Origin of the sequence: Streptomyces sp. NPDC006798, assembly GCF_040635975.1 — a bacterium.
Taxonomy (GTDB): Bacteria; Actinomycetota; Actinomycetes; order Streptomycetales; family Streptomycetaceae; genus Streptomyces.
The window spans coordinates 57,672-115,342 of the sequence record NZ_JBEYIS010000005.1 but is presented as its reverse complement, the minus strand read 5'-3'; the positions used below and the strand labels follow the sequence as shown (position 1 = coordinate 115,342).

Genomic DNA, 57,671 nt, shown 5'->3' with positions numbered 1-57,671 from the left:
GGCGGCCCTCGCCGAGGGCGACGGCGAGGGCGCCGGTGAAGGCGTCACCCGCGGCGGTGGTGTCCACGGCGGTCACCCGGGGCGCGGGGACGGTGAGCCGGGTGCCGTCCCGGTCGGCGTAGAGACAGCCCCGGGCGCCCAGGGTGATCACCACCCGGGGGACCCGGCCGAGCAGGGCGTCGGCGGCGGCGCCCGGGTCGGTGAGCCCGGTCAGCAGGGTGGCCTCGTGCTCATTGGGGACCAGCAGATCGACGGTGGCGAGCAGCGGGGGCGGCAGCGGCCGGGCGGGGGCGGGGGTGAGTACGGTCCGTACGCCGTGCCGGCGCGCGGTCCCGGCGGCCTCGACGACGGCGGAGAGGGGGAGTTCGAGTTGGAGGAGCAGGGTGTCGGCGGTGGCGATGAGCGCCTCGTCGCCGGGGCCGAGCGCCGTGACGGAGCCATTGGCGCCGGGGACGACGACGATCGCGTTGCCGCCCTCGTCGTCCACGACGACATGGGCGGTGCCGGAGGGGCCGTCCGCCGTGTGCAGCAGATCGGTGTCCACCCCGGACGCCTCCAGGGTGTGGCGCAGCCGGGGTCCGAAGGGGTCCGTACCGACCGCGCCGATCATCGCCACGGTGCCGCCCGCGCGGGCGGCGGCCACGGCCTGGTTGGCGCCCTTGCCGCCGGGGACCGTGCGGAACGCGCGGCCGGTGACGGTCTCGCCGCGCCGCGGGGCGCGGTCGACATAGGCGACGAGGTCCATATTGGTGCTGCCGAGTACCACGATGGCTGTCATGGGCGGAGCGCCTCCTGGTGGGTGAGCCGGGCGAGGGTGTCGAAGCCGATGCCGTCGAATCCGGTGACGGAGCTGGCGAGCCGGTTGCGCAGGGGCGCGGTCCAGCGGCCGGGCAGCCGGTCGGGGTGCCCGGCGAGCAGCCCGGCGACCGAGCCAGCGGTGGCGCCGTTGGAGTCGGTGTCCCAGCCGCCGGAGACGGCCCGGCAGATGGAGCCGGAGAAGTCGCCGTCGGCATGGGTGAGGGCGGCGGCGAGCAGGGCCGCGTTGGGGACGGAGTGGACCCAGTGGTAGTGGCCCAGTTCCCGGTGGAGCCGGTCCACGACGGTGTCGAAGTCGGCTTCCGCGCGAGCCGTGGCGATCCCCAGCCGGACGGCCCGGGCCAGCCGCGACGCCGGTGGTACGACGGTCAGTCCGGTGGCCAGCGCCTGGTGGACGGTGATCGCGGACCCGGCCGGGCCGTTCGCGCGGTGCGCCGCTCCGCCGGTCTTGCCGCGGCCCGCCGGTACGCCGCCGGTCGTTACGCCGCCCGCCGCGCAGGCGATCGTCGCCGCGATGAACATGGCGGCGTAGACACCGTTCCCGGTATGGCTGAGTACCGCGTCCCGGTGGGCCTGGGCCGCGGCCGCGCCCGGGTTGCCGGGATGCGTCCAGCCGTGGACGTCCGCGCGGATCGCCGCGCCGATCCACTCCCGGAACGGATTGCGGTACCGGGCGGTGTACGGCGGTTCGATCCCGCAGAGCAGATTGCGGTAGGCGATCCGCTCGGCGGTGAACGTCCGGCCGGCGGGCAGTTCGTCCAGCCAGAGGGCGGCGACGTCCCGGGTGCGGAAGCCGCGGCCGTACCGGCGGAGCAGCAGCAGATTGAGCAGCGGGTAGTTGAGGTCGTCGTCCTCCGGCATGCCGTCGATGTTCTCGGCCAGCGACGTGGGCGCGGAGCGCCGGTTCCAGGGATGGGCCCGGGCCAGTTCCGGGGGCAGCCCCTCGGCGGTGAACCAGCTCCGCAGCGGCCAGTTCCCGGTGGCGGCGGCCAGGGCCCGGATCCCGGCGAGCGGCAGCTTCTCCACCGGCTTCCCCAGCAGACACCCGGCGGCCCGGCCGAGCCAGGCGGCGTGCAGCGCGTCCTCGTAGGCCGTCGCGGGGGCGGCGGCCGGGTCATCGGGGCGGGCGGCGCGGTCCGGTACGGGGGCGCGGGCCGCGTGGAGGGCGTCCTCGTATGCCCCGGGACGGGATTCGGGGGCGGGGCGGGGGCTGTGTCCGGACCCCGGGGAACCGTGACCGGAGCCGGAGCCGGAGCCGGTCGCGGGGACGGCCTGGTCGGTTCGGGCGGCGTGGAGGGCGTCCTCGTACGGCCCCGGAGCCGACTCGGGTGTGGTCGGCGGGTGGGCGCGGTGCCGTACGGGGCCGCCGGGCTGTGGGGCTTCGTCGGCGGCGGCCGGTGCGGGGCAGGTCGTCCGGCCTCTGGGCGGGGCGGGCGAGGCGGGCCAGTCGGGGCAGGCGGCCAGTACGGCGGCCAGATCGGTGGGCTCGCGCTCCTCGACGTCGCCGGTCAGGGCGGCCAGTTCGTCCAGCAGCCGGCCCGCGACGGACCGGGGCCGCGGCCCCGCGGGCGAGCCGGAGGCCCCGCCCACAGGAGGAGCGGCCGTTCCGCCCGCAGCCTCCCAAGCGGCGGCCACCGCCGCGACGGTCGCCGGGTCGCGCCCGTCCTCGACGGCCTGGCGGAGTTCATGGGCGACGAGGTCCTCGGGCTGTACCCAGGTGAGCCGGAGCGCGCCGGACCGGTCGGCGCGCGGCGGCGGGGGTGGTGTGCCGAGCTGTCCGGGCAGCGCGGTCGCGGTCATCGGCGTACCCCCCGCAGCCCGGCGCCGGGTGGGCCGGCGGTCACCGGGCCTCCTCCGTCAGCCGGGCGAACGCGGTCTCGTGCGCGCGGCGCCGGGCCGTGTCCCGGGCGAATACCTCCCGGGTGACCGAGGCGAGGTCCCGGGCCGGGGCGTCCAGATCGAGCCGGCTGGCCTCGGCGACGGTCTTCGCCCAGTCGCGCGGTACGGCCGCCGAGCCGTGCAGCGCCCCGGCGATCGCACCCGCCATGGTGGCGATGGAGTCGCAGTCCCGGCCGTAGTTGACCGATCCCAGGACGGTACGCCGGTAGTCGCCGCCGCCGATCAGCAGCATGCCGAGGGCGATCGGCAGCTCCTCGATCGCGTGCAGCCGGGAGGGGCGGCGGGCGCCGAGTCCGGGCGCCCGGTAGTCGGCGCCGACCGTGTCGAAGGGCGCGATCGCCGTCCGCAGCGGGGCGAGCGCCGGTTCGAAGTCCGTATGGCGGACGGCGACTTCCGCGACCGCCTCGATCGCCGCCCGGGTGCCGTCCTTGGCCAGCGACAGCGCCGTGTCGACGACCGAGGCGGGGGTGGCGTCCGGTGCGCAGGCCGCCGCGACCGCCGCCGCGAAGACCCCGGCCGCCTCCCGTCCGTAGGACGACTGATGGGCGCCCGCGACGTCGATCGCCTCGCGGTACGCCGCCCCGGGGTCGGCCGCGTTGACCAGCCCGACCGGGGCCATGTACATGGCCGCGCCGCAGTTCACGATGTTGCCGCCGCCCGCCTCGCGCGGGTCGACATGTCCGTAGTGGATCCGGGCCACCAGCCACTTCTCGGCGAGGAAGATCCGCTGCAGCGGCAGCGCCTCCGCCTCCAGTTCGGGGATCCACCGGGGGGTCCCGAGCAGATCGGGTACCAGGTGCTCGGCCACGGAGTAGGCGTCGAGATGGTCGCGTACGGCCGCGTACACCCGGATCAGCGCGTGGGTCATCAAGGTGTCGTCGGTGACGTGTCCGTCGCCCTTGTGGTACGGGGCGACGGGGCGCGCGGTGCGCCATCCGGCACCGTGCCACGGCCCGACGATCCCCTGGACCCGGCCGCCGTGCCGTTCGGTGATCTGCTCGGGTGTGTACCCCTCGACGGGGCCGCCCAGGGCGTCACCGACCGCCGCGCCCGTCAGCGCGCCCGCGATCCGGTCGTCGAGTCCGGGCGATGTGTGTGGTGTTGGCGTCATGTCGGAATTGTCCACCCGGGGTGGCCGGTTCCCCGGGTGCCAGCCGCTCGGCGAGTTCCACCAGATCCGTACCCGCGAGCCGGGGCAGGGCACAGCCCGCGAGGGTCCGGCACGCCTCGCGCCAGGACTCGGGTACGGCTCCGCCGCCGCCGAGCGCGCCGGTCAGCGCCCCGGCGAGGGCGGGCGCCGAGTCCGCGACCCGGGAGAGGCAGGCCGCCGTCGGCACGGCCTCGGCGACCCGGCCGCGGGCCGCCGTCGCCACGGCCAGCGCCACCGGGACGGTCTCGGCCGCCGCGATGCCGTAGCTGTAGACATGGTCGACGATCTGATGCTCCAGCAGCGGTACGAGGGCGAACGCGGCGGCCTCGCCCGCCAGGGACCGGGCCAGCCGTACGGCGTGCCGGGCGTTGCGGCCGATCTCGGTGGAGCCGGGCAACTGGTCCACGGCGGCGGCCACCGCGCCGTCCACGTCGGCGCCGCCGAGCGCCGCGGCGACCGCGGCGGCCATCGCCCTGGCGCCGTACACCCCGTCACCGTCCTGGGTGTACCGGGCGTCGAACTCGGCGAGCGCGGCGGCGGCAACCGGGTCGCCGGGGTGGACGACCGCCAGCACGGCGGCCCGTACGCAGGCCGCGTCGTCGAAGTAGTGCGGATTGTCGTGGCCGGTCGCCGGGGGCCGCAGCCCGGTCGCCAGATTCCCCAGCCCCGCCCGGACGGAGATCCGGGCCCGCAGCGGCAGAACCGCCGACTCGACCTCGGGCGCGCGGGCCGCCGCGGCGGCGACCTCGGCGGCGAGGGAGTTCCACGCCAGATCGACGGCCGCGCGCGGGCGGTGCTCCGGGGGGAGCGCCGCGAAGAGTTCCCCGGCCGCCGTCAGTACGGTCTCGGCCGCGAAGGCGGCCCACTCGGCGTCGTCGGACGGGCCCAGGCGGAGCGGCTCCGGCGGCTGGTTGAGCGCGATCGGGACAGGGAGGGTCGTGGTGGCGTTCTGCTCGGCGAAGGTGTCCAGCTCCCGGGTGAGCCGCCGGGTCCACTCGGGCATCCGGGCCGCCCGGTGCCGGGCGGCGGGCCATCCGGCGGCGTCCCCGGCGGCCAGCCCGAGCAGCAGCCCTTCCACGGCCCGCTCGGCGGGCCCGGCCGTCTCACCGGCGCTTGTCGCTGCCGGGGCGGTGCCTGCGGCGGTCCGGATCCGGGCGGCGGCACCCGCGCGGGTACGGGCCCGGGGCGAGAGCGCCGGGGCCTGGTCCGGACAACGGGCCGCCGACGTCCGGCGGCCCGGGGGCGCGCCGCCGCTCCCCTCCGGCGGATCCGGGGGGCGTACGGAGGCACCGGCACCCGTACCCGTACGGGGCTCGGACGCGCCCGGCACCGGGGGAGGAGCACCGTCGGGCGCGGCGCCGTCCGGACCGAGGGCCTCCGCCCCGGGGAGGCGGACCGTTCCTGCGGCCGATGCCGATGGCAGTGCCGGTGCCGGGAGCGCGTCGGTGTCGTCCCGTCGCGTCCGGCGGTCGCGTCGTACGCGGTTCACCGGCGGGCCCTCGGCACCCGGCCCAGGACCGGCCGCCCGCGCCGGATCGTGCGGCGTACCGGCCGTCATGACGCCGCCCGGGGGCCGCGCCCCGGCCGCGTACCGGAGAGCGCGCCGTCCGGGGCCGTTTCGGGAGCCGGGTCCGCGTCCGGGGCCGTATCCGTACCGCCTGCCGCGGTCGCGTCGGGCGGCCGTTCCCCGGGCGGCTCCGGCGACTCGTCGGGGACCAGCAGATCCGCGACGTCCAGGATGTGCTGGCCCGCCATCGACGGCAGACAACTGCCCCGGACCGGCCCGATCGCCGCCGCCCACTCCGGGGGGATCGCCGACGCGCCCCGTACCGCACCGGCCAGCGCGCCCGCGACCGCCGCCGTCGTATCGGCGTCCCGGCCCATGTTGACCGCCGTGAGGACCGAGGCGCGGAAGTCGCCCCGGGCCGCCGCGAACGCGCCGAACGCCAGCCCCACCGCCTCCGGCGCCAGATCCGTCCACGGATAACCGCCGATCACCACCGAGGAGCGGACCGCCCGCTCCATCGTCAGGGTGTCCGGATAGGAGCGTTGCGCGGTGACCACCCCCCGGCGCAGGGAGCGGGCCGTCCACGAGTCCATCGGGATCACCGACAGGGCCGCGCCGATCACCCCGGCCGGGCCCGCGCCCGCCATCGCGGCCGCGACGCCCGCCGCGACCGCCTGCCCGCCGAAGATGCCCTCGCCGTCATGGCTCACCGAACCGTCGATGGTCACCAGCCGGGCCGCCTCCAGCGGACGGCCCGCCGCGAACACCCCGAACGGCGCCGCCCGCATGGCGAGTCCGTCGCTCCACGCGTGCCGGTGCTGGGCCGAGATCGGGGCGGCCAGTCCCCGGCGGAGATTCTCCAGCGTGCCCCGCTCGCTGAACCCGGCGCCGCGGAAGGGCCCCTCGTCGAGATCGGCGATCCAGTGGTGCCACGCCCGCTCGACATGGGCCACCGTCAGGGCCGAGCCGTGCCGGGCCAGCAGCAGCCCGGAGAAGATCGCGTACTCCGTGTCGTCCGTCCCGGCCGGATCATGGGTGACGAAGCCCTCGATCCGGCCCCAGCGGCGGCGGATCTCGGACGGCCGCATGTTCTCCGCGGGCGCGCCCAGGGCGTCGCCCACCGCGAGACCCAGCAGCGCGCCGCACGCCCGGTCGCGCAGGGCGGGCGCGGGGGCGGCGGCGGCCGGGTCCGCCGAGGACAGCGGCGCGCCGTCGAACGGATCGGCGGGATTGCATGCAACCAACTCCATGGAGCGGGCCCCTTTCGCGCGCGCGAGCCTGTCGTCTGCATCTGTGCCATACGCACACCGCCGACAGACCGAGAAACGCCGATAAAGAATGAGAAACGCCGCTGTTACCCGGAATGTCACCCTACGGAACTCAGGTAAGTATGGACTGCCTTGCTGGCGAGCCCCTTACATCGCGCGTATTTTCGATGGTGTTCGAGGGGGTGGAGCGGAAGGTTCCGCCGATAGGCGACGGGTTGACGGGTCCGCCCGGCATGCCCGGGATACGGCCGACCGGCCGTCGCGCCCGGAATCCGGTGTCCGCGCGACACCGGGAGCCCCCGAGGACGTGGCACGGCAAGGCAAGGGGAGAAACAGAGTGGCCGTCATCGAATCCGTCGCGAGCCTGCACGAGGCGCACCGCGACAACCACACGCACCGCGACGTCAACGGCGGCTGGCTGCGGCCCGCCGTCTTCGGCGCGATGGACGGCCTGGTCTCCAATCTGGCCCTGATGACCGGAGTCGCGGGCGGCTCGGCCTCCCAGCAGACCATCGTCGTCACCGGGCTCGCCGGACTCGCGGCGGGCGCGTTCTCGATGGCCGCGGGCGAGTACACCTCGGTCGCCTCCCAGCGGGAGCTGGTCCTGGCGGAGCTGGCCGTGGAGCGGCGCGAGTTGCGCAAGCACCCGGACGACGAGCAGGCGGAGCTGGCGGCGCTCTACGTCTCCCGGGGCGTCGAGCCCGAACTGGCGCGGGAGGTCGCGGCCCAGCTCTCCCGCGACCCCGAGCAGGCCCTGGAGATCCACGCCCGGGAGGAGCTGGGGATCGACCCCGACGACCTCCCGTCGCCGACGGTCGCCGCGGTCTCGTCGTTCGGCGCCTTCGCGCTGGGCGCGCTGCTTCCGGTACTGCCGTATCTGCTGGGCGCGAGCGCCCTGTGGCCCGCCGTGCTGCTCGCCCTGGCCGGCCTCTTCGGCGCCGGTGCGCTCGTGGCACGTGTCACTGCCCGTAGCTGGTGGTTCAGCGGGCTGCGACAGCTCGCCCTGGGCGGCGGCGCGGCGGCGCTGACGTACGCCCTGGGCCATCTGATCGGCGCGGCGGTCTGACGCGGCGTCGCTGTTTTCGGGGGCGGGCCGAGCCGGGGGCCTCGGCTTGTTCGCGGGGCGCGGGCCGCCTGTGCCTTATGGGGCCGGTGCCCCGGGGAATCCGGGCCGCGCCCGGAGAGCTGCGTTTGTTCGCGGGCTGCGGGCCGTCGGCGGTCTCTCGCGCGGTTCCCCGCGCCCCTCGGAGGCCGGGCGCCCGCTTCCGGGGCCGCAGGTGGTTCCTCCGCGCCCCGGGGAGCCCGGGTCGCGTCCCTGGAATCGGCGCGGCTGTCTCCGTTCACGGGGTGGATACTCCGCCGTGACGTACCGGGCGGGTCACTCCACCGGGCCCGTGTCCCGGCGGGCTGCCCGGGGGCCGGGGCGGTGCCCGTCGGCGCCCTGGGCCCGGGCGGATACACTCGGGCGGACTTTCCGCTCCGGGGTGTCCACCCGGGGCTTCCCATGGCGTGCCGCGTCGGCGTCGCGCATGGTGGGGACAGCGCCGACCCCATCGCGAGACCCCGGCCGGACCGCCGGTTTCGGAGTGTGTGCCACGGGGCATGAGCCGTAGGCGCCGCGGGCAAAGAAGCCCGCTCCGCCTCCGGGCCCTGCGGTTGGCCGGGCCCCCGGCACAGATCCCGGCATGGATCCCAGGACCGTGTCCGTAAGCCTGCCGTACCCTGTCCGTAACCCCAGATTGTCCGCATGCTGGAATGTGGAATCCACTTTTCGGGAATCATTCCATCATGTAACCTGCACGAAATTTCGCAGAGGGCCAACGTCGTCCCTCGGCACAGCACATGCCACGACGACGACGGGAGAGCCGATGCGTTCCGACGCCTGGTCGCCCATGGACGGTCGCCCCGCCCCTCAGGGGATGTACGACCCCCGTAACGAGCACGACGCCTGCGGCGTCGGATTCGTGGCCACCCTCACCGGGGTGGCCAGCCATGAGCTGGTGGAACAGGCGCTGACGGTGCTCCGCAACCTGGAGCACCGCGGAGCGACCGGTTCGGAGCCCGACTCCGGGGACGGCGCCGGAATCCTGGTCCAGGTGCCGGACGCCTTCCTCCGCGAGGTCACCTCCTTCGAGCTGCCCGAGGCCGGCGCCTACGCCGTCGGTACCGCCTTCCTGCCCGTCGCGGGCGAGGACGGCGGCGACCCCACCGGCGACGCCGTCTCGCGGATCGAGACGATCGCCGAGGAGGAGGGCCTCACCGTCCTCGGCTGGCGCGAGGTCCCCGTCACCCCCGATCTGCTCGGCAACGGCGCCCGCGCCACCATGCCCGCCTTCCGGCAGATCTTCGTCACCGACGGCGAGAGCACCGGCCTGGTCCTCGACCGCAAGTCGTTCGCGCTGCGCAAGCGGGCCGAGCGCGAGGCCGGGGTGTACTTCCCGTCGCTCTCCGCCCGGACCGTCGTCTACAAGGGCATGCTCACCACCGGACAGCTGGAGCCGTTCTTCCCGGACCTGTCCGACCGGCGCTTCGCCACCGCGATCGCCCTGGTGCACTCCCGGTTCTCCACCAACACCTTCCCGAGCTGGCCGCTGGCCCACCCGTACCGCTTCGTCGCCCACAACGGTGAGATCAACACCGTCAAGGGCAACCGCAACTGGATGCGGGCCCGGGAGTCCCAGCTGGCCACCGAGGTCTTCGGCGAGCGCGACCTGGCGCGGATCTTCCCGGTCTGCACCCCCGACGCCTCCGACTCCGCCTCCTTCGACGAGGTCCTGGAGCTGCTGCACCTCGGCGGCCGGTCCCTGCCGCACTCCGTGCTGATGATGGTCCCCGAGGCATGGGAGAACCATGACTCCATGGACCCGGCCCGGCGCGCCTTCTACCGCTACCACTCCACGATGATGGAGCCCTGGGACGGCCCCGCCTGCGTCACCTTCACCGACGGCACCCAGGTCGGCGCCGTCCTCGACCGCAACGGGCTGCGCCCCGGCCGCTACTGGGTCACCGACGACGGACTGGTGGTCCTCTCGTCCGAGGTCGGCGTCCTCGACATCGACCCCGCCAAGGTCGTCCGCAAGGGCCGTCTCCAGCCGGGCCGGATGTTCCTCGTCGACACCGCCGAGCGCCGGATCATCGAGGACGACGAGATCAAGTCGACCCTCGCCGCCGAGCAGCCGTACGCCGAATGGCTCGCCGGGGGCACCATCGAGCTGGGCGATCTGCCCGAGCGCGAGCACATCGTGCACACCCACGCCTCCGTCACCCGCCGCCAGCAGACCTTCGGCTACACCGAGGAGGAGCTGCGGGTCCTGCTCGCCCCGATGGCCAGGACCGGTACGGAGCCGATCGGCTCCATGGGCACGGACTCCCCGATCGCCGCGCTCTCCGAGCGGCCCCGGCTGCTCTTCGACTACTTCACCCAGCTCTTCGCGCAGGTCACCAACCCGCCGCTGGACGCCATCCGCGAGGAACTGGTGACGTCCCTGCACTCGTCGCTGGGTCCCGGCGGCAATCTGCTGGACCCGACGGCCGCCTCCTGCCGCAGCGTCACCCTGCCCTTCCCGGTGATCGACAACGACGAGCTGGCCAAGCTCATCCACATCAACGCCGACGGCGACATGGCCGGGATGAAGGCCGCCACCCTCTCCGGTCTCTACCGGGTCGGCGGCGGCGGTGACGCCCTCGCCGCCCGGCTGGAGGCGATCTGCGCCGAGGCCGACACCGCGATCGAGGACGGCGCCCGGCTGATCGTCCTCTCCGACCGGCACTCCGACGCCGAGCACGCCCCGATCCCGTCGCTGCTGCTCACCTCGGCCGTCCACCACCATCTGATCCGGACCAGGCAGCGCACCAAGGTGGGGCTGCTGGTCGAGGCGGGCGACGTCCGCGAGGTCCACCACGTCGCGCTGCTGATCGGCTACGGCGCCGCCGCCGTCAACCCGTATCTGGCGATGGAGTCGGTCGAGGACCTGGTCCGCGCCGACACCTTCATCACCGGTATCGAGGCCGAGCGGGCCATTCGCAACCTGATCCACGCCCTGGGCAAGGGCGTGCTGAAGGTGATGTCCAAGATGGGCATCTCGACCGTCGCCTCCTACCGGGGCGCCCAGGTCTTCGAGGCCATCGGTCTGGAAGCGGCGTTCGTCGCCGAGTACTTCGACGGCACCACCTCCAAGATCGGCGGCGCCGGTCTCGCGGTGATCGCCGACGAGGTGGCCGCCCGCCACGCCAAGGCGTACCCCGCCTCCGGGCTCGCCCCGGCGCACCGCGCGCTGGAGATCGGCGGCGAGTACCAGTGGCGCCGCGAGGGCGAGCCGCACCTCTTCGACCCGGACACCGTCTTCCGGCTCCAGCACGCCACCCGCAACCGCCGGTACGACATCTTCAAGCAGTACACGGACCGGGTGAACGAGCAGTCCGAGCGGCTGATGACGCTCCGCGGCCTCTTCGGCTTCGCCGGGGGCCGTCCGTCCATCCCGCTGGACGAGGTCGAGCCCGCGTCCGAGATCGTCAAGCGCTTCTCCACCGGCGCGATGTCGTACGGCTCGATCTCCCGCGAGGCCCACGAGACGCTCGCCGTCGCCATGAACATCCTCGGCGGCAAGTCCAACACCGGTGAGGGCGGCGAGGACCCCGACCGGCTCTACGACCCGGCCCGGCGCTCCGCGATCAAGCAGGTCGCCTCCGGCCGCTTCGGCGTCACCAGCGAATACCTGGTCAACGCCGACGACATCCAGATCAAGATGGCCCAGGGCGCCAAGCCCGGCGAGGGCGGCCAGCTGCCCGGCCACAAGGTCTACCCGTGGGTGGCGAAGACCCGGCACTCCACCCCCGGCGTCGGGCTGATCTCCCCGCCGCCGCACCACGACATCTACTCGATCGAGGATCTGGCCCAGCTGATCCACGATCTGAAGAACGCCAACCCCAAGGCCCGGATCCACGTCAAGCTGGTCTCCGAGGTCGGGGTGGGCACCGTCGCCGCCGGTGTCTCCAAGGCCCATGCCGACGTCGTCCTGATCTCCGGCCACGACGGCGGAACCGGCGCCTCCCCGCTGACCAGCCTCAAGCACGCGGGCGGGCCCTGGGAGCTGGGCCTCGCCGAGACCCAGCAGACCCTGCTTCTCAACGGGCTGCGGGACCGGATCGTGGTCCAGACCGACGGCCAGCTCAAGACCGGCCGCGATGTGGTGATCGCCGCCCTGCTGGGCGCCGAGGAGTTCGGCTTCGCCACCGCGCCGCTGGTGGTCTCCGGCTGCGTCATGATGCGCGTCTGCCACCTCGACACCTGCCCGGTCGGGATCGCCACCCAGAACCCGGTACTGCGGGAGCGTTTCTCCGGCAAGGCCGAGTACATCGTCAACTTCTTCGAGTTCATCGCCGAAGAGGTCCGCGAGCTCCTCGCCGAGCTGGGCTTCCGTACGCTCCAGGAGGCCGTCGGCCACGCCGAACTGCTGGACACCGCCCGCGCGGTGAACCACTTCAAGGCCGAGGGCCTCGACCTGGCACCCCTGTTCCATGTGCCCGAGCTGCCCGAGGGCGCGGTCCGCCACGCCCTGATCGAGCAGGACCACGGACTGACCAAGGCGCTCGACAACCAGCTGATCAAGCTGGCCGCCGACGCGCTGGGCGCCGAGTCCGCCGAGGCCGCGCAGCCGGTCCGGGCCCAGGTCCCGATCCGGAACATCAACCGGACCGTGGGCACCATGCTCGGCCACGAGGTCACCCGCCGCTTCGGCGGCGCCGGGCTCCCCGACGACACCATCGACATCACCTTCACCGGCTCGGCGGGCCAGTCCTTCGGCGCCTTCGTGCCGCGCGGCATCACCCTCCGGCTCGAAGGCGACTCCAACGACTACGTCGGCAAGGGCCTGTCGGGCGGCCGGATCGTGGTCCGCCCCGACCGGGCCGCCGACCATCTCGCCGAGTACTCCACCATCGCGGGCAACACCATCGCCTACGGCGCCACCGGCGGCGAGATCTTCCTGCGCGGCCGGACCGGTGAGCGGTTCTGTGTCCGCAACTCCGGCGCGACCGTCGTCTCCGAGGGCGTCGGCGACCACGGCTGCGAGTACATGACCGGCGGCCACGCGGTCGTCCTCGGCGAGACCGGGCGCAACTTCGCGGCCGGTATGTCCGGCGGCGTCGCCTATGTCATCGACCTCGACCGGGACAACGTCAACCCCGGGAACCTGGCGGCCGTCGAACCGCTGACCGACACCGACCGGCGGTGGCTGCACGACGTGGTGCGCCGCCACCAGGAGGAGACGGGCTCCACCGTCGCCGGGAAGCTGCTCGCCGACTGGGAGACCAACGCGGCCCGCTTCAGCAAGATCATCCCGACCACGTACAAGGCAGTGCTCGCCGCCAAGGACGCCGCTGAGCTGGCCGGTCTCTCCGAGCAGGAGACCACCGAGAAGATGATGGAGGCGGCGATCAATGGCTGACCCCAAGGGCTTCCTGACCACCGGCCGCGAGGGCGCGCGAACCCGCCCGGTCGCCGAGCGCGTCAAGGACTGGAACGAGGTCTACGTCCCCGGCTCCCTGCTGCCGATCATCAGCAAGCAGGCCGGCCGGTGCATGGACTGCGGCATCCCGTTCTGCCACAACGGCTGTCCGCTCGGCAATCTGATCCCCGAGTGGAACGACTACGCCTACCGGGGCGACTGGTCCGCCGCGTCCGAGCGGCTGCACGCCACCAACAACTTCCCCGAGTTCACCGGGCGGCTCTGCCCCGCGCCCTGCGAGGCGGCCTGTGTGCTGGGCATCAACCAGCCCGCGGTCACCATCAAGAACGTCGAGGTCTCCATCATCGACAAGGCGTGGGACTCCGGGGACGTCACCCCGAGGCCCCCGGACCGGCTCTCCGGCAAGACCGTCGCCGTGATCGGCTCAGGCCCGGCCGGACTCGCCGCCGCCCAGCAGCTCACCCGGGCCGGGCACACCGTCGCGGTCTACGAGCGGGCGGACCGGATCGGCGGACTGCTCCGGTACGGCATCCCCGAGTTCAAGATGGAGAAGGTGCACATCAACCGCCGCATCGAGCAGATGCGCGCGGAAGGCACCAAGTTCCGGACCGAGGTGGAGATCGGCCGCGACGTCGACGCCGCCCAGCTCCGCCGCCGCTACGACGCGGTGGTGATCGCGGCCGGGGCCACCGTCTCCCGCGATCTGCCGGTCCCCGGCCGGGAGCTGAAGGGGGTCCACTTCGCGATGGACTACCTGCCGCTCGCCAACAAGGTGCAGGAGGGCGACTTCGTCGCGCCCCCGATCACCGCCGAGGGCAAGCACGTGGTGGTGATCGGCGGCGGCGACACCGGCGCGGACTGCGTCGGCACCGCCCACCGGCAGGGCGCGGCCTCCGTCACCCAGCTGGAGATCATGCCCCGGCCGGGCGAGGAGCGGATCGCCGGACAGCCCTGGCCGACGTTCCCGATGCTCTACAAGGTCACCTCGGCCCACGAGGAGGGCGGCGAGCGGGTCTACTCGGTCTCGACCACCAGCTTCGAGGGCGACGAGGACGGCAACGTCCAGGCGCTGAACCTGGTCGAGGTCGAGTTCGTCGACGGCAAGCTCACCTCCAAGCCCGGCACCGAGCGCCGGATCCCGGCCCAGCTGGTCACCCTGGCCATGGGCTTCACCGGCACCGACCAGTCCAACGGTCTGGTCGAGCAGTTCGGTCTGGAGCTGGACGGGCGCGGCAACATCGTCCGCGACGCCGACTTCGCCACCAATGTCGACGGGGTCTTCGTCGCCGGTGACGCGGGCCGGGGCCAGTCGCTGATCGTCTGGGCGATCGCCGAGGGCCGGTCGGCGGCCCGCGGGGTCGACCGCTATCTGACGGGGGCGAGCGAGCTGCCCGCCCCGATCCGCCCGACCGACCGCGCGCTCACCGTCTGACGCCCGGTCCCACCGAAGACGTCCCGTACAACGGCGTACGGAACTGAACGCGGCGCCCTCCCCGTCCCCGACCGGACCCGGGTGGGCGCCGCGGCGCGTTCCGGGGCCGTACGGGCAGTCGCGGAGCCCGTACGGGAGTCCGGGGCCGTACGGAAGGCGGCCGTACGGTGATCGTCCGCTTCGGGGTCCTTTTGTCGTACCGCTGCCGTAATCTCGGCATACGAATCACGCGGCTGCCGTCCGCGGGTCGAGGAACGGAGCCGTACGCATGGCCGTTTGGCGTACCGCCGGGGGACCGGCCATCAGTCTCAGCAAGGTCGAGGAGCGGGCCCCGGCCCTGGTGAGCCTCTACAAGTCGGCGGGCGCGTCTCTGCGCGGGCACGGAATGGACGGACTGCGGGCCGCCGTCTATCTCGTCATCGACTACTCCGGCTCGATGCGGGACTACTACAAGGACGGCAGTGTGCAGGCGCTGGCCGACCGGGTGCTCGGGCTCGCCTCCCACCTCGACGACGACGGCCGGGTCCCGACGGTCTTCTTCTCCACCGACGTCGACGCGGTCACCGAGATCCGGCTGGACGACCACCACGGCCGGGTGGAGCGGATCGCCGCCGGGCTCGGCCATATGGGAAAGACCAGCTATCACCTGGCGATGGACGCCGTCATCGACCACTACATCGACAGCGGTGCCACCGATCCGGCGCTGGTGGTCTTCCAGACCGACGGCGGCCCGATCAACAAGCTCGCCGCCGAACGGTATCTCTGCAAGTCGTCCAAGCTGCCGCTGTTCTGGCAGTTCATCGGCTTCGGCGACCCGAACAGCAGACAGTTCGACTTTCTGCGCAAGCTGGACGAGCTGCCGGTGCCCGCGAAGCGGCTGGTGGACAATGCCGGGTTCTTCCACGCGGGCACCGACCCCCGCCGGGTCTCCGACGCCGAGTTGTACGACCGGCTGGTGGGCGAGTTCCCCCGCTGGGCCGCGGCGGCCCGGGCCGAGGGCGTCATCGGCTAGAGCACGCCGGGTTCGCCCGCCGCCCGGCCACGGGCGGCGGTCAGCCGACGCCGGGGATCCAGTAGCGGTGCACCTCGGCGACCGTCGCGGGCGCCGGTGCCGTACTCCAGCCCAGCCCCTGGGCGACCGGCGCCGTCCTCGCCATGAAGGCGTCCATCGCCTCCCGGGACTCCCACAGGTCGTAGACGTCGAGCCCGGTCTCACCGGCGACGCACACATGGGCGAGAACGCCCTCGAAGGCATTGCCCGGCAGTGCCGCGAGCGCCGCGTTCAGCTCCTCGTACCGCTCGGTGGTCACCCCGGGCAGTTCGGCGTGCATATAGATCGCCATGGGTGCCTCCTCGGTGACGGGCCGTGCCTCCCCGTCGCCACGATGACGGCCTTGCGCCCACCACCAGCACAGCACGTCCACCGCTCGCCCGGGGCAATGGCGACGAAAAATGTCGGATTTTCCTCCGGGGCGGCCGCTCCCGGGGCCGGGCGCACCGGGGCCCGGCGCCGAGGGCGGGTGTACGGGGCGGATGCCGCCGGGCCCTCGACGCCGGCGGCGTCTCGCCGTGGGGGGTGATGCGCCTTTCCGGCCCGGCGCCGTCCGCGGCCGTCCGCGCGGTTCCCCCTGCCCCCGGCTCTCTGATTTACCGGGGGCCGGGGCCTCGGGTACGGCTCCGGTCCCGGCGGTGCTACCGGGGCGCGGTCTCCAGCAGCGCCACGATCTCGGCATGGCCCGTACCGCGCGAGGCGCCCGCGCGCGGGATCCCGTCCCGTACCACCTCCACCACCACGTTCGTTCCGTCCGGCCCCTCCTCCAGCCGGGTCACCGTCTCCAGCGGCCCCTCGTACGAGGCGGTGAGGACCGTCCGCAACTCGGCCGCCACGTCCCGCTCCCGCCAGGTCCGCGCCTCGGTGAGTGCGGCGTCGCGGCCCGGCGCGCCGTGCTCCAGCAGGATCCGTACCGTCGCCGCCGAGCCCCGTACGGCCGCCCCGACCAGGGGCAGTTCGCCGTGGCGGGAGGGCAGGGCGGGGTCGGCGCCGTGTTCCAGCAGGGCGCGGACCGTCTCCGCGTGGCCCTCCCGGACCGCCCAGGTCATCGCCGTGAAGCCGTCCGGCTCGGGCGCGTCGGGGCGGGCGCCGGCCGTCAGCAGGGCCCGTACCACCCCGGTCCGGCCGTGGACGGCGGCCCCGCACAGCGGCGAATCCCCGTCCTCGGACGGCCGCTCCGGATCGGCGCCCGCCGCCAGCAGCAGCCGGACGCTCTCCTCGTCGCCGTCGAGAACGGCCGCCAGATACAGGGCGGTCCCGCCGTCCTCGTCGGCCGCCTCCGGCGACGCCCCGGCGGCCAGCAGCCGGGCGATCGCCGCGCGATCGCCCTCGTACACCGCTGTGATCAGCTTCCGGTCCCGCGCGGAACGTCCTCGTGTCATCCGCCGACCCTATGGGCGGGCGGTCAGGTCTCGCATTCGAGAATCGTCCGGCAGAGCCCGCAGCGGGCCCTGACCCGGCCGCGGACCGGGACCCGGATCCGCTGATGACAGGTCGGGCAGGGGAAGGAGACCCGCAGCCCGCCGTCGGGGCCGGGCTCGAAGACGTAACCGTCCGGCGTGCCGGTGCTCCCGCCCGCCGGGCGGCCCCGCGCGTACCGCCGGTCCCTGGCGTACCGCTGCCGTCCCGTCCACCCCGCCGAGGTCAGCGGCGGCTGCCGGGCGTCCCGCAGCGCCCGGGCCCGGCCGCGGGTGTACGCCGTGTACCCCTGGGGCGAGGTGAACCACGGCGACGGGTCCTCGTCGTAGACCAGCGACCGCTTGGCGAGGACGTAGCCGAACTCCTCCGGGGTGAGATAGCCCAGCTTCTGCCGCGACACCCGGTCCTCCCGGAACGCGTCCAGCAGCAGCCAGCCCGCGCCCAGATACGTGGTCACGGTGTCGGTCAGGATCTCGTTGTCGCCGGTGTCGGGGAAGGCCAGGCCGAGCCGGTGCAGCAGGACATGCGTCACCTCGTGCGCCAGGGCCGCGCCGATATCCCGGCGATGGGTGCGGAATCGGTCGTTCAGCTCGATGAAGTACTCCGGACCGGCCGTCAGTTCGACACTCGCCGCGTACTCCATCGTCCGGAAGCCGACGATCATCCGGGCGTCGGGCAGCCGCAGATGGCGGACCAGGGCGCGGGCCACCCGCTGCGCCCCCAGATGGAGATCGTCGGCGTCGGGGAAGGCCACGTCGGCGGGGAGCACGCTCGGGGCGTAGGCGGCCAGGGCCTCGGGGGAGAGTCTGCGGTGCAGCGCCGTGATGGCGGCCCGGACGGTCGCCAGATGGGGAAAGCCGTGAACGACCGGCTCGGCGCCCCGGCCGGTGTCACCGGACCTGACTCCGCCGTCCCTCGCCACCACGGTCCGTACCCCCTGTACGACGTTCTGGCCCGCGTTCCACTGTACGGCGCGGTACGCCCCCGGCGCCCGGCGCGGGCCGCGCGCCCGGCGAGGTTCGGCCACTCCGCCGCCGGGCGGGCCCGCCCGGGCCGTCCGGAGCCCGGGCGGCGGCCGGCGTCCGGTCACCGGTCCAGCGGTATCCGGCCGATATCCGGGGTCGGCCGACCGCTGACCGATGGTCACCCTGGCCGGAAACCGCTCCTTGTGGCCGTTCGCGCGGGCTGCCCATAATTCGATCACGTCTTGTCGGGCCCATGACAGGTTTCTGGGTCTGTCGCCGGTCCCGGCCGGACGCGAAGGCACAGCCCCCCACGAAAGGCAGTCCCTTGAAGCTCCTGCGTACGCTCAAGAGATGTGTCGCGGCCACCGCGGTCGCCCTCGCCGCGCTCAGCCTCACGCCGTCCTCGGCCTTCGCCGCGCCCCCGCCGGTCGTCGGCGGCACCCGGGCCGCCCAGGGCGAGTTCCCCTTCATGGTCCGGCTCTCGATGGGCTGCGGCGGATCCCTGATCACCCAGCAGATCGTGCTGACCGCGGCCCACTGCGTCGGCCCGACCGGCAACAACACCAGCATCACCGCCACCGCCGGGGTCGTGGACCTGCAGAGCACCAGTGCGATCAAGGTCCGCTCCACCAAGATCTACCGGGCCCCCGGCTACAACGGCACCGGCAAGGACTGGGCCCTGGTCAAGCTGGAGCGGCCGATCAATCTGCCGACCCTGAAGCTCGCCGAGACGTCCGCGTACAACAACGGCAACTTCCAGATAGCGGGCTGGGGCGCCAACCGTGAGGGCGGCGCGCAGCAGCGCTATCTGCTGAAGGCCCAGGTGCCGTTCGTCTCCGACGCCTCGTGCCGGTCGGCCTACCCCGAGCTGGTCGACTCCGAGGAGCTGTGCGCCGGGCTGCCCCAGGGTGGCGTCGACACCTGCCAGGGCGACTCCGGCGGGCCCATGTTCCGCCGGGACAACGCCAACGAGTGGGTCCAGGTCGGCATCGTGAGCTGGGGCTACGGCTGCGCCCGGCCGAACTACCCGGGTGTCTACGCCGAGGTCTCGACCTTCGCGTCCCAGATCAAGTCGGCGGCGGCCACCCTGTAGCCACCGGCACCATCCGTACCGGCGGTACGGACGACGAGCGGGCGGCGGTCCCCACCGGGGGACGCCGCCCGCCTCCGTACGCCCCCGGGGCCGGCGCCCGGTCCGCCGTACCCGTCTCGTTCGCCCGCCCGTCCCGCTCGAACGGCCGCCCGGGCCGACCGCCCTCCCCGGGCCGACCGCCCTCCCCGGGCCGTCATGCCTGCCCTCCCCGGCCGTTCCGCCCGCCACGGTCCACACCGTGAACAGCCGGAGGCCGCCGCCTTCCGGCCCGCGTAAACTCGACCACCATGACCACCAGCGATATCGACGAGAACGTGCGCGCCGAACTGGACCGCCTGCGGGGGAGCATCGACAACATCGACGCGGCCGTGGTCCATATGCTCGCCGAGCGGTTCAAATGCACCCAGCAGGTCGGTCGGCTCAAGGCCCGTCACCATTTGCCCCCGGCCGACCCGGCGCGTGAATCCCGCCAGATCGAACGGCTCCGCGAGCTCGCGGAGTCCGCGAAACTGGACCCCGGATTCGCCGAGAAACTGCTTAATTTCATTATCGCCGAGGTCATTCGCCACCATGAGCAGATCGCGGACGGCGAGCAGACCGACGACGCTCCCGGGGACGCCGGAAACACCGCCGGCTGACCTCGGCGATTCCCGGCCGAAACGGCGAAAGGGGCCCCGGACCGGAAGGTCCGGGGCCTCTTGTGCATCCGGACGTACGCTGCCGGGCGCGCCCCCCGGCGGGACCGGCGCGGAGCACGGGGGAAGTAGCCCCGCGCCGGCCCCGTCAGGGCGTCCCGGCGGTCTCAGTCGCCGGGGCCGGCTCAGTAGATGTTGACGAAGCCCCACCACTTCCCGGCGTGGCTCTGGCAGTATCCGCTCGTCGCCGGGGTGACCTCGATATTGCGCGCGACCCCGGCCCGGCACTCGGACAGCTGCAGGTACGACGACAGGCAGCGGTAGCCCGGCTCGGCGGCCGGCGCGCCACCCGGACAGGAGAGCGCTCCCGCGTTCGGTGTCGCCGCCGGCCCGGGCGCGGCCTGGGCCGGGGAGATCAGTACACCGAACGCCAGTACGGCACCGACCCCGGCGCTCGCGATCAGCCTGCGAACCATCATGGTGATGTCTCCTTCTCCGAACGCTCCGTGAGCTTCGAATGCCTCGAACGCTCCGGATGCGGTGGCGGTCGTTTTCCCGGTCGGGGAAGCGCCGGAATTCCGGTACTCCCCGCGACCGGACGAGATCTACCCCTGGTATCGAGCAGCCAGACCTATCCCCGGGTTCGGAGCGGAATCCCGGCACGGGTGAAGGCACCCGCCCCCGGGGAAATCGGTTCACCTCGCCCGGCGAATACCGAAGAGCCCGCCATTACCGCGGGATAGCCCGGGAGATACGTTTGACCACATCCCCGGCGGTTTTCGGCCGAACACCACGGCCGGATTCCCGGCCGCCCCGGCCGATTCCATGACCACCGGCCGGAATCCCGCCGTTCGCCGGTCAAGCGGCGGGTCGCACGGCCCGGCGCACCCGGCGGCCCCGTACCGCCCCCGGTCGCACGGCTCCGCGCCGACGGGCGCACCCCCGACGGCGCTTCGGGCCCGTGCGCTCAGAGCGCAACCCCCACCCCATGTGCGAACCGGCCCCCATCAGGCAGCATGGCCCCTATGCCCGTACTGACGCGTGACGAAGCACAGAACCGAGCCCGGCTCCTCGATGTCCACCACTACACGATCGGTCTCGACCTGACCGCCCGTGCCGCCGAATCCGGCACGGGACAGGAGCCGGGCACGGGCGGTGCCGGCACGCCCGAGGACGAGATCTTCGGATCCCGGACCGTCATACGGTTCACCGCCCGGGCCGACGGGGACACCTTCGTCGAGCTGAAGCCCGCCGTCCTGCGCTCGATCACCCTCGACGGGACACCGCTCGACCCGGCCGCCCTCGACGACAACCGCTACCCGCTGGCCGGACTCACCGCCGGGGAGCACGAACTGGTCGTCGAGGCCGGGATGCGCTACTCGCGCACCGGTGAGGGCATGCACCGCTTCACCGACCCCAGCGACGGCGAGACCTACGTCTACACCCAGCTCTTCCTCGACGACGTCCAGCGCGTCTTCGCCGCCTTCGACCAGCCCGACCTCAAGGCCGTCTTCGAGGTCGAGGTCACCGCGCCGGAGCGCTGGACGGTCCTCGGCAACGGCATCGCCACCCACCGCGGCGACGGCGTCTGGAGCTGCGCGCCCACCCCGCCGCTCGCCACCTACCTCGTCGCCGTCGCCGCCGGGCCCTGGCACTCCGTCCGCACCGAGCACGCGGGCCTCCCGTTCGGGCTGCACTGCCGCCGCTCGCTCGCCGCACACCTCGACGACGACGCCGACGAGCTGTTCGAGATCACCCGCCAGTGCTTCGACCGCTACCACGAGAAGTTCGAGGAGCCGTACCCCTTCGACTCCTACGACCAGGCGTTCGTCCCCGAGTTCAACGCGGGCGCCATGGAGAACCCCGGCCTGGTCACCTTCCGCGACGAGTTCGTCTACCGCTCCGCCGTCACCGACACCGAACGGCAGACCCGGGCCATGGTCGTCGCCCACGAGATGGCCCATATGTGGTTCGGCGACCTGGTCACCTTCGCCTGGTGGGACGACATCTGGCTGAACGAGTCGTTCGCCGAGTACATGGGCTACCAGACCCTCACCGAGGCCACCCGGTTCACCGACACCTGGACCGACTTCGCGGCCAACCGCAAGCGCTGGGGGTACGAGGCCGACGAGCGGCCCACCACCCACCCCGTCGCCCCCGCGCCCGGCGCCGTCACCGACACGGCCTCCGCGCTGCTCAACTTCGACGGCATCTCCTACGCCAAGGGCGCCTCCGCCCTCCGCCAGCTCGTGGCCTGGCTGGGCGAGAAGGACTTCCTCGCCGGGATCAACATCCACTTCGCCCGCCACCGGTTCGGCAACGCCACCCTCGCCGACTTCATCGACTCCCTCGCCCGCGCCACCGACCGCGACGTGCACGCCTGGGCCGCGGCCTGGCTCGGCACCAGCGGTGTGGACACCCTGCGGCCCACCGTCACCGACGAGGGCGGCAACTGGACCCTCACCGTCGACCGCGACGGCGGCCGGCCCCACCGGGTCGCCGTCGCCGCCTACGACACCGACCCCGTCGACGCCACCAGGCTCGTCCCCCGGGCCCGCTTCGACCTCGACGTACCCGCCGGGGACGGCCCCGCCGAACCCCGGCCCGGCCGCCGCCCCGCACTCGTCGTCCTCAACGAGAACGACACCACCTACGCCAAGATCCGCTTCGACCGGGTCTCCTGGGAGACCGTCCGGGGCGCCCTGTCCTGTCTGCCCGAACCCCTCACCCGCGCCGTGGTCTGGAACGCTGCCCGCGACATGGTCCGCGACGGCGAACTCGCCCCCGCCGACTACCTGGAGACCGCCCGCACCCATCTTCCGCGCGAGACCGACCTCGCGGTCGTCCAGAGCGTCCTCGCCTTCTGCCGCGTCCAGATCGCCGACCGGCTGCTCCCGGCCGGGGAGCGGCCCGCGGCGCTCGGCACCATCCGGGCCGTCTGCCGCGACATCCTCCGCCGCACCGAGGACGGCAGCGACAGCGGACTCCGGCTGATCGCCGTCCGCCAGATCATCGACGCCACCTCCCAGCCCGAGACCATCCAGGAATGGCTGGCCGACGGCTCCGTCACCGGCGGCCCCGAACTCGACCCCGAGCTGCGGTGGCGGATCCTGCACCGGCTCGCCGTCCTCGGCGCGGTCGGCGAGGACGCGATCGCCGCGGAACTGCTGGCCGACCCCAGCGCCAGCGGCCGGGAGGGCGCGGCCCGCTGCCGGGCGGCCCTGCCCGCGCCGGAGGCCAAGGCCGCCGCGTGGGAGCAGCTCTTCGGCTCCGACACCCTCTCCAACTATCTGCTGACGGCCGTCGCCCAGGGGTTCTGGCACCCGGAACAGGACGAGCTGGTACGGGAGTACGTGCCGCGCTACTTCACCGACGCGGTGGCCCTCGCGGCGCGCCGGGGCCCCGCGATCGCGGCGGTCGTGGGACGCCACGCGTTCCCGGCGTACGCGGTCCGCGAGGAGACCCTCGCCCTCGGCGAACGGGCCCTCGCGGACCCGGCCCTGACGCGTGCCTTCGAGCGCGGCCTCCGGGACCAGCTCGACGACCTCCGCCGCGCCCTCCCGTTCCGGGCGGCGGCCGGGTAACGGGGTTCGCGCCTCTTGCGAGACCGGCCGGACCCTCCGGGGCCGGTCAGCCGGGGGCATTCAGGGGCGCGTCCCTCTGCGGGGGCGGTCAGTTGGAGGAGGTCAGGGGCGCGGGGAACTGCGCGACCGGCCCGCCACGGTCCGCGGACCGGATCCGGCGTACGGGAGCCGTACGCTCCGGGTGCGCCGCAGGCGCGAGACGGTGGTGCCACCGGGGCAGGTATCCGGACCGCGCGCCGTCCGTGGCTGAGCGCGCGGGTCCCCCCTATGCCTTCGGCAAATGGAGGGGACCCCCGGCGCCCCCGATCACCTCCACCGAGCCGCCCCGCGGGGGCAGCGGGCTCCCGGTGCTCCGGGTGAGGGGGCGAACGGGGGCAACCCCGGGGGCGTCGGCTCGTTGGAACAGGACGGGCGGCCCCGAGGGCGCCCGCACCGCACTCGGGGAAGGGCAGCACCATGACCGGCATGCCGGCACCGTCCGCCGACCACGACCGCCGCCCGCCCTTCGACCTGGTCGGAATCGGAATCGGCGCCTCGAACCTCGCCCTCGCGGCGCTCGCCGACGGCGTGCCCGGCGGGCTGCGGACCGCCTTCTACGAGCAGCGCCACCAGTGGGGCGACGACACCACCACCCCCCTGACGGACGGCGCCACCCGCCGGGTGCCCTTCCTCGCCGATCTGGTCAGCCCGGCCGACCCGGGCAGCCCGTGGAGCTTTCTGCGCTATCTCCGGGCCCGGGACCGCCTGTTCCCGTTCTGCGTCGCGGGGAGTTTCCATATTCAGCGCGCCGAGTACCACGCGTACTGCCGCTGGGTGGCCGGAAGCCTGCCGGGACTGCACTTCGGCCACCAGGTCGACTCGGTCCGCTGGAACCCGGAACGAGCCCTCTTCGAGGTGGACTTCACCCAGCTAGACGCCGACGGCGAGGCCGCCGGCCTTGGCCGGGCCCACACCCGGGCCGTGGTCGTCGGCACCGGTGCCGAGCCGTACGTCCCCGAGCCGCTGCGCCCGCTCGCCGACGCGCCGTCGGTTCCCGTCGTCCACTCCGCCGACTATCTCCGCCACCGCGATGCCGTACTCGCCGCCGGGCATGTGACCGTCGTCGGCTCCGGCCAGTCCGGTGCCGAGGCCGTCCTGGATCTGCTGCGGGCCAGACCCGCCGGGCGAGGACGGCTGCACTGGATCGGCCGGACCGAGTCCTTCACCTCGGCCGAGCCCGCGCGACTGGGCCTGGAACAGCTCGGCCCCGACCACGCCCGCTATCTCCACGCCCTGCCGCCGGAGGCCCGTGACGCGCTGGCACCCCATCAGCGGCGGCTCCACCACGGCATCGACCCGGTCACCGCCGACGCCGTCCACGACGAGCTGTACCGCCGTGCCCTGCGCGATCCGGGCACCGACCCCCAGGACGACGCCGGTCCCGACGCCGTGCTCGTGCCCGGCGTCCGGGTCCGTACGGCGGGCCGGGTCGCCACCACCCGGGTCGAACTGCATCTGGAGCACATCCGCCAGGGCACCCGCTCCCGGCTCACCACGGACGCCGTCGTCCTCGCCACCGGCTACCGCGAACGGCCCATCGGCCGGGTGCTCGCCGGACTCGACCCGTATCTGCGCCGGGACGCCGCGGAACGGCCCCGTACCGACGAGTCGTTCCGGCTGGCGCTCGACCCGTCGGTCACCGGCGCGGTCTACGCGTACGGCGGCGACACCCGTACGCACGGCACCGGCGCCCCCGGCCCCTGGCTCACCGCCTGGCGCGCCGCGACCGTACTCAACGCGGTCACCGGCCGGGAGGTGTATCCGCTGCCGCGCCGTACCGCGTTCACCACTTTCGGCCTGGCGGCGCCCGCACCGCTCGTCCCGGGCCCCGGCCGCCCGCTGACGCCCCTCGCCCGGAACTGACCGCCCGGAGCCGGTTGCCCGGCCCCGGCCGACCGGAGCCGGGACCGTACTGCCGGGCCGGGTACTGGGCGGCCGGCCGGACGGGATGCGAGAGTTGACGTACGCCGCCCCGCGCACCGCCCCGAAGGAGTCCGAGGCCATGACCGCCGTACCGCCCGCCCCGTTCCCGCCGCACGGCACCCCCGACGCGCCCAGGGTCGCCGTCCGCGGCGAGGCCCTGCTGGAGGTCGATCCGGAGATCGCCCGGATCACGGTCGCGGTCCGGGCCCGGGGCACCGACCGGCGGGCCGCCCTGGAGGATCTGACCCGGCGCAACCAGGCCGCCGTGGAACTGATCAAGTCCTACGGGGACGCGGTGGAGAAGCTGGAGACCGGCCTCTTCTCGATCAGCCCCGAGCTGACCCGCCGCGGCCGGGGGGAGCAGGTGCGCGCGTACCACGGACAGGTCAATCTGGAGGCCGAGTTCAGCGACTTCACCGCCCTCGGCGAGCTGACCACACGGCTCGCGGATCTGGAACTGACCTCGGTCAGCGGCCCGTGGTGGGCGCTGCGGCCCGGTTCGCCCGCCCACGGCGAGGCCCGCCGCCGGGCGGTGCGCGAGGCGGTCAAGCGGGCCCGGGAGTACGCGGAGGCGCTGGGGGCCCGGCCGGTCGCCCTGGTGGAGCTCTCCGACGTCGGCGCGGACGGGGTCCAGCCGTACGGCGCTCCGATCATGGCCGGGTCGGCGCGGATGGGCGGGGGGTACGCGATGGCCGAGGCCGCCCCCGAACTGGACCTCGAACCCCGCCGCCAGACCGTCCGGGCCGAGGTCCACGCCCGCTTCGTGATCACCCCGCCGGAGCTGTGACAGGGGCCCGCGCGGCCCGTCCGACCGCTCATCGGAGCATCCGCTCGCACACTTCGCGAGTTGTCAACAGCCTTTCACGCAAAGATTGTTGAGGAGTCATCCGGACTTCCGGCGCTACCGATCGGTACGGCATAGGCTCGCCCCATGCGCCGAGCGAAGATCGTTTGTACCCTGGGCCCAGCCACCGACTCCTACGACCAGATCAAGGCGCTGGTCGAGGCCGGTATGGATGTGGCCCGTCTCAACCTCAGCCACGGCTCCTACGCCGAGCACGAGGAGCGTTACCACCGCGTCCGCAAGGCGTCCGACGAGACCGGGCGCAGCGTCGGAATCCTCGTCGACCTCCAGGGACCGAAGATCCGGCTCGGCCGGTTCCGGGAGGGGCCCGTACTGCTCGAACGCGGTGACGAGTTCACCATCACCGTCGAGGAGACCGAGGGCGACCGCAGGCTCTGCGGTACGACCTACGGCGGGCTCGCCGCCGATGTCACCCCGGGTGAGCGCATCCTGGTGGACGACGGCAAGGTGGCCCTGGAAGTCGTCTCCGTCGACGGGCCCCGGGTGCGTACCACCGTGGTCGAGGGCGGCATGGTCTCCGACAACAAGGGGCTGAACCTCCCCGGGGTCGCGGTCTCCGTCCCGGCGCTCTCCGTGAAGGACGTCGAGGATCTGCGCTGGGCGCTGCGCACCGGGGCCGATGTGATCGCGCTCTCCTTCGTCCGGAGCGGCCGGGACATCGAGGACGTCCACCGGATCATGGACGAGGAGGGCCGTCGGCTGCCGGTGATCGCCAAGATCGAGAAGCCGCAGGCGGTCGAGAACATCGAGGAGATCGTCGCCGCCTTCGACGGGATCATGGTGGCCCGCGGCGACCTGGGTGTCGAGATGCCGCTGGAGCAGGTGCCGATCGTCCAGAAGCGGGCCGTGAAGCTGGCGAAACGGAACGCCAAGCCGGTCATCGTCGCCACCCAGATGCTGGACTCGATGATCGACAACTCCCGGCCCACCCGCGCCGAGGCGTCCGATGTGGCCAATGCCGTGATCGACGGCACCGACGCGGTGATGCTGTCGGGCGAGACCAGTGTGGGCAAGTACCCGGTGGAAACGGTCCGGACGATGAGCCGGATCGTGGCCGCGGCCGAGGAGGACGTCCTGGCCCAGGGGCTGCCGCCGCTGACCGAGCGGAACAAGCCCCGTACCCAGGGCGGCGCCGTGGCCCGCGCGGCGGCCGAGATGGGCGACTTCCTGGGGGCCGGGTTCCTGGTCGCCTTCACCCAGTCCGGGGACACGGTCCGGCGGCTCTCCCGCTACCGCTCCCCGATCCCGCTGCTGGCCTTCACACCCGATCCGGCGACCCGTTCGCAGCTCACCCTCACCTGGGGGGTGGAGACCTTCCTCGGGCCCCGGGTGGACTCCACCGATGCCATGGTGGCCCAGGTGGACGAGGAGTTGCTGAGGATCGGCCGCTGCCGGCCCGGGGACACCGTGGTGATCACGGCGGGCTCCCCGCCCGGAGTCTCCGGTTCGACGAATCTGGTCCGGGTGCATCACATCGGTGAGGCCGTGGGTCCGGAGTGAGCTCGGTGTGATCGCGGTGTGATCTTGGTCGATCGGCCGGGATCGCGCCGGTCACCTGGCCCGATCGCCGGGTACGACGCGCCGGGGCCCCTCCGGAGAGAGGCCTCGGGTCGTGACCTTGGAATGGAAGGTAAAGTGCCCCGGGTGGGATTCGAACCCACGCTGGATGGTGTTTGAGACCACTGCCTCTACCGCTGGGCTACCGGGGCTTCCTTGGAAACAAAGGGCAAGCGCCACCCTTCGTGCCCCAACCATACAGGAGCTGGGTAGTCTCATGGGGAGCACCCTGCCTTGGATTGAGGAGTCCCGTGACCGCCCCCGACCAGCCGACACCCGTCCCCGACGACGACACCTCGCACGTCCCGCCGCAGACGACCCGAGTGGTGATCGCGGAGGACGAGGCCCTCATCCGGCTCGACCTCAAGGAGATGCTGCAGGAGGAGGGTTACACGGTCGTCGGTGAGGCCGGGGACGGCCAGAAGGCCGTCGAACTCGCCCGCGAACACCGCCCGGACCTCGTCATCCTCGATGTGAAGATGCCCGTTCTCGACGGGATCTCCGCCGCCGAGAAGATCGCCGGGGAGTCCATCGCGCCCGTACTGATGCTGACCGCCTTCTCCCAGCGCGATCTGGTCGAACGGGCCAGGGACGCCGGGGCGATGGCCTATCTCGTCAAGCCGTTCAGCAAGAGCGACGTGGTACCCGCCATCGAGATGGCGGTCTCCCGGTTCGCCGAGCTGAAGGCGCTGGAGAAGGAGGTCGCCGACCTCTCCCAGCGGCTGGAGACCCGTAAGCTCGTCGACCGCGCCAAGAGCGTGCTCCAGACCGAGTACGGCCTCACCGAGCCCGCCGCCTTCCGCTGGATCCAGAAGACCTCGATGGACCGCAGGCTCTCCATGCAGCAGGTCGCGGAGGCCGTGATCCAGGACTCCGAGGAGAAGAAGGCGGCCAAGGGCGGCTAGGGCGTGTCTGACAAATCCCGCCCGGCCCGCGGCGTCCGGCACGCGCACTCTCCCCCGTAGCCCTTCGGGCCCGGGAGTGACCCCTGCGTTGTCGGGGTTTCCCGAGTACGTCCCGTACGGGGGAGACCGCCCCCCCGGCTTCGCCGGGGGGACCCCCGCCGGCGTCGCGAATTCGCGCGCACCGGACGCCGCGGGCCCCGCCCTCCGGGCGGACGGCGCCATTTGTCGGACACGCCCCAGTAGCCCGGCGCCTCGGCGGCCCGAACGCCCGGGGGCCCGCCTTCCCCGAGGAAGGCGGGCCCCCGGCACGTATGACGGCGGTTCAGTCCTCGCCGAGATACGCCTTGCGGACGGACTCGTCGTGCAGCAGCTCGTCGCCGGAGCCCGACAGCACCACCTTGCCGACCTCCATCACATGACCCCGGTCGGCCAGCGAGAGCGCCGCCTGGGCGTTCTGCTCGACCAGCAGGATCGTGGTGCCCTGCGACCGCAGTTCGGTGATGGTCGACATGATCTTCTGCATCATGATCGGCGAAAGACCCATCGACGGCTCGTCCAGCATCAGCAGCTTCGGCCGGGACATCAGCGCCCGCCCCATCGCCAGCATCTGCTGCTCACCGCCGGAGAGCGTGCCCGCGGCCTGCCTGCTCCGCTCCCGCAGGATCGGGAAGAGGTCGTACGCCTTCTCGATGTCCTGGGCGATCCCCGCCTTGTCCGACCGCAGAAACGCCCCGAGCTGGAGGTTCTCGGCGATCGACAGCCGCGGGAAGATATGCCGGCCCTCGGGGGAGTGGGCCAGGCCCAGCGCCACGATCTTATGGGCCGGGATGCCGTCGAGCGGTTTGCCGTCGAAGACGATCCGCCCCCCGGCCGGCTTCAGCAGCCCGGACAGGGTGCGCAGGGTCGTCGTCTTGCCCGCGCCGTTGGTTCCGATGAGGGTGACGACCTGACCGGCCTCGACGCTGAAGGAGATGCCCTTCACCGCCTCGATCTTGCCGTAGGCGACCCGGAGGTCCTCGACCTCGAGCAGTGCGGTCACGGGGTGCCCCCTTCCGGGTCCTCGGTGCTGGTGCCGCCCCGGGCGGCGGGCTTCGCCGGGGTGTCGTCGGCGGTCTCCGCCGCTGCCTCCGCCGCCTCTTCGGCGGCTTCGACCTCGGCCACCTCCTCGGCGCCCGGCGCGCCCTCGAACGGCGTCCCCAGATAAGCGGCGACCACCCGCTCGTCGCCCTGGACGGTCTCCGGGGACCCCTCCACGAGCTTCTCGCCCTGCACCAGACAGGCCACCCGGTCGCAGAGGTTGAAGATGAACCGCATGTCGTGCTCGATCACGAGGACCGCGATGCCCTGGTCCCGGATGGCGAAGATCAGATCCTCGGCCGCCCGGGTCTCCTGCGGGTTCATCCCGGCCGTCGGCTCGTCGAGCAGCAGCAGCCCGGGGTCGCTGGCCAGCGCGCGGGCGATCTCCAGCTTCCGCTGCTCGCCGTAGGGGAGGTTACGGGCCAGATGGTCCGCCTTGGCGGCCAGACCGGTGAACGCGAGCAGCTCCATGGCCCGTTCGCGCGACTCGGCCTCCGCCTTCTTGAAGCCGGGGCCGCGCAGCAGCGCCGACCACAGCCCCTCCTTGGTCCGGGTGTGCCGTCCGACGAGGACGTTCTCCAGGACCGTCATATTGGAGAAGAGCCGGATGTTCTGGAACGTCCGGGCCACTCCGGCCTGGGTCACCAGATGCGGTTTGGGCGGCAGTACGGTGCCCTTGTAGCTGACCCGGCCCTCCGTGGGGACGTAGAGCCCGGTCAGACAGTTGAAGAAGGTGGTCTTCCCGGCGCCGTTGGGGCCGATCAGGCCGACGATCTCACCGGACCGGACCGTGAGGTCGACCGAGCGGACGGCGGTCAGACCGCCGAACCGCATGGTGACCCCGCTGGCGTCCAGGACGGTCGTCGCCTCGGTGGTTGTGGTGCTGGTCATGCCGGTCACGCCCCCGCCTTGGTGAGGCCGACCCCGGGACCGCTGAGGCCCTTGTCGGACGGGTCGGAGTCATCGCCCTCGTGGTACTCCAACTGGGCCCGCCGGTTGGCGATCAGGCCCTCCGGACGGAACCGCATCAGCAGGATCAGCGCGATGCCGAAGCCGAGGAGCTGGTAGTCGGCGAGGAAGTCGAGCTTGGCCGGGATCATGTACAGCAGGGCGGCGCCCAGCAGCGGTCCGCTGACCGTGCCCATGCCGCCGAGGATGACCGCCGCCAGCAGGAACGCCGAGTTCGGCGGTACGGGACCGGCGAACTGGTACATCTCCGGGACGACGGTGTGCTGTACGTGGGCCTGGACCGTACCGGCGAGTCCGGCGAGGAAGGCCCCGAGGGCGAAGGCGATCAGCTTCACCCGAAAGCCGTTGATGCCCATCGCCGTCGCGGCGGTCTCGTCCTCGCGGATGGCGACCCAGGCCCGGCCGATCCGGGAGTCCTCGGACCGCTTGAAGACGATCACCACGACCGCGGTGACCAGCAGCATCAGCAGGTAGTAGTTGGCGTAGCTGCCCAGTTCGAAGCCGAGGACCGTATGCGGCTCGCCGAAGTTGAATCCGAAGAACTCCAGATCCGGGATGTTCGGGATGCCGTTGGGGCCGTTGGTGATGTCCGGTCCCGAGTCGCCGTCGAGATTGAGCATCGCGATCCGGAAGATCTCGCCGAAGCCCAGGGTCACGATGGCGAGGTAGTCGCCGCGCAGCCGCAGGGTCGGGGCGCCGATGATCACGCCGAAGATCAGTGAGACCACACCACCGGTGATGACGGCGGCCCAGAACGGGAAGTGGATGTCGAAGGCGGAGGCCGTGGAACCGGAGACCAGGGCCGCAGTGTACGCGCCGACGCCGAGGAAGGCGACGTAACCGAGGTCGAGCAGACCGGCCAGACCGACGACGATGTTCAGGCCCAGCGCCACCGTCGCGAAGATCAGGATGTTGACCGCGATCAGGGTGTAGGTGTCGGCGTTCTGGGTGAAGGGGAACGCCGCCGCCGCGGCGAACGCCGAGAGTACGGTGATCTGCCGGTAGCGGGAGGTCAGGGCCGAGAGACGGGCGGTGAGCCCGGCCTTGCCCAGTGCGGCCGCGCCGAAGCCGACGACGACCAGATAGCCGACGAACAGCTCCGCGTACTCGGTGTCGATGCCGTACGTGATCACGTACAGCCCGAAGCCGAAGACGGCGACGATGATCAGGATCTCCGCCCAGGACGGCAGCTGCTTCGGGCGCGGCGCCTGGCGGGTGTCGTCGGGGAGCGCGAAGGCCGCCAGCGGTACGGCGGCGGCGACCAGCGCCACGAAGGCACCGGGCTCCAGGTGGATCAGCCCTCCGAGCTTCCAGGCGATCGCGACGACGGTATAGCCGATGACGCCGAACGCGCCGAGGGCGAGCATCCGCAGGGCCTTGGCGGAGCCCGCGGGCACCAGCCAGCCGAGCCCCCTGACGCCGAGCGACGCGAGGGCGAACAGCACCACCAGCAGGCCGGCGACCAGGCTGAGCACCTGGAGACCGCCGGGGTAGCCGTAGACGGTGAGATCACCGGGGAACTCGTCGGTGTAGGTCCAGGCCAGGAAGGTGCTGACGACGGTGGCGAGACCACCTGCGGCCGTCACCACCCGGAGCAGCCGGGTCCGGGACTCGGTGTCCACAGGAGTGGCGGAGCCGGTGGTGGGAGTGGTTTCCGTGGTCATCGCTCTCACGCCCGATCCGCGACGCGCTCGCCGAGCAGGCCCTGGGGCCGGACGAGGAGCACAAGGATGAGAAGGACGAAGGCCCAGACATTGGCCCAGGCGCCGCCGCCGAGCTGCTGCATGCCGGGGATCTCGGCGACGTACGCGATCGACATCGCCTCGGCCACGCCGAGGACGACTCCGCCGACCATGGCGCCGTAGATATTGCCGATACCGCCGAGTACGGCCGCGGTGAAGGCCTTCAGACCGAGGATGAAGCCCATCTCGAACTGGATCTGGCCCTTGTCGAGGCCGTAGGCGACCGCCGCGATCGCCGCGAAGGCGGCGCCGATGGCGAAGGCCATCACGATGATGCGGTCGGTGTTGATACCCATCAGCTTGGCCGTGTCCGGGTCCTGCGCGGTGGCCTGCATGGCCCGTCCGCTACGGCTCTTGGAGACGAAGAGGCCGAGCGCGAGCATGCACAGCGGGGCCAGGATCAGCACGAAGGCGTCCGCCCGCTGGAGATGGAGATTGCCGAAGATCTCGAAGGACTTGCCGGAGAACTCGGGGAAGCTCCGGGCCTTCTTGGCGTCCGGGTACCAGGCCCAGACGATCTGCTGGAGGGCGATGGAGAGGCCGATCGCGGTGATCAGCGGGGCCAGCCTGGGGGCACCTCGGAGGGGCCGGTAGGCGAAACGCTCCGCCGCGGTCGCGACGGCGACCGCCGTGAGGGCTCCACCTATGATCATGAGGGGTATCGCCAGGATCAGCGAGCTCCCGTCGGGGAGGATCAAATAGGTGGTGAGGGCGCCGAAGCCCCCGATCATGAAGATCTCGCCGTGGGCGAAGTTGATGAGCTGGACGATGCCGTAAACCATGGTGTACCCGATGGCGATGAGGCCGTAGAGGGCACCGAGGGCAAGGCCGTTCGCCAGCTGTTGCGGCAGTTCGTTCACCGCAGAGCCTCCGATGAGCGTGTCGGATATGACTCCGCGCGAGGGTGCTGTGGCACCCTCGCGCGGCTGGGATCAGATGCTGCGGGGCCTGGCGGTTCGGCTCAGTCCTCGAAGGTGGCGTTCTTGATGGACTTCCAAGCGCCCTTCTCGACGGTGTAGACCGTGAGCTGCTTGTTGGTGGTGTCACCGAACTCGTCGAAGGCGACCTTGCCGGTCACACCGTCGAAGGACACCTTGGACATGGCCTCGGTGACCTTGGCGCGGGCGTCGCTCGGGACCTTGCCGCCGTTCGCGTCGACGACCGCCTTCACGGCCTGGATGATGGCCCAGGCGGCGTCGTAGGAGTAGCCGCCGTACGCCGCGTACGGGTCCTTGTAGCCGCCCGCCTTGTAGTTCTCGATGAACTTCTTGGCGGTCGGCAGCATCTCGATCGGGTAGCCGACGGAGGTGGCCAGGTCACCGTCGTTGGACTGCCCGGACGCCTTGATGAAGGCGGGGTCGTAGAGCGCGTCGCCACCCATGGTGGGGATATTGGCGCCGGCCTTCTTGATCTGGTCGGAGAGCAGACCGCCCTCCGGGTACTGGCCGCCGAAGAAGACCGAGTCGGCGCCGGACGCCTTGATCTTGTCGGCGGTGGGGGAGAAGTCGGTCTCCTTGACGGTGACCTTGTCGGTGCCGACGACGGTACCGCCGAGCTTCTTGAACTCGTCCGCGAAGATGGACGCCAGACCGGCACCGTAGGTCTGCTTGTCGTCGACGACGAAGACCTTCTTCTTCTTGGCCTCGTTGAAGAGGTACTGCGCCGCGAACTTGCCCTGGATCACATCCGTGGTGGCGGTACGGAAGTAGGTGTCGAAGGGCCGCTTCTTCTCGCCCGAGCCCCACTTGTCGCCCTGGGAGAGCGCCGGGTTGGTGTTGGCCGGCGAGACCTGCGTCAGCTTCGCCTTGCCGAAGTCGCCCTGCATCGACTGGGCGACGCCCGAGTTCAGCGGGCCGACGACGCCCAGGACGTCCTTGTTGGCGACGAGTTTGATGGCGTTCTGCTGGCCCGGGCCCGGCAGCGCCTGGTCGTCGTACGCCTCGACCTTGAACTCGATGCCGGGGACGGTGTTCTCCTTGTTCGCGGTCTTGGCCGCGAGGTCCACCGAGTTCTTGATGCCCTGGCCCAGCGCCGAGAGCGAGCCGGTCAGCGGCGCGTCGATACCGATGACCACGGTGGTTTTGGCACCGCTGCCCTTGTCGTCCTTCTTCTTGTCGTCGTCGCGCGATCCGCAGGCGGTGAGGGTAAGCGCTCCCGTGGTGACCACGGCGGTAAGTATGAGCAAGGAACGGTTTCGCACGATAAGTCCTTTCCCTGGCACGGCCCTCCCCCTAGAGGTGCCGTTCGTCGCCGGGCCGTTCCGGAATACGCGGTGCTGATATGCGCCCGGCGGCGCGGTGACTGGCGGTGACTCTAAGCGGAGGTGGTTGGACAGGGCACTAGGGAAGTCAGGATGTGACGCTCTTGTTATCGAGGTCGCATATCGGTGCACCCGAATGAGGGCACTTCGGGGCGTCCTTCTCCGGCTTCCGGCTGCTCACATGGTGAGAACGCCCTGTTCCGCTCAGGCCCTTGAGGGGATCTTGGTCCTGTCGGCGCCCCTATCACGATCTTGGGGTGCCGCTGACCGGCGAGTGCGGGAAAACGGGGCGGAGGGACTGCTTCCGCACCCCGTTCCCTGTTACGCAGAGTAATATCCTCGCCAGGGCGCGATATCTTATATGGCATATGCATTCATCTCTGCGTCACATGATTTCCGGAACGCGCGGGCGGGCGGCGGGCGTTCACCCCCGAGCCGGGCGCGAGAGATGAATGCCGCCCGGGGGGCGGCGGATTGATCCGCGTAGACGCATCACGACTGGTGAGGTGTCCACGCCACCGAGACCGGCCGCCCCGCCCGCGGGCGACGGGGCGCCGCTTCGAACGTCCTTACACCTCTGCCGGGTTGCCCGCACCGGAAGATCCCCGGTGACCTGCACATGACGCCTTTATTGCGCCCGCCGAAACCACCCCGCCACCCTCGCCTCGCGAAGATCACACAGAGTGCGTACCCCGCCACCGCCGGCGCGCGCTCACACCCGGCGACGGAGACCCCGGTCCCGGCCCCGGGGCGAGGGCCCGGCGCCTCCGGCGGGGGCACTGTCCCGCCCCGGAGGGCGCCTCCTTGCCGAGGGCGCTCAGGGGGCGGTCAGGGGCGCGGGCAACTGCGCGACAAGCCACGGACGGCCCGCGGACCGCGAACAACACGAGGCCGCCGGGCGCCGCCCGGGGCGTGGCGCTCACCCGGAGGCCGACGCGCTCCGGGTCAGCCCTCGACCTCCCGCAGCAGACACGTCAGCCGCGCCGAGCAGACCCGCTTCTCCCGCTCGTCCGTGATCACGATCTCGTACGTCGCCGTGGACCGCCCCAGGTGTACCGGCGTCGCGACCCCCGTCACCAGCCCGGACCGTACGCCCCGGTGATGGGTGCAGTTGAGGTCCACTCCCACCGCCATCTTGGTGCTGCGCCCGTGCAGCATCGCGCCCACCGAGCCCAGGGTCTCGGCCAGAACCGCGGACGCCCCGCCGTGCAGCAGCCCGTACGGCTGGGTGTTGCCCTCGACGGGCATGGTTCCGACGACCCGCTCGGCCGACGCCGCAAGGACGCGTACGCCCATCCGGTCGCCCAGGTGCCCGGCGGAGAAGAGCGCGGGCAGGTCCACCCCCAGGGCCGCGTACTCGTCGACGATGTCCTGCGGGAACTTCACGGTGTGCTGCTCGCCCATGGGCGCGGCTCCGATCTCGGTCGTTCCGGTGCGTCGTTACCTGCTTGCCGCACCGTCATATCAGATGGCTGAGCGCGTGCTTAGGCCGCTGGGGGGTGCCGTTGCGCACACCCGCGTACACCCGTGCGCTCCCGTGGCCACCCCGCCCGGCCGTACCGCCTCAGTCGCGCTCCGAGTCGCACCGCTCCAGCCGTACCACCACCGACTTGCTCGCCGGTGTGTTGCTGGTGTCCGCCGTGGAGTCCAGCGGCACCAGCACATTGGTCTCCGGGTAGTACGCGGCGGCGCACCCCCGCGCGGTCGGGTAGTGCACCACCCGGAACCCGGGCGCCCGCCGCTCCACACCGTCCTTCCACTCGCCCACCAGGTCCGCGTACGACCCGTCGGGCAGTCCCAGTTCCCCGGCGTCCGCCGGATGCACCAGCACCACGCGGCGCCCGCCCCGAACCCCCCGGTAGCGGTCGTCGAGGCCGTAGATCGTGGTGTTGTACTGATCGTGGGACCGCAGGGTCTGGAGCAGCAGCCGCCCCGGCGGCACCCGCGGGTACTCGACCGGCGCCGCCGTGAAGTTCGCCCGGCCCGTCGCGGTGGGGAACCGCCGCTCGTCCCTGGGCGCGTGCGGCAGCGTGAAGCCGCCCGGACGGGCCGCCTTCGCGTTGAAGTCCTCGAAGCCGGGCACCACACGGGCGATCCGGTCGCGGATCGCCCCGTAGTCCCGTTCGAACTCCTCCCACGGCGTACGCGACCCGGCGCCGAGGACGGCCCTGGCCAGCCGGGCCACGATCGCCGGTTCGGAGAGCAGCAAGGGGCTCGCGGGCGGCAGATTGCCGCGCGACGCGTGCACCATCCCCATCGAGTCCTCGACGGTCACGAACTGCCGTCCGCCGGCCTGGACATCGCGGTCCGTACGCCCCAGGGTCGGCAGGATCAGGGCCTGCCGCCCGGTCACCGCGTGGGAGCGGTTGAGCTTGGTGGAGACATGGACCGTCAGCCGGGCCCGGCGCACGGCGTCCTCGGTCACCGCGGTATCCGGCGAGGCCGCCACGAAATTGCCGCCCATCGCGAAGAAGACCTTCGCGTCGCCGTCGCGCAGCGCCCGGATCGACCGGACCACGTCATAGCCGTGCCGGCGCGGCGGCGCGAAGCCGAACTCCTTCTCCAGGGCGTCCAGGAACGCGGGAGCTGGCCGTTCGAAGATGCCCATCGTCCGGTCGCCCTGCACATTGGAGTGGCCCCGGACGGGGCAGACCCCGGCCCCCGGGCGGCCCACGGCCCCGCGCAGCAGCAGCAGGTTGACCACCTCGCGGATGGTCGCCACGGCGTGCTTGTGCTGGGTGAGACCCATCGCCCAGCACACCACGGTCCGCTCCGACGCCAGCAGCATCGCCGCGGCGCGTTCGATCCCGGCCCGCTCCAGGCCGGTCGCCGTCAGGGTCTCCGCCCAGTCGGCGGCCCGGGCCGCCGCCGCGAACTCCTCGAACCCGTGGGTGTGCGTACGGACGAACTCCTCGTCGACCCCGCCGCCGGCTTCGAGGATCAGCCGGTTCCACATCCGGAACAGCGCCTGGTCGCCGCCGATCCGGATCCGGAGGAAGAGATCCGCCAGCTCCGTGCCGCGCAGCAGACCGCGCGCCGTCTGCGGATTCCTGAACCGTTCGAGACCGGCCTCCGGCAGCGGGTTGACGGAGATGATCCGCGCCCCGGCCTTCTTGGCCTTCTCCAGCGCGCTCAGCATCCGGGGGTGGTTGGTCCCCGGGTTCTGCCCGGCGACCACGATCAGATCGGCCCGGTGCAGATCCTCCAGGGACACACTGCCCTTGCCGACGCCGAGGGTCTCGGTCAGCGCGGAGCCCGAGGACTCGTGGCACATGTTGGAGCAGTCGGGGAGATTGTTCGTGCCGAACTCCCGGACGAACAGCTGGAACAGGAACGCGGCCTCGTTGCTGGTCCGGCCCGAGGTGTAGAACACCGCCTCGTCGGGCGACTCCAGGGCCCGCAGCTCCTCGGCGACGATCGAGAACGCCCGCTCCCAGCTCACCGGCTCGTACCGGTCGCCGCCCTCCGGCAGATGGACCGGCTCCGTGATCCGGCCCTGCTGCCCCAGCCAGTAACCACTGCGCTCCGCCAGCTCCGCCACCGGATGCTCCGCGAAGAACTCCGGCGTGACCCGGCGCAGCGTCGCCTCCTCGGCGACCGCCTTCGCCCCGTTCTCGCAGAACTCCGCGAGATGCCGCTTCCCGGCGTCCTCGGGCCAGGCGCACCCCGGACAGTCGAAGCCGTCCTTCTGGTTGACCTTGAGCAGCGTCCGGACCGAACGGGCCGCACCCATCTGCTCCCGCGCGGCCTTGAGGGTGTGCGCGACCCCGGGGAGACCGGCGGCCGAGTGCCCGGGCGGGCCGATCTCGGGGGCGTCCTGCACCGGGTCGCCCACGGGCGGTTTCGTGGCCATCGTGCTCCCCTTTCGCCGGACCGGGCGGCCTCGGACGGCCGGGCCCGCGCCGGGTCGGCCGCGCGCGGCGGGCTGACACGAACCATCCTGTCACGCCCCACCGACAGCATCCGGGTCACGCCCCACCGACAGCGCCCGGGCCACCGGCCCCGCCCGGACATGACCGATCGCGGACCGTGACGGCGGGCCCGTGCGAGGCCCGCCGGGTACGGGGGGCGGCGCCGCCCCCCGTACGAGCGAACCCGTCGTGGACGTCATTGTCAGTGGGGCGTGGCAGGATCGTCCTGTGGCTGAGACGGCATCGAAGAAGACCTCTGACGGCACCCGCGGCGGACGCGAGGAGCGACCGCGCCTGCTCCTCATGGACGGGCACTCCCTGGCGTACCGGGCGTTCTTCGCGCTGCCCGCGGAGAACTTCAGCACCGCGAGCGGCCAGACGACCAATGCCGTCTACGGCTTCGCGTCGATGCTGGCGAACACCCTGCGTGACGAGTCGCCCACACACTTCGCGGTGGCGTTCGACGTGTCCCGCAAGACCTGGCGGTCGAACGACTACCCGGAGTACAAGGCGAACCGCTCCGCCACCCCCGACGAGTTCAAGGGGCAGGTGGAGCTGATCGGCGAGCTGCTGGACACGATGAACGCGGTCCGCTTCGCCGTCGACGGCTTCGAGGCCGACGACATCATCGCCACCCTCGCGACCCGGGCCGAGGAGGCCGGTTTCGAGGTGCTCATCGTCACCGGCGACCGGGACTCCTTCCAGCTCGTCTCCGAGCACACCACGGTGCTGTACCCGACCAAGGGCGTCTCCGAGCTGACCCGCTTCACCCCCGAGAAGGTCCAGGAGAAGTACGGACTGACCCCCGGGCAGTATCCGGACTTCGCGGCCCTGCGCGGCGACCCGTCGGACAACCTCCCCGGTATCCCCGGGGTCGGCGAGAAGACCGCGACCAAGTGGATCAACCAGTTCGGTTCCTTCGCCGAGCTGGTGGAGCGTGCCGACGAGGTCAAGGGCAAGGTCGGCCAGTCCCTCCGGGACCATCTCGACGCCGTCAAGCTCAACCGCCATCTGACCGAGCTGGTCCGGGACGTCGAGCTGGAGCGGACCGTCGCCGAGCTGGAGCGCGCGCCGTACGACCGGGCGGCCCTCCAGGGCTTCCTGGAAGTGCTGGAGATCCGTAATCCCAGCCTGCGGGAGCGCCTGCTCGCCGTCGACCCCGGAGCCGCCGAGGAGACCGCCCCGGCCCCCGCGGCCGGTGTCGAACTGGACGGCGCCGTCCTCGGCGCGGGCGAGCTGGCCCCCTGGCTCGCCGCCCACGGCGGTCAGCCGCTCGGGATGGCCACCGTCGCCGCGTGGAAGCTCGGCTCCGGCGAGATCAGTGAGATCGCGCTCGCCGCCGCCGACGGCAAGGCCGCCTGGATCGACCCCGCCCGGCTCGACGAGGCCGACGAGCGGGCCTTCGCCGACTGGGCCGCCGACCCGGCCCGCCCCAAGGTGCTGCACGGCGCCAAGGAAGCCCTGCGGGTCTTCCCCGAGCGGGGCTGGCGGCTCGACGGCATCGCCACGGACACCGCCCTCGCCGCCTATCTGGTCAAGCCCGGCCGCCGGTCCTTCGCGCTGGACGCCCTCGCCGTCGAGTACCTGGGCCGCGAGCTGGCCCCGCCCGCCGCCGACGGCCAGCTCGCCTTCGGCGCCGACGAGCACGCCGAGGCCGACGCCCTGATGGCGCAGGCCCGGGCCGTCCTCGACCTCGGGGACGCCCTCGCCACCCGGCTCACGGAAGTCGGCGCCACGGACCTGCTGCACGACATGGAGCTGCCGACGTCGATCCTGCTGGCCCGGATGGAGCGCCACGGCATCGCCGCCGACCGCGCCCATCTGGAGGCCATGGAGCAGCTCTTCGCCGGAGCCGTCCAGCAGGCGGTCAAGGAGGCCCACGCCGCCGTCGGGCACGAGTTCAACCTGGGCTCGCCCAAGCAGCTCCAGGAAGTCTTCTTCGGCGAGCTGAACCTCCCCAAGACCAAGAAGACCAAGACGGGATACACCACCGACGCCGACGCCCTGGCCTGGCTCGCCGGCCAGACCGACCACGAACTCCCGGTGATCATGCTCCGGCACCGGGAGCAGGCCAGGCTGCGCTCCACCGTCGAGGGCCTGATCAAGACGATCGCCGGCGACGGCCGGATCCACACCACCTTCAGCCAGACCGTCGCCGCCACCGGACGGCTCTCCTCCACCGACCCCAATCTGCAGAACGTGCCGGTGCGTACCGACGAGGGCCGGGCGATCCGCCGCGGCTTCGTCGTCGGCGAGGGCTTCGAGTCCCTGATGACCGCCGACTACAGCCAGATCGAACTGCGCGTGATGGCCCATCTCTCCCAGGACGAGGGCCTCATCAGGGCGTTCGCCTCGGGCGAGGATCTGCACAACACCGTGGCCTCCCAGGTCTTCGGCGTCGAGACCTCCGCCGTCGACGCCGAGATGCGCCGCAAGATCAAGGCCATGTCGTACGGACTGGCGTACGGCCTCTCCGCCTTCGGCCTCTCCCAGCAGCTGAACATCGAGGCGGGCGAGGCCCGGGCCCTGATGGACACCTACTTCGAGCGGTTCGGCGGCGTCCGGGACTATCTCCACCATGTGGTCGAGGAGGCCCGGGCCACGGGCTACACCGCCACCATGTTCGGCCGCCGCCGCTATCTGCCCGACCTCACCAGCGACAACCGGCAGCGCCGCGAGGCCGCCGAGCGGATGGCGCTCAACGCCCCGATCCAGGGCACCGCCGCGGACATCGTCAAGATCGCCATGCTGCGGGTGGACGACGCGCTGCGGGACGCCGGACTCACCTCCCGGCTGCTGCTCCAGGTCCACGACGAAATCGTGCTGGAGATCTCGCCCGGCGAGCGCGCCGATGTGGAGGCCCTGGTGCGCCGGGAGATGTCCGGCGCGGCCGAACTCAGCGCCCCCCTGGACGTATCGGTCGGCGTCGGCGCCGACTGGGAGTCCGCCGCGCACTGACCCGGCCGCGTCCCCCGGCGTACGCCTGCCTTACGCGGCGGTACGCCGGGGGGCGCCCCGGCCCCTGGACGGTCGGCGATATCGTGCCGCCGCCCGGCGCCGCCCCGGCCCGGGCCCGCCCGGCGCCCGGCCCCGTGCAACCGCCGCCACCTCGGAGTTCGTCCTTCCCCTTTGATGAACCCGGTCCAACTACCCGGTCGTCATGAGGTGGCGAAGTGGTGAAAACCGGTCAGGCGCCACTGACCCGTCGCCCCCGGTGACGTAGGGTCGACCGGGTCGAGGCACAGGGGAGCGGGGAGACCGCCACGGGAGGGGACAGCTACATGGGAGCGCATTTCAGCCGCCGACTGCGCAGGGGAGCGACCACCACCGCGGTGGCCGCGGCGGCCGTCGCCGCGCTCTCCGCGTCCCAGGCGCCGGGCGTCACCCAGGCGATATCGGGGGACAGCCAGTCCACCCCGGACGAGCTGTCCGACGGCGTCAACCCGCCACCCGGCACCCCCGTCAGCGGCGACTCCCCGTACTACACCGACCTTCCGCCGCTGAAGTCCCCCGCGCCCACCGGCCCGAACGGCACCATGAGCCCCGCCGGGCACGCCGAGTCGGGCATCCCCGCGACGGTCCTCGCCGCCTACAAGCGAGCCGAGGAGACCATCGCGGCCTCCGACCCGGGCTGCAAGGTCCCCTGGCAACTGCTCGCCGCCATCGGCAAGGTCGAGTCCGGCCAGGCGCGCGGCGGCCGGGTGGACGCCAACGGCACCACCCTCTCCCCGATTCGCGGCCCGGTCCTCAACGGTGTCGGCTTCGCCAACATCCCCGACACCGACGACGGCGCCCACGACGGGGACACGGTCTACGACCGGGCCGTCGGCCCCATGCAGTTCATCCCCTCCACCTGGGCCACCTGGGGCCAGGACGCCAACGGCGACGGGCGCAAGGACCCCAACAACATCTACGACGCGGCCCTCGCGGCCGGGCGCTACCTCTGCGCCGGCGACCGCGACCTCACCCAGCCGCGCGACCTCGAACGGGCCATCCTCGGCTACAACCGCTCGCGGGAGTATCTGAACACCGTCCTGTCCTGGTTCGAGTACTACAAGCGGGGCACCCACACCGTGCCCGACGGCAAGGGCGTACCCCCGAACCCGAACGGCCCCGACAGCAACCGGAACAATGGAGGCGGCGGCACCACCACCCCGCCGCCCGTCACCACCCCGCCCCAGTCGCCGGGCACGGACCGTCCGGAACCGAAGCCGCCGACCTCGCCCGGCACCGGCAACCCCAAGCCGCCGCAGCCGAAGCCGCCCGTCCGGCCGACGCCGCCGCCCGTCGACACCGCGCCCGTCGGCTCCATCGTGAACGCGGGCACCGGCCCGCTGACCGTCATGGCCGGCCGGGACGCCGACGAGCGGGTCACCGTACGGGTCCGGAGCGGCGCGGGCCGCCCGGCCGCCGGACAGCAGGTCCGGTTCGACATCTCCGGCCTCACCGGCACCGTCTTCGCCGGGCAGAAGAAGACCGTCGTCCTGCGCACCGGCGCGGACGGCAAGGTCACCGCACCCGTCATCGAGGCGGGCGACCGTACCGGCTCCTTCGCCGTGCGCGCCGCGGTCGTCGGCCACAGGGTCTCGCCCATCACCTTCGCCGGAAAGGTCACCCAGCGCGCCGCCGACAAGGCCGTCTGGACCGACGGCAAGGACATGACGGCCGCGCCGGGCGCCAAGTTCGCCCATGCCGTGGTCGTCAAGGCCACCTACCGCGACACCGTCGCACCCGGTGTCGCGGCCCGGGTCACGGTCGAGGAGACCGACAAGGACGGCAAGTGGGTCCCCGCGCAGAAGGGCCCCTACTTCCAGGGCGCCGAGGAGACCCGGCTGCGGACCCTCGACGGACTCACCACCGACGCCAAGGGGATCCTCGCCCTCCCCGAACTCCACGCCGACGATCTGACCGGCACCTTCCGCCTCCGGGTGGAGCTGGCGGGCGGCCAGATCGTCCATATCGAGCTGAAGGTAGAGGTGCCCGCCGAGCCGAACCCCGCCACCTCGGCCTCTCCCGCCACGACCGCGGGCTGACCTGCCGTACGCCCCACGGGCACCTCGCACCGCCCCCCTGCCGGCACCCGGCGCGGGGGCGGTGCCGTATCCGGGTGCCGTACCGGATACGGGTCCGGGCGGCGCGCCGGTTCTCGCCCCGGCCCCGGTTACTCCGGCACCCCGGTCCGACGCGTCATCGGGGGAGCCCCTCCCGATCACCTCTACCCGGGAGTCCGTGCCCGGGTGTGACGGGTGGGCCGCGCCGTCGACGGGTCCTCGGGCCACGGGTGTTTGGGATAGCGCCCGCGCAGCTCCGCCCGGACCGCGCGATAGCCGTCCCGCCAGAACGACGCGAGATCGGCGGTGACCGCCGCAGGTCTCCCGGCCGGGGACAACAGATGGACCAGCACCGGCACCCCCGCCACCTCCGGGGTCTCCCGCAGCCCGAACAACTCCTGGAGCTTCACCGCCAGCACCGGCCGCTCCCCGCCGTACTCCACCCTGACCCGCGAACCGCTCGGTACCTCGATCCGCTCCGGGGCCAGCTCGTCCAGCCGGGCCGCCGCACCGCCCGCCCAGGGCAGCAGCCGCCGCAGCCCCGTCCCGGCGTGAATCCGCCCCAGATCCGCCGCCCGCCGGACCCGGGACAGCTCCGGCTCCAGCCACTCCCCGGCCCGCTCCAGCAGCGCCGCGTCCGAGACATCCGGCCAGGGGTCGCCCACGGTCCGGCGCAGAAACGCCAGCCGGTCCCGCAGTCCCTCGGCCTCCCGCGTCCAGTGCAGCAGTCCGAGACCCTCCCGGCGGAGCCCGTCGAGCACCGCCGCCCGCACCCGGTCCGGATCCGGCCGCGGCAACGGCCGCGACGACAGCTCCACGGCCCCCAGCCGCCGTACGGTCCGGGCGATCAGCGCACCGTCCTCCCAGCCGACCTCCTCCGCCTCGGCCAGCAGCCGGTCCGCGGCCGACAGGGCGGTCGCCTCGTCGACCGGGGCCGCCAGCCGGATCCGGGCGGACGCCGCCGACACCGGCCGGTCCGCCACCGCGACCGCCAGCCAGGGAGCCCCCCGTACGGCGGAACGCGCCGCCACCTCGCCCCGGGTGCCCGAAGCCATCAGGAACATTCCCTCGCCCCGGGCCCGCGCCACCCGCTCCGGATAAGCCAGCGCCGTCACCAGGCCCGTCACCGCGTCGTCCGAGAGCCCGCCGCCCTCCCCGGCGTCCGGCCCGGCCGGCTCCACCGAGCGCAGCGCCGCCGCCAGCCGCCGGGTCTCCGCACGCCAGCGGGCCGGATAGCCGTCCCCGCCCCGGCGGGCGGCCCGCCAGACCGCGGCGAGATCGTCGCCGTACTCCCGCGGCGGCTCCTCGCTCAGCAGCGCCACCACCGCCGCCGCCCGGTCCGCGCCGACCCGTCCGGCGCCGTCCAGCAGGGCCCGGGCGAGCCGGGGATGCACCCCGAGCCGGGCCATCCGCGCACCGCGCTCCGTCGCCCGGCCCTCCGGATCCACCGCGCCGACCGACCGCAGTACGGACCCCGCCGCGGCCATCGCCCCGCCGGGCGGCGCGTCCAGCAGGGCGAGACCCCGCGCCGACGGATCGCCCCAGCACGCCACCCGCAGCGCGAACGAGGTCAGATCCGCGACCCGGATCTCCGGTGCCGGGAACCGCGCCCGCCTGCTGTCGTCCGCCTCCGCCCAGCAGCGGTAGACCGTACCCGGAGCCTCCCGGCCCGCCCGGCCCGCCCGCTGGGTCGCCCCCGCCGCGGAGACCGGCACCGTCGCCAGCGACCCCAGACCCCGCGCGTGATCCGTCCGGGGCTCCCGGGCCAGCCCCGAATCGACCACGATCCGTACGCCCGGCACGGTCAGGCTCGACTCCGCCACCGAGGTCGCCAGCACCACTCGGCGCCGCTCCCCGCCACCCCGCAGCACCGCGTCCTGGACGGCCGCCGGAGCCCGCCCGTGGAGTTGGAGGACCTCCGCGTCCGCACCGGCCAGCAGGACGGCGGTCCGGGCGATCTCGCCGGTGCCGGGGAGGAAGCAGAGCACATCGCCCTCGTGCCGGGCCAGCGCCGTCCGGACGGTCGCCGCGACATGGCGGAGCAGTGCCTGATCCACCCACGTCCCGTGCGCGGGCCTGATCCCGGCCGGCGGCGGCGCGTAGTGCACCGCCGAGCCGAAACCCTCGCCCCCGCCGCGCACCACGGGCGCGGGCTCCGAGCCGTCCGCCGAGGTCAGCAGTGCGGCCCAGGCCTCCACATCGCTCGTGGCGGACGCGGCGACCAACCCCAGCTCCGGCCGCAGGGCGGTACGGACGTCGACGAGGAAGGCGAGCGCCGTATCGGCGTCGAGATGCCGCTCATGGCACTCGTCGAGCAGTACGACGTCGACGCCCGGAAGCTCCGGGTCCCGCTGCAGCCGCTGGAGCAGTACCCCCGTGGTCACCACCTCGACCCGGGTCGCGGGACCGGCCCTGCGATCGCCCCGGACCGTGTAGCCGACCAGTTCGCCTACCTCCTGGCCCAGCAGCCAGGCCATCCGGCGGGCGGCGGCGCGTACCGCCATCCGGCGGGGCTCGGCCACCAGCACCCTCCGGGCCGGCCCCGCGCCGGTCAGCCCGGCCAGCGCCAGCGGGACCAGCGTCGTCTTGCCGGTACCCGGCGGGGCGTGGAGCACCGCCGTACCGCGGGAGTCGAGTGCCGCCAGCAGATCGGGCACACGGTCGCGGACCGGGAGCCCGGCGAGCGCTTCGGTTCGGATCATGCGCCCAGTGTCACCCGCCCCCGCGAACCGGGAAGCCGGGTTGTCCGCCATTGCGATGCGCTCATCGGTTCATAGGAAGAATCGAGAGGTGGAAGGGACAAGAAAGGACGGGGAGAGGGGGCGTAAGGCACACAAGGAAGGGGACGCGGTCGTCCCGCGCCCCCCCGGGCCTCCCGGCCCGTACGCCCGGTGACCCCGGACGGCGGTGCCTCGGTCCCCGGTCCCTGATCAGTCCCGGACGCAGACGAAGATCGCCGTGCCGGGGATCAGGTTGCCCCGCAGCGGGGACCAGCCGCCCCACTCCTGGGCGTTCCACGCGGGCCACTCCGGCTCCACCAGGTCCACGAGCCGGAAACCGCCCGCCACCACGTCCCGCACCCGGTCGCCGACGGTCCGGTGGTGCTCCACATAGACCGCGCGGCCCTCTTCGTCCTGCTCCACATAGGGCGTGCGGTCGAAGTACGACGCCGCGACGCTCAGGCCCTCCGGGCCCGGCTCGTCGGGGAACGCCCAGCGCAGCGGATGGGTGACCGAGAAGACCCAGCGCCCGCCCGGCCGCAGCACCCGGTGGATCTCGGCGAAGACCGCGACCGGGTCCGCCACGAACGGGACCGCCCCGTAGGCGGAGCACGCCAGATCGAAGGAGCCGTCACGGAAGGGCAGCGCCCCCGCGTCCGCCTCCACCAGCGGCAGCCCGCCGCCGATCCGCAGCGCGTGCTGGAGCTGGCGGTGGGAGAGGTCGAGCGCCACCGGGCGCGCGCCCCGCGCCGCCAGCCAGCGGGAGCACTGCGCCGCGCCCGCCCCGATCTCCAGGACGTCGAGCCCCTTCAGCGACTCCGGCGGCCCCAGCAGTGCGGCGTCCTCCTCGTCCAGCCCCTCGGGCCCCCAGACGAAGCGGTCGTCGCCCAGAAAGGCGCCGTGGTCGCGCTGGTACTCGTCGGCGTTCCGGTCCCACCAGCCCCGGCTCGCCCGGCTGCTCTCGGTGGTTCCGGCGTCACGGCGGGTGGCCTCCGCCTCGGTCTCGGCCTGGTCCGTACTGTCCGTCGTCTCTGTCATGCCTGCCGTGCCTGTCGCGTATATCGTGTCTGCCGCGTATGCCGGTTCTGCTCGGTCCGCCGGGCCGCCCGTACCGGGCGCGTATCGCGCGGACGGGCCGGGGGAATCCTGGGGACCTCGGACGTCTTGGCTCATCTTCACCGTCGTTGTAGTTTGCGTTCAGCGTGACCACCGGCGGCCATGATGGCCTCCGCAAACCTCAGTTGTGCCGGTTATAGGGCGTTCCGCCCCGGGTGTGCGCCTTCGCGCATTGACCGTCTCCGGCTGCCCCCGTATGCTACAAGTTGCGCTGCGGGCCTGCGCGCCTCAGACGGAGCAGGCCGCGCTCGCATCTGTGATGTATGTCCCCTCGGTTCACGAGGCGTCTCCGGACGGAGTCGTTCTCCCGGGAGCCCCACCAGGCTCCGGGTGATCGCCCGGTCGGTGCCTCCAAGGCTGTCCGGCTTCTTGCAGCTGCGATACGGGCTCTCGGCGTAGCAGTACCTACGACTTCAATGTCCGTACCGGAGCCCTTTCCCACATGACGAGCAGCACCGAGACCACCGCCACCACTCCGCAGGTAGCGGTCAACGACATCGGTAACGAGGAAGCCTTCCTCGCCGCGATCGACGAGACGATCAAGTACTTCAACGACGGCGACATCGTCGACGGCGTCATCGTGAAGGTCGACCGGGACGAGGTCCTGCTCGACATCGGTTACAAGACCGAAGGTGTCATCCCGAGCCGCGAGCTCTCGATCAAGCACGACGTCGACCCCAACGAGGTCGTCAAGGTCGGCGACGAGATCGAGGCCCTGGTCCTTCAGAAGGAGGACAAGGAAGGCCGCCTGATCCTCTCGAAGAAGCGCGCCCAGTACGAGCGTGCCTGGGGCACCATCGAGAAGATCAAGGAAGAGGACGGCATCGTCACCGGTACCGTCATCGAGGTCGTCAAGGGTGGTCTCATCCTCGACATCGGCCTCCGCGGCTTCCTCCCGGCCTCCCTGGTCGAGATGCGCCGTGTCCGCGACCTCCAGCCGTACGTCGGCAAGGAGCTCGAGGCGAAGATCATCGAGCTGGACAAGAACCGCAACAACGTGGTCCTGTCCCGCCGTGCCTGGCTGGAGCAGACCCAGTCCGAGGTCCGCCAGACCTTCCTCACCACCCTCCAGAAGGGCCAGGTCCGGTCCGGTGTGGTGTCCTCGATCGTCAACTTCGGTGCCTTCGTGGACCTGGGTGGCGTCGACGGTCTGGTCCACGTCTCCGAGCTGTCCTGGAAGCACATCGACCACCCGTCCGAGGTCGTCGAGGTCGGCCAGGAGGTCACGGTCGAGGTCCTGGACGTCGACATGGACCGCGAGCGCGTCTCCCTGTCGCTGAAGGCGACCCAGGAAGACCCGTGGCAGCAGTTCGCCCGGACGCACCAGATCGGCCAGGTCGTCCCCGGCAAGGTCACCAAGCTGGTTCCGTTCGGTGCGTTCGTCCGCGTGGACGAGGGCATCGAGGGTCTGGTCCACATCTCCGAGCTGGCCGAGCGCCACGTGGAGATCCCGGAGCAGGTCGTCCAGGTCAACGACGAGATCTTCGTCAAGGTCATCGACATCGACCTCGAGCGTCGCCGGATCTCGCTGTCGCTGAAGCAGGCCAACGAGTCCTTCGGTGCCGACCCGGCGTCGGTCGAGTTCGACCCGACCCTGTACGGCATGGCCGCGTCCTACGACGACCAGGGCAACTACATCTACCCCGAGGGCTTCGACCCGGAGACCAACGACTGGCTGGCGGGCTTCGAGACCCAGCGCGAGGCGTGGGAGACCCAGTACGCCGAGGCGCAGCAGCGCTTCGAGCAGCACCAGGCTCAGGTCATCAAGTCCCGCGAGGCCGACGAGGCCGCCGCTGCCGAGGGTGGCACCGCCGCTCCGGCCGCCGCGCCGACCGGTGGTTCGTACTCCTCGGAGTCGGACGACAACTCCGGCGCCCTGGCGTCGGACGAGGCCCTCGCCGCCCTGCGCGAGAAGCTGGCCGGTGGCCAGAGCTGACGCTCTGATCCGCTGATCCACGGCTGAACCAGCGGGCCCGTCCCTTCGGGGGCGGGCCCGTCGGCGTTCCCGGGCACCGCTGCGAAGCCGGGCTTCCGCCGGGCTCCTGTACCCGGAGCGGGCCCGCCGTCCGATGTCCCCCGTCCGGGTGGCGTCGGCCGTCCTTCGGTATGAGGGGGGAATGCCGGGCCGTCACTCCGCGTTCTTGAGTGAGAACACGAGGAGGAGCGGTAATCGTGGCTGATCCCCAGGATTTGTACACATGGGACCCCCAGGGTCTCGCCGTTGTCGACATGGCGCTCGCCCAGGAGTCGGCCGGCCTGGTCATGCTGTACCACTTCGACGGCTACATCGACGCGGGCGAGACCGGTGAGCAGATCGTCGACCATCTCCTGGCCACCCTTCCGCACCAGCCGGTGGCCGTCTTCGACCACGACCGGCTGGTGGACTACCGGGCCCGGCGGCCCCTGCTGACCTTCCGGCGCGACCGCTGGACGGCCTATGAGACGCCCGCCATCGAGGTCCGCCTCGTCCAGGACGCCACCGGCGCGCCGTTCCTGCTGCTCTCCGGGCCCGAACCGGATGTCGAGTGGGAGCTCTTCGCCGCCGCCGTCGCCCAGATCGTGAAGCGGCTCGGCGTCCGGCTCTCGGTCAACTTCCACGGCATCCCCATGGGCGTGCCGCACACCCGGCCGGTGGGACTGACCCCGCACGGCAACCGGACCGATCTGATGCCGGGTCATCGCAGCCCCTTCGACGAGGCCCAGGTGCCGGGCAGCGCCGAGTCCCTGGTCGAGTACCGGCTGATGAAGGCCGGGCGGGATGTTCTCGGGGTCGCCGCCCATGTGCCGCACTATGTGGCCCGCTCCGCCTATCCGGACGCGGCGCTGACCGCCCTGGAGGCGATCACGGCCGCCACCGGTCTGGTGCTCCCGGGGGTCGCCCACGCCCTGCGGACCGCGGCCCATCGCACCCAGAACGAGATCGAGCGCCAGATCGGCGAGGGCGACGAGGAACTGACCGCCCTCGTCCAGGGTCTCGAGCACCAGTACGACGCGGTGGCGGGCGCCGATACCCGGGGAAATCTCGTCGCCGAGCCGGTGGATCTGCCGTCCGCCGACGAGATCGGGCTGGAGTTCGAGCGCTTTCTCGCCGAGCGGGAGGGTGACGCCTGACCGGGGCCGGGGCCCCGGGACGCCCCGCCCGCCCGGGGCATAAGCTGCCTCCCATGCTGTCAGTGGGCCTGACCGGCGGTATCGGCGCCGGCAAGAGTGCGGTCGCCCGGTTGCTGGAGTCGTACGGAGCGGTGCTGATCGACTCGGACCGGATCGCCCGCGAGGTCGTCGAGCCCGGCACCGACGGCCTGGCCGCCGTCGTGGCCGAATTCGGCGACGACGTCCTCCGGCCCGACGGCGCACTCGACCGGCCCCGGCTGGGCTCCCTCGTCTTCGCCGACCCCGAACGGCTCGCGGCGCTCAACGCCATCGTCCATCCCCTGGTACGGGCCCGGTCCGCCGAGCTGGCCGCGACGGCCGACCCGGATGCCGTCGTCGTCCACGATGTCCCCCTGCTCACCGAGAACGGGCTCGCGCCCCTGTACGACCTCGTCGTCGTGGTCGACGCCGACCCGGCGACCCAGGTGGAGCGGCTGGTCCGGGACCGGGGCATGACCGAGGCCGAGGCGAGGGCCCGGATGGCCGCCCAGGCCACCCGGGAGCAGCGGCGCGCCATCGCCGATCTGATCATCGACAACGACGGCCCGCTGGTAGAGCTGGAACCCCGGGTCCGCGCCGTCTGGGCCGAACTGACCCGCCGGGCCGCACCGATGTCCTCCTGACCCGCTTCCGGGCGCAGGCTCCGCGTCAGGGTCCCGTCAAACCCTCCGCGCCGCAGGAGGCCTGCGCCTAGCATCGGGCCGATGCCGACCGTCTTCGCCGCCTTCACCGTCCTCGGCGGGCTCGTCGCCGTGCTCGCGGGCGCCCATGGACTGCGCCGGACCCGGCGGATCCGGCACAGCGGCCGGACCGCCGAAGCCCTGGTGAAGCCCCCGCCGCCGGGGGCCGACCGGGAACTCCTGGAGTACGTGACCGAAGACGGCCGAGTGGTGGAGATCCCGGCCCCCGTACCGCTCGATACCGTGACGGCCGGAAGCACCGTCCCGGTCTCCTACGATCCCGCCGACCCCCGCGACGTCGTCGTCCTGGGCCGTGAGCGGACCGCTCTGGACCGGGCGTTCGTCGTCGCCGGACTGCTGGTCATGGCCGCGGGCCCCGTGGTGGCCGTGCTCCCGTCACCGGTCGGCTGATCCCCGGATCCGCCCGCCCGGCCCGCCGGATCCGCCCGGTGGATCGCCCGCCGACGGAAGAGGCCCGGCCGTAACGGTGTTGGAACCAGGTATCGAGGGGAAGGATGCGACCGTGCCCACAAGTGATCCGCACACCCATGTCATCGACTACCGAGCGGCGGAGCAACTGCTCGCCGCGAGGGATCCGCGTGGCGCCGTGAAGCTGCTGGACTCGGTGATCGCGGCCCACCCCGAGAACACGGCGGCCCGGCTGCTGCGCGCCCGGGCGTTCTTCGCCGCCGCCCAGCTGCGCCCGGCGGAACTCGAATTCGAACTGGTCCTGGAGCGCGAGCCCGACAACGCCTTCGCCCACTTCGCCCTCGCCCGTACCTTTGAACGCTCAGGCCGACCCGAGCAGGCGAAACGGCACTTCCGGCTGGCCGCCGCCCTCGACCCCAAGCCCGAGTATCTGAGGGCGGCCCGGTTCGACACCGCGCCCGGATCGGGCCGGAGTGAGACCGGGCAGGACCGGGACCCGGAGGACGGCGGGGTCTGATCCCCCGGCCGTTCACGGGGCGGGAGGACCGGTCCCCGGCGGCGCCCGGCCGGCCGGACCCGGACCAGCCCGGTCGTGCTCCTCGCGCACCGGCTCGTACGGCGGTATGTCCCGGCCCGGCTGGAAGTGCGGACCCTGGCGGATATGCCGCACCACCACGACCAGATCCACCAGAACGATCAACAGCAGCGCCCCGCAGAGGGCCGCCCAGCCGGGGTGCGACGTCAGCAGGAAGACCGCCGTACCGCCGCCCGCCCAGATCAGTCCCCACACACTCAGCCAGAACCGCATCCGCAGCGGACTGCGTGCGGTCACCGGCTCACTGCCCGTGCGCATTGTGATCGCTCCTTCCTCTCCAGCATGCACCTTCGTCCGGCTGAGAGGACGATCCCCGACCGGGCGCCGGGCCAAAAGCCGATGGCGAGAAGTCGCCACCGGGAACGCCCCCGGCGGTACCGGTCGTTGGGCGGATATGACCGTACGGATGCGTAAGGGATACGAAGGAACCGGCCCCGGACCGATCACCCCCGACGGCTGCGCCGTCGATATGTACGCCAGACTCCCCGTCGGGAACGAGCCCGATGTGATCGAGGCGGCCGTGCCACCGGGCGCCTCGATACTCGAACTCGGCTCGGGCGCGGGCCGGGTGACCCATCCGCTGATCGCCCGCGGCTTCGCCGTCACGGCGGTGGACGAATCACCGGACATGCTCGCCCGGATCAGCGGCGCCCGCCGTACCGTCCACGCCTCCATCGAAGAACTCGACCTCGACGAGCGGTTCGACGTCGTCATGCTGGCGTCGTTCCTCGTCCACACCGGGGATCCCGCCGTCCGCCGGGGCATGCTGCGGACCTGCCGCAAACACCTCAAGGACGGCGGCCGGATCCTCATCCAGCGCGAGGGCGCGGACTGGCACACCAATGTGCCCCGCGAGCGGGTCGACCCGTCCGGCTACCGGGTCCGGATCGTCTCCTCGGAGCCGGTCGGCGACGGTGTGCACTCCGTCCACGGGGAGTACACCTTCGCGGACGCGACCTGGACCCAGACCTTCCGCTCCCGGCCGATGACCCCCGCCCAGCTGGAGGAATGCCTGGCCGAAGCCGATCTGGAGACGGAGGCCGTACTGACGGACGACGGCACCTGGATCAAGGTCAGGCCGCTGGCGTCCTGACGCCCCGGCCCTCCCGGCCGGGGTGGCCCGGAGACCTCCCGGCCGGAAGGGCCCGTCCCGGCCCGGCCGGGCCTCGCCAGGGGACCACCGCGGGCATACCGTGGAATGTGGAATGGGGTGTACCGGCCCGCACGGAAGGGGTGCCCCCATGGTCGAGGAACTGGTGGTCGCGGGGCTGGCGGCGGCATCCGGGATAGCGGTCTACACGGCCGCCGCGGCCAAGGTCGTCAAGCAGTTCGAACGCGGAGTGGTGTTCCGGCTCGGACGGCTGCACGGCAGCGTCAGAACCCCCGGCTTCACCATGATCGTTCCGGTGGTGGACCGGCTGCACAAGGTCAATATGCAGATCGTCACCATGCCCGTACCCGCCCAGGAGGGCATCACCCGCGACAATGTCACCGTCCGGGTGGACGCGGTCGTCTACTTCCGGGTGGTGGAGGCGGCCAACGCCCTGATCGAGGTCGAGGACTACCGCTTCGCCGTCTCCCAGATGGCGCAGACCTCCCTCCGATCCATCATCGGCAAGAGCGATCTGGACGATCTGCTCTCCAACCGCGAACAGCTCAACCAGGGGCTGGAGCTGATGATCGACAGCCCGGCCATGGGCTGGGGCGTCCAGATCGACCGGGTGGAGATCAAGGACGTCTCCCTGCCCGAGGCGATGAAGCGTTCCATGGCGAGACAGGCGGAGGCCGACCGTGAGCGCCGCGCCCGGGTGATCAACGCGGACGCCGAACTCCAGGCGTCCAAGAAGCTGGCCCAGGCCGCCGGGGCGATGTCCGAGGAACCGGCGGCCCTCCAGCTGCGGCTTCTCCAGACCATCGTCGCCGTCGCCGCCGAGAAGAACTCCACCCTGGTCCTCCCGTTCCCCGTGGAACTGCTGCGCTTCCTGGAACGGGCCGCGACACCGGCCGACCACCGCGCCGAGGCCGCACCGCGGCCACCCCAGGCCGCATCCCCGTCCCCGCCCCCGGCCGTCGACCCGGCCCCCGTCCCGGCCGAGGAGCCGGCACCGCCCGAGCACCCGGAGGAACGCCGCTCCGCCCTGGAACCGGGTGCTCCCGGCCCGGACCGGAAACCGCCCGAAGACGCGTCCCCGGAACGGCACCGACCGCCGCACGCCGCCTGAACAGCGGCGCCGGAACCGCCCGCGCGGAAGCGGAGCGGGCACCGCCCGGGAGCCGTGGCGTCCCTCGTTGTCAGTCCCCGCCCGTATCGTCGTGGAGACAGTGTCCGACAGACCCGGCGGGAGGTGACCCATGACGACCGCGACCACCCCGACCACCCCGGTGCGGCCGTCCGGGCCGTCCATGGCGCCCTCCGCCGCGTGGGCCGCCGTCTTTCTGCCCGCAGCGCTGCCCCGCGAGGGCCGGATGGCGTTCTGGGCTCCCGGTGGCGACCTGCCGTACGAGACGGGGGACACCCTCACCGTCGTCGAGCCCGTACCCCCCTCCGAGCCGGGCGGGCCGCCCGGAGCCGCCGCCCGGACCGTCCCCGCGGTGCTGCTCCCCGTCGCCGAGGCCCTGCCCGCCCTCGTCCGGGCCCGCGGCCTCGCCGCCGCCCACCCCGCCACCGCCTGCTGGGGCGCCGCCGCGCTGCACGCCCTGCATCTGGTGGCCCGCGGCAGGCTGCTGCCCGGGCTGACCGCGACCGACCACGACACCTGGCGGGCGGGTCCGCTCGACGCCGCCGACATCGCCCAGCTCCGGGCCGTCGCCGCCGCCATGCCGTACGAGGCGTACGCCACGGCCGTGCCCGGCCCCGGACCCCTGGCGGTGCCCGAGCCCGAGGCCCTCGTCCGGGCCTTCTTCGACGCCGTCGCCGACACCCTGCCCAGGACGCCCGCCGCCGCGCACGCGGCGGGCGGGCCCTTCGCCGCCGCCGAGGCCCACCATCTGCCCCGGGCCAGAGCCTGGGCCCGCCGGGCGGCGGCGGGCCCGGACGCGGGGGTACGGATCTCCCTCCGCCTCGATCTCTCGGCGCTGACCCTCTTCGACACCCCGGCCGAGGACGACACCCCACCCGGCGAACGGGGGGACCGCCGGGCCGGTGCCGCCGTCGTCCAGGTGCACAGCGTCGCCGACCCGACGCTCGTCATCGACGCGTCCCGGCTCTGGGCGGGGGAGGGGGGATCCGACTTCGGCCCCCGCGCCCGGATCGACGCACTGCTCGCCCTGCGGCGCGCCGCCCGGATCTGGCCTCCCCTCGCCGAACTGCTCGACCGGCCCGTCCCCGACGTCCTCGCGCTCACCGAGGGGGAGCTGTACGACCTGCTGGGACCCGCCGCGGCCCGGCTCGACGCGGCGGGCGTCACCGTCCACTGGCCCAGGGAGCTGGCCCGCGGACTCACGGCGACCGCCGTGGTCCGGCCCGCGCCCGGCTCCGCGACCGACGGGACGCCCTTCTTCGACAGCACCGAACTCCTCCGCTTCGGCTGGCGGATCGCCCTCGGCGACGACCCGCTGACGGAGCGGGAACTGGACGCCCTGGCCGAGGCGCACCGCCCCGTCGTACGGCTGCGCGACCAGTGGGTGGTCGTCGATCCGGAGCTGGTCCGCAAGGCCCGCAAGCGGGAACTGGGCCTGCTGACCCCCGCCGACGCGCTGAGCGCGGCGCTCACCGGCACCGCCGAGATCGACGGCGAGACCGTCGAAGCCGTGCCCGTCGAGGCCCTGGCCGCCCTCCGCGACCGGATCACCCGGGGCCCCGAACCCGTCCCGGTGCCCCCGGGCCTGACCACCACCCTCCGCGACTACCAGCGCCACGGCCTGGCCTGGCTCGATCTGATGACCGGGCTCGGCCTCGGCGGCTGTCTCGCCGACGACATGGGCCTCGGCAAGACCGTCACGGTGATCGCGCTCCACCTCCACCGCGCCCGGACCCGGCCCACCCTGGTCGTCTGCCCCGCTTCCCTCCTCGGCAACTGGCAGCGGGAGATCGACCGCTTCGCCCCCGGCACCCCCGTCCACCGCTTCCACGGCGCGGAGAAGGACCTGCCGGACGGCGGCGGCTTCGTCCTCACCACCTACGGCACGATGCGCACCGGCGCCGAACGGCTCGCCGCGCACCGCTGGGGCCTGGTCGTCGCCGACGAGGCCCAGCACGTCAAGAATCCGTACTCGGCCACCGCCAAGGCCCTGCGGACCATCCCGGCACCCGCCCGGGTCGCCCTCACCGGCACCCCCGTCGAGAACAACCTGTCCGAACTGTGGGCCCTGCTGGACTGGACGACGCCCGGACTCCTCGGCCCCCTCAAGGCCTTCCGCGCCCGGCACGCCCGCCCGGTCGAACTCGGCGAGGACGCCGCCGCCGCGGAGCGGCTGGCCCGGCTCGTCCGGCCCTTCCTGCTGCGCCGCCGCAAGTCCGATCCGGGCATCGTCCCCGAACTGCCGCCCAAGACGGAGTCGGACCACGTCGTCACGCTCACCCGGGAACAGACCTCCCTCTACGAGGCCGTGGTGCGGGAGGCGATGGCGGCCATCGGCGAGGCCGAGGGAATCTCCCGCCGGGGCCTGGTGATGAAGCTGCTCACCGACCTCAAGCAGATCTGCAACCACCCCGCGCAGTTCCTGAAGGAGTACGCCGGTCCGGACCCCGTCCGGCTCGCGGGCCGCTCCGGCAAGCTGGCCCTCCTCGACGAACTGCTGGACACGATCGTCGCCGAGGACGGGGCGGTCCTCGTCTTCACCCAGTACGTGTCCATGGCCCGGCTGCTGACCCGCCATCTGGCCGCCCGCGGCATTCCCTCGCGGCTGCTGCACGGCGGGACCCCGGTCGCCGAGCGGCAGCGTATGGTCGACCGCTTCCAGTCCGGTGAGACACCCGTCTTCGTCCTCTCCCTCAAAGCCGCGGGCACCGGCCTCAATCTGACCCGGGCCGGCCATGTCGTCCACTTCGACCGCTGGTGGAACCCGGCGGTCGAGGAACAGGCCACGGACCGGGCCTACCGCATCGGGCAGACCCGCCCCGTCCAGGTCCACCGGCTGATCACGGAGGGCACGGTCGAGGACCGGATCGCCGAGATGCTCACCGCCAAGCGGGCCCTCGCGGACGCCGTCCTGGGCTCCGGTGAAGCCGCCCTCACCGAACTGACCGACCGTGAACTGGCCGATCTCGTCTCCCTGCGGAGAAGTACGTGACCCCGCCGCCCGACCGCCTCCGGTCCGCGCCCGCCCGGGTGCGGCGCTCCCGCCCGTCCGCCGTCACGCACGAGGACCGCCGGCGCACCTTTCCCGCCGTCGTGCCCTGGACCGGCGAGGAGACCGCGACGACCTGGTGGGGCCGGGAGTGGACCCGGGCCCTG

41 protein-coding genes and 1 tRNA gene (2 of these 42 cut by a window edge) are annotated in these 57,671 nt (G+C 72.6%); 22 read left to right on the top strand and 20 right to left on the bottom strand.

What is annotated here, in order from left to right:
- The 5 genes from rbsK to ABZ714_RS04895 form a co-directional block, all read right to left on the bottom strand.
- Window positions 1-778 carry the 5' portion of a ribokinase gene (rbsK, locus tag ABZ714_RS04915; RefSeq protein WP_358823725.1) on the bottom strand. The gene continues 230 nt to the left of window position 1, outside the view, so 778 of the gene's 1,008 nt are visible here — the first part of the coding sequence; its start codon is at window positions 776-778; its stop codon lies beyond the left edge, outside the window.
- Entirely contained in the window at window positions 775-2,616 is a 1,842-nt protein-coding gene (locus tag ABZ714_RS04910) for an ADP-ribosylglycohydrolase family protein (protein WP_358823724.1), read from the bottom strand. Before ABZ714_RS04910 ends, rbsK begins: the two co-directional genes overlap by 4 nt.
- A gap of 40 nt (window positions 2,617-2,656) precedes the next feature.
- Window positions 2,657-3,826, bottom strand: a complete 1,170-nt coding sequence (locus tag ABZ714_RS04905) for an ADP-ribosylglycohydrolase family protein (RefSeq protein ID WP_358823723.1) — start codon at window positions 3,824-3,826, stop codon at window positions 2,657-2,659.
- Complete coding sequence (locus tag ABZ714_RS04900; RefSeq protein WP_358823816.1) at window positions 3,750-5,015, bottom strand: ADP-ribosylglycohydrolase family protein; 1,266 nt, start codon at window positions 5,013-5,015, stop codon at window positions 3,750-3,752. The genes ABZ714_RS04905 and ABZ714_RS04900 overlap by 77 nt, the downstream gene beginning before the upstream one ends.
- 404 nt (window positions 5,016-5,419) lie before the next feature.
- Window positions 5,420-6,622 (bottom strand): ADP-ribosylglycohydrolase family protein, encoded by a 1,203-nt coding sequence (locus ABZ714_RS04895; RefSeq protein ID WP_358823722.1) that lies wholly within the window; start codon window positions 6,620-6,622, stop codon window positions 5,420-5,422.
- Between the two features lie 355 nt (window positions 6,623-6,977).
- On the opposite strand from ABZ714_RS04895, the gene ABZ714_RS04890 reads away from it, so the two are divergent.
- The 4 genes from ABZ714_RS04890 (at window position 6,978) to ABZ714_RS04875 (ending at window position 15,551) form a co-directional block, all read left to right on the top strand.
- Window positions 6,978-7,706 carry a VIT1/CCC1 transporter family protein gene (locus tag ABZ714_RS04890; protein ID WP_358823721.1) on the top strand — a complete coding sequence of 243 codons (729 nt, stop codon included), beginning with the start codon at window positions 6,978-6,980 and terminating at the stop codon, window positions 7,704-7,706.
- Window positions 7,707-8,508: 802 nt separating this feature from the next.
- Entirely contained in the window at window positions 8,509-13,086 is a 4,578-nt protein-coding gene (gltB, locus tag ABZ714_RS04885) for a glutamate synthase large subunit (RefSeq protein WP_358823720.1), read from the top strand.
- A complete protein-coding gene (locus tag ABZ714_RS04880; RefSeq protein WP_358823719.1) occupies window positions 13,079-14,539 on the top strand; it encodes a glutamate synthase subunit beta in 1,461 nt (486 codons plus the stop codon). The genes gltB and ABZ714_RS04880 overlap by 8 nt, the downstream gene beginning before the upstream one ends.
- Before the next feature lie 268 nt (window positions 14,540-14,807).
- Window positions 14,808-15,551, top strand: a complete 744-nt coding sequence (locus tag ABZ714_RS04875) for a VWA domain-containing protein (protein WP_358823718.1) — start codon at window positions 14,808-14,810, stop codon at window positions 15,549-15,551.
- 40 nt (window positions 15,552-15,591) lie between these two features.
- On the opposite strand, the gene ABZ714_RS04870 is transcribed toward ABZ714_RS04875, so the two are convergent.
- The 3 genes from ABZ714_RS04870 to ABZ714_RS04860 all read right to left on the bottom strand — a co-directional run bounded on the left by ABZ714_RS04870 (window position 15,592) and on the right by ABZ714_RS04860 (window position 17,931).
- Window positions 15,592-15,882, bottom strand: coding sequence for a hypothetical protein (locus tag ABZ714_RS04870; protein WP_358823717.1), 291 nt, complete (start codon window positions 15,880-15,882; stop codon window positions 15,592-15,594).
- A gap of 349 nt (window positions 15,883-16,231) precedes the next feature.
- On the bottom strand, window positions 16,232-16,972 hold the full coding sequence (locus ABZ714_RS04865; RefSeq protein WP_358823716.1) for an ankyrin repeat domain-containing protein: 741 nt from the start codon (window positions 16,970-16,972) through the stop codon (window positions 16,232-16,234).
- A gap of 23 nt (window positions 16,973-16,995) precedes the next feature.
- A complete protein-coding gene (locus ABZ714_RS04860; protein ID WP_358823815.1) occupies window positions 16,996-17,931 on the bottom strand; it encodes a hypothetical protein in 936 nt (311 codons plus the stop codon).
- 368 nt (window positions 17,932-18,299) lie between these two features.
- Between ABZ714_RS04860 and ABZ714_RS04855 the strand changes: the two genes are divergently transcribed.
- On the top strand, window positions 18,300-19,067 hold the full coding sequence (locus tag ABZ714_RS04855) for a serine protease (RefSeq protein ID WP_358823715.1): 768 nt from the start codon (window positions 18,300-18,302) through the stop codon (window positions 19,065-19,067).
- A 287-nt stretch (window positions 19,068-19,354) separates the two neighbouring features.
- Entirely contained in the window at window positions 19,355-19,705 is a 351-nt protein-coding gene (locus tag ABZ714_RS04850; protein WP_358823714.1) for a chorismate mutase, read from the top strand.
- A gap of 182 nt (window positions 19,706-19,887) precedes the next feature.
- Here ABZ714_RS04850 and ABZ714_RS04845 read toward each other — a convergent pair whose 3' ends face one another.
- Window positions 19,888-20,181: a hypothetical protein gene (locus ABZ714_RS04845; protein WP_358823713.1), complete on the bottom strand. Its 294-nt coding sequence runs from the start codon at window positions 20,179-20,181 to the stop codon at window positions 19,888-19,890.
- Between the two features lie 546 nt (window positions 20,182-20,727).
- Here ABZ714_RS04845 and pepN point away from each other — a divergent pair.
- The 4 genes from pepN (at window position 20,728) to pyk (ending at window position 27,613) form a co-directional block, all read left to right on the top strand.
- Window positions 20,728-23,286 carry an aminopeptidase N gene (pepN, locus tag ABZ714_RS04840; RefSeq protein WP_358823712.1) on the top strand — a complete coding sequence of 853 codons (2,559 nt, stop codon included), beginning with the start codon at window positions 20,728-20,730 and terminating at the stop codon, window positions 23,284-23,286.
- Window positions 23,287-23,742: 456 nt separating this feature from the next.
- Entirely contained in the window at window positions 23,743-25,188 is a 1,446-nt protein-coding gene (locus ABZ714_RS04835) for a SidA/IucD/PvdA family monooxygenase (protein ID WP_358823711.1), read from the top strand.
- A 139-nt stretch (window positions 25,189-25,327) separates the two neighbouring features.
- A complete protein-coding gene (locus tag ABZ714_RS04830; RefSeq protein ID WP_358823710.1) occupies window positions 25,328-26,035 on the top strand; it encodes an SIMPL domain-containing protein in 708 nt (235 codons plus the stop codon).
- A gap of 144 nt (window positions 26,036-26,179) precedes the next feature.
- Window positions 26,180-27,613 carry a pyruvate kinase gene (gene pyk, locus ABZ714_RS04825; RefSeq protein WP_358823709.1) on the top strand — a complete coding sequence of 478 codons (1,434 nt, stop codon included), beginning with the start codon at window positions 26,180-26,182 and terminating at the stop codon, window positions 27,611-27,613.
- 136 nt (window positions 27,614-27,749) lie between these two features.
- Here pyk and ABZ714_RS04820 read toward each other — a convergent pair.
- Window positions 27,750-27,822: transfer RNA gene (locus ABZ714_RS04820), tRNA-Leu, on the bottom strand.
- A gap of 99 nt (window positions 27,823-27,921) precedes the next feature.
- Here ABZ714_RS04820 and ABZ714_RS04815 point away from each other — a divergent pair.
- Window positions 27,922-28,575 carry a response regulator gene (locus ABZ714_RS04815; RefSeq protein ID WP_358823708.1) on the top strand — a complete coding sequence of 218 codons (654 nt, stop codon included), beginning with the start codon at window positions 27,922-27,924 and terminating at the stop codon, window positions 28,573-28,575.
- A 322-nt stretch (window positions 28,576-28,897) separates the two neighbouring features.
- Here the strand turns inward: ABZ714_RS04815 and ABZ714_RS04810 are convergent, their stop codons facing one another.
- The 7 genes from ABZ714_RS04810 to ABZ714_RS04780 all read right to left on the bottom strand — a co-directional run bounded on the left by ABZ714_RS04810 (window position 28,898) and on the right by ABZ714_RS04780 (window position 38,476).
- Window positions 28,898-29,614, bottom strand: coding sequence for an ABC transporter ATP-binding protein (locus tag ABZ714_RS04810; protein ID WP_358823707.1), 717 nt, complete (start codon window positions 29,612-29,614; stop codon window positions 28,898-28,900).
- Entirely contained in the window at window positions 29,611-30,543 is a 933-nt protein-coding gene (locus ABZ714_RS04805) for an ABC transporter ATP-binding protein (protein WP_358823706.1), read from the bottom strand. The genes ABZ714_RS04810 and ABZ714_RS04805 overlap by 4 nt, the downstream gene beginning before the upstream one ends.
- A 5-nt stretch (window positions 30,544-30,548) precedes the next feature.
- Window positions 30,549-32,285, bottom strand: a complete 1,737-nt coding sequence (locus tag ABZ714_RS04800) for a branched-chain amino acid ABC transporter permease (protein WP_358823705.1) — start codon at window positions 32,283-32,285, stop codon at window positions 30,549-30,551.
- 5 nt (window positions 32,286-32,290) lie between these two features.
- A complete protein-coding gene (locus ABZ714_RS04795) occupies window positions 32,291-33,223 on the bottom strand; it encodes a branched-chain amino acid ABC transporter permease (protein WP_358823704.1) in 933 nt (310 codons plus the stop codon).
- A 101-nt stretch (window positions 33,224-33,324) separates the two neighbouring features.
- Window positions 33,325-34,563, bottom strand: coding sequence for a branched-chain amino acid ABC transporter substrate-binding protein (locus ABZ714_RS04790; protein ID WP_358823703.1), 1,239 nt, complete (start codon window positions 34,561-34,563; stop codon window positions 33,325-33,327).
- A gap of 1,005 nt (window positions 34,564-35,568) precedes the next feature.
- Window positions 35,569-36,027 (bottom strand): hotdog fold thioesterase, encoded by a 459-nt coding sequence (locus tag ABZ714_RS04785; protein ID WP_358823702.1) that lies wholly within the window; start codon window positions 36,025-36,027, stop codon window positions 35,569-35,571.
- 160 nt (window positions 36,028-36,187) lie between these two features.
- Window positions 36,188-38,476, bottom strand: a complete 2,289-nt coding sequence (locus tag ABZ714_RS04780) for an FdhF/YdeP family oxidoreductase (RefSeq protein ID WP_358823701.1) — start codon at window positions 38,474-38,476, stop codon at window positions 36,188-36,190.
- 286 nt (window positions 38,477-38,762) lie between these two features.
- On the opposite strand from ABZ714_RS04780, the gene polA reads away from it, so the two are divergent.
- Window positions 38,763-41,492 (top strand): DNA polymerase I, encoded by a 2,730-nt coding sequence (polA, locus tag ABZ714_RS04775; protein WP_358823700.1) that lies wholly within the window; start codon window positions 38,763-38,765, stop codon window positions 41,490-41,492.
- Window positions 41,493-41,815: 323 nt separating this feature from the next.
- A complete protein-coding gene (locus ABZ714_RS04770; RefSeq protein ID WP_358823699.1) occupies window positions 41,816-43,567 on the top strand; it encodes a lytic murein transglycosylase in 1,752 nt (583 codons plus the stop codon).
- Between the two features lie 182 nt (window positions 43,568-43,749).
- On the opposite strand, the gene hrpB is transcribed toward ABZ714_RS04770, so the two are convergent.
- Window positions 43,750-46,287 carry an ATP-dependent helicase HrpB gene (hrpB, locus tag ABZ714_RS04765; protein ID WP_358823698.1) on the bottom strand — a complete coding sequence of 846 codons (2,538 nt, stop codon included), beginning with the start codon at window positions 46,285-46,287 and terminating at the stop codon, window positions 43,750-43,752.
- Between the two features lie 228 nt (window positions 46,288-46,515).
- Window positions 46,516-47,343 (bottom strand): class I SAM-dependent methyltransferase, encoded by an 828-nt coding sequence (locus tag ABZ714_RS04760; protein ID WP_358823697.1) that lies wholly within the window; start codon window positions 47,341-47,343, stop codon window positions 46,516-46,518.
- A gap of 520 nt (window positions 47,344-47,863) precedes the next feature.
- Here ABZ714_RS04760 and rpsA point away from each other — a divergent pair.
- The 5 genes from rpsA (at window position 47,864) to ABZ714_RS04735 (ending at window position 52,197) form a co-directional block, all read left to right on the top strand.
- Window positions 47,864-49,357, top strand: coding sequence for a 30S ribosomal protein S1 (gene rpsA, locus ABZ714_RS04755; protein WP_358823696.1), 1,494 nt, complete (start codon window positions 47,864-47,866; stop codon window positions 49,355-49,357).
- Between the two features lie 236 nt (window positions 49,358-49,593).
- The gene (locus tag ABZ714_RS04750; protein ID WP_358823695.1) at window positions 49,594-50,532 is read left to right on the top strand and encodes a PAC2 family protein; all 939 of its coding nucleotides are present in this window, start codon (window positions 49,594-49,596) and stop codon (window positions 50,530-50,532) included.
- Window positions 50,533-50,585: 53 nt separating this feature from the next.
- A complete protein-coding gene (gene coaE / locus ABZ714_RS04745; RefSeq protein WP_358823694.1) occupies window positions 50,586-51,194 on the top strand; it encodes a dephospho-CoA kinase in 609 nt (202 codons plus the stop codon).
- A gap of 81 nt (window positions 51,195-51,275) precedes the next feature.
- Complete coding sequence (locus ABZ714_RS04740) at window positions 51,276-51,662, top strand: DUF3592 domain-containing protein (protein WP_358823693.1); 387 nt, start codon at window positions 51,276-51,278, stop codon at window positions 51,660-51,662.
- A 112-nt stretch (window positions 51,663-51,774) separates the two neighbouring features.
- Window positions 51,775-52,197, top strand: a complete 423-nt coding sequence (locus ABZ714_RS04735) for a tetratricopeptide repeat protein (RefSeq protein WP_358823692.1) — start codon at window positions 51,775-51,777, stop codon at window positions 52,195-52,197.
- Window positions 52,198-52,209: 12 nt separating this feature from the next.
- Here ABZ714_RS04735 and ABZ714_RS04730 read toward each other — a convergent pair whose 3' ends face one another.
- Entirely contained in the window at window positions 52,210-52,533 is a 324-nt protein-coding gene (locus ABZ714_RS04730) for a DUF6343 family protein (RefSeq protein WP_358823691.1), read from the bottom strand.
- Window positions 52,534-52,681: 148 nt separating this feature from the next.
- On the opposite strand from ABZ714_RS04730, the gene ABZ714_RS04725 reads away from it, so the two are divergent.
- The 4 genes from ABZ714_RS04725 to ABZ714_RS04710 form a co-directional block, all read left to right on the top strand.
- Window positions 52,682-53,368, top strand: coding sequence for a class I SAM-dependent methyltransferase (locus tag ABZ714_RS04725; protein WP_358823690.1), 687 nt, complete (start codon window positions 52,682-52,684; stop codon window positions 53,366-53,368).
- Window positions 53,369-53,516: 148 nt separating this feature from the next.
- Window positions 53,517-54,497 carry a slipin family protein gene (locus ABZ714_RS04720; RefSeq protein WP_358823689.1) on the top strand — a complete coding sequence of 327 codons (981 nt, stop codon included), beginning with the start codon at window positions 53,517-53,519 and terminating at the stop codon, window positions 54,495-54,497.
- A gap of 181 nt (window positions 54,498-54,678) precedes the next feature.
- The gene (locus ABZ714_RS04715) at window positions 54,679-57,507 is read left to right on the top strand and encodes a DEAD/DEAH box helicase (RefSeq protein WP_358823814.1); all 2,829 of its coding nucleotides are present in this window, start codon (window positions 54,679-54,681) and stop codon (window positions 57,505-57,507) included.
- On the top strand, window positions 57,504-57,671 hold the start of the coding sequence (locus ABZ714_RS04710) for an SWIM zinc finger family protein (RefSeq protein ID WP_358823688.1). It continues 1,134 nt past the right edge of the window; only the first 168 of its 1,302 coding nucleotides appear in the window; it begins with the start codon at window positions 57,504-57,506; its stop codon lies beyond the right edge, outside the window. The genes ABZ714_RS04715 and ABZ714_RS04710 overlap by 4 nt, the downstream gene beginning before the upstream one ends.

Coding starts and splice junctions, on each gene's coding strand:
- ABZ714_RS04910 (WP_358823724.1), bottom strand. CDS start 2,616: ATGACCGCGACCGCGCTGCCCGGACAGCTCGGCACACCACCCCCGCCG.
- ABZ714_RS04905 (WP_358823723.1), bottom strand. CDS start 3,826: ATGACGCCAACACCACACACATCGCCCGGACTCGACGACCGGATCGCG.
- ABZ714_RS04895 (WP_358823722.1), bottom strand. CDS start 6,622: ATGGAGTTGGTTGCATGCAATCCCGCCGATCCGTTCGACGGCGCGCCG.
- gltB (WP_358823720.1), top strand. CDS start 8,509: ATGCGTTCCGACGCCTGGTCGCCCATGGACGGTCGCCCCGCCCCTCAG.
- ABZ714_RS04880 (WP_358823719.1), top strand. CDS start 13,079: ATGGCTGACCCCAAGGGCTTCCTGACCACCGGCCGCGAGGGCGCGCGA.
- ABZ714_RS04875 (WP_358823718.1), top strand. CDS start 14,808: ATGGCCGTTTGGCGTACCGCCGGGGGACCGGCCATCAGTCTCAGCAAG.
- ABZ714_RS04870 (WP_358823717.1), bottom strand. CDS start 15,882: ATGGCGATCTATATGCACGCCGAACTGCCCGGGGTGACCACCGAGCGG.
- ABZ714_RS04865 (WP_358823716.1), bottom strand. CDS start 16,972: ATGACACGAGGACGTTCCGCGCGGGACCGGAAGCTGATCACAGCGGTG.
- ABZ714_RS04850 (WP_358823714.1), top strand. CDS start 19,355: ATGACCACCAGCGATATCGACGAGAACGTGCGCGCCGAACTGGACCGC.
- ABZ714_RS04845 (WP_358823713.1), bottom strand. CDS start 20,181: ATGATGGTTCGCAGGCTGATCGCGAGCGCCGGGGTCGGTGCCGTACTG.
- pepN (WP_358823712.1), top strand. CDS start 20,728: ATGCCCGTACTGACGCGTGACGAAGCACAGAACCGAGCCCGGCTCCTC.
- ABZ714_RS04835 (WP_358823711.1), top strand. CDS start 23,743: ATGACCGGCATGCCGGCACCGTCCGCCGACCACGACCGCCGCCCGCCC.
- ABZ714_RS04830 (WP_358823710.1), top strand. CDS start 25,328: ATGACCGCCGTACCGCCCGCCCCGTTCCCGCCGCACGGCACCCCCGAC.
- pyk (WP_358823709.1), top strand. CDS start 26,180: ATGCGCCGAGCGAAGATCGTTTGTACCCTGGGCCCAGCCACCGACTCC.
- ABZ714_RS04805 (WP_358823706.1), bottom strand. CDS start 30,543: ATGACCAGCACCACAACCACCGAGGCGACGACCGTCCTGGACGCCAGC.
- ABZ714_RS04800 (WP_358823705.1), bottom strand. CDS start 32,285: ATGACCACGGAAACCACTCCCACCACCGGCTCCGCCACTCCTGTGGAC.
- ABZ714_RS04785 (WP_358823702.1), bottom strand. CDS start 36,027: ATGGGCGAGCAGCACACCGTGAAGTTCCCGCAGGACATCGTCGACGAG.
- ABZ714_RS04780 (WP_358823701.1), bottom strand. CDS start 38,476: ATGGCCACGAAACCGCCCGTGGGCGACCCGGTGCAGGACGCCCCCGAG.
- ABZ714_RS04770 (WP_358823699.1), top strand. CDS start 41,816: ATGGGAGCGCATTTCAGCCGCCGACTGCGCAGGGGAGCGACCACCACC.
- hrpB (WP_358823698.1), bottom strand. CDS start 46,287: ATGATCCGAACCGAAGCGCTCGCCGGGCTCCCGGTCCGCGACCGTGTG.
- ABZ714_RS04760 (WP_358823697.1), bottom strand. CDS start 47,343: ATGACAGAGACGACGGACAGTACGGACCAGGCCGAGACCGAGGCGGAG.
- rpsA (WP_358823696.1), top strand. CDS start 47,864: ATGACGAGCAGCACCGAGACCACCGCCACCACTCCGCAGGTAGCGGTC.
- coaE (WP_358823694.1), top strand. CDS start 50,586: ATGCTGTCAGTGGGCCTGACCGGCGGTATCGGCGCCGGCAAGAGTGCG.
- ABZ714_RS04740 (WP_358823693.1), top strand. CDS start 51,276: ATGCCGACCGTCTTCGCCGCCTTCACCGTCCTCGGCGGGCTCGTCGCC.
- ABZ714_RS04730 (WP_358823691.1), bottom strand. CDS start 52,533: ATGCGCACGGGCAGTGAGCCGGTGACCGCACGCAGTCCGCTGCGGATG.
- ABZ714_RS04725 (WP_358823690.1), top strand. CDS start 52,682: ATGCGTAAGGGATACGAAGGAACCGGCCCCGGACCGATCACCCCCGAC.
- ABZ714_RS04720 (WP_358823689.1), top strand. CDS start 53,517: ATGGTCGAGGAACTGGTGGTCGCGGGGCTGGCGGCGGCATCCGGGATA.
- ABZ714_RS04715 (WP_358823814.1), top strand. CDS start 54,679: ATGGCGCCCTCCGCCGCGTGGGCCGCCGTCTTTCTGCCCGCAGCGCTG.